This window comes from Streptomyces sp. NPDC006551, assembly GCF_040611675.1.
Taxonomy (GTDB): domain Bacteria; phylum Actinomycetota; class Actinomycetes; order Streptomycetales; family Streptomycetaceae; genus Streptomyces.
Genome location: NZ_JBEXOT010000021.1, coordinates 1 through 57671 on the forward strand (window position 1 = coordinate 1; position 57671 = coordinate 57671).

Annotated in this window: 45 protein-coding genes and 3 pseudogenes (1 of these 48 running past the window's edge); 18 read left to right on the top strand and 30 right to left on the bottom strand. The window is 72.4% G+C overall.

The genetic code is table 11. The annotated features are described in order from the left end of the window. Positions 1 to 45 precede the first annotated feature (45 nt). Positions 46 to 894, bottom strand: coding sequence for a polysaccharide deacetylase family protein (locus tag ABZY12_RS19745; protein WP_356891960.1), 849 nt, complete (start codon positions 892 to 894; stop codon positions 46 to 48). 105 nt (positions 895 to 999) lie between these two features. Between ABZY12_RS19745 and ABZY12_RS19750 the strand changes: the two genes are divergently transcribed. Then, positions 1000 to 1446 (top strand): universal stress protein, encoded by a 447-nt coding sequence (locus tag ABZY12_RS19750; protein ID WP_356891962.1) that lies wholly within the window; start codon positions 1000 to 1002, stop codon positions 1444 to 1446. A 21-nt stretch (positions 1447 to 1467) separates the two neighbouring features. Here the strand turns inward: ABZY12_RS19750 and ABZY12_RS19755 are convergent, their stop codons facing one another. Next, a complete protein-coding gene (locus ABZY12_RS19755; protein WP_356892135.1) occupies positions 1468 to 2682 on the bottom strand; it encodes a CapA family protein in 1215 nt (404 codons plus the stop codon). Positions 2683 to 2943: 261 nt separating this feature from the next. Between ABZY12_RS19755 and ABZY12_RS19760 the strand changes: the two genes are divergently transcribed. From ABZY12_RS19760 to ABZY12_RS19770, 3 genes are all read left to right on the top strand, one after another. Further along, positions 2944 to 3501 carry a sigma-70 family RNA polymerase sigma factor gene (locus ABZY12_RS19760; RefSeq protein WP_356891964.1) on the top strand — a complete coding sequence of 186 codons (558 nt, stop codon included), beginning with the start codon at positions 2944 to 2946 and terminating at the stop codon, positions 3499 to 3501. Positions 3502 to 3505: 4 nt separating this feature from the next. Continuing rightward, a complete protein-coding gene (locus ABZY12_RS19765) occupies positions 3506 to 3919 on the top strand; it encodes a PaaI family thioesterase (protein WP_356891966.1) in 414 nt (137 codons plus the stop codon). A 249-nt stretch (positions 3920 to 4168) separates the two neighbouring features. Next, a complete protein-coding gene (locus ABZY12_RS19770; RefSeq protein WP_356891968.1) occupies positions 4169 to 4672 on the top strand; it encodes a hypothetical protein in 504 nt (167 codons plus the stop codon). 76 nt (positions 4673 to 4748) lie between these two features. Here ABZY12_RS19770 and ABZY12_RS19775 read toward each other — a convergent pair whose 3' ends face one another. The 8 genes from ABZY12_RS19775 to ABZY12_RS19810 all read right to left on the bottom strand — a co-directional run bounded on the left by ABZY12_RS19775 (position 4749) and on the right by ABZY12_RS19810 (position 14905). Then, on the bottom strand, positions 4749 to 5957 hold the full coding sequence (locus tag ABZY12_RS19775) for a histidine kinase (protein ID WP_356891970.1): 1209 nt from the start codon (positions 5955 to 5957) through the stop codon (positions 4749 to 4751). Beyond that, on the bottom strand, positions 5954 to 7675 hold the full coding sequence (locus tag ABZY12_RS19780; protein WP_356891972.1) for a cation acetate symporter: 1722 nt from the start codon (positions 7673 to 7675) through the stop codon (positions 5954 to 5956). The genes ABZY12_RS19775 and ABZY12_RS19780 overlap by 4 nt, the downstream gene beginning before the upstream one ends. Positions 7676 to 7691: 16 nt before the next feature. Then, positions 7692 to 8102 (bottom strand): hypothetical protein, encoded by a 411-nt coding sequence (locus ABZY12_RS19785; RefSeq protein ID WP_356891974.1) that lies wholly within the window; start codon positions 8100 to 8102, stop codon positions 7692 to 7694. Positions 8103 to 8228: 126 nt separating this feature from the next. After that, complete coding sequence (locus ABZY12_RS19790) at positions 8229 to 8990, bottom strand: LytTR family DNA-binding domain-containing protein (RefSeq protein ID WP_356891976.1); 762 nt, start codon at positions 8988 to 8990, stop codon at positions 8229 to 8231. A 40-nt stretch (positions 8991 to 9030) separates the two neighbouring features. After that, positions 9031 to 9906: a DNA-formamidopyrimidine glycosylase family protein gene (locus tag ABZY12_RS19795; RefSeq protein ID WP_356891978.1), complete on the bottom strand. Its 876-nt coding sequence runs from the start codon at positions 9904 to 9906 to the stop codon at positions 9031 to 9033. A 37-nt stretch (positions 9907 to 9943) separates the two neighbouring features. Next, a complete protein-coding gene (locus ABZY12_RS19800; RefSeq protein ID WP_356891980.1) occupies positions 9944 to 11278 on the bottom strand; it encodes a wax ester/triacylglycerol synthase family O-acyltransferase in 1335 nt (444 codons plus the stop codon). Positions 11279 to 11341: 63 nt separating this feature from the next. Then, a complete protein-coding gene (locus tag ABZY12_RS19805) occupies positions 11342 to 13339 on the bottom strand; it encodes a SpoIIE family protein phosphatase (RefSeq protein WP_356891982.1) in 1998 nt (665 codons plus the stop codon). Positions 13340 to 13675: 336 nt separating this feature from the next. Next, entirely contained in the window at positions 13676 to 14905 is a 1230-nt protein-coding gene (locus ABZY12_RS19810; RefSeq protein WP_356891984.1) for a DUF6777 domain-containing protein, read from the bottom strand. A 181-nt stretch (positions 14906 to 15086) separates the two neighbouring features. On the opposite strand from ABZY12_RS19810, the gene ABZY12_RS19815 reads away from it, so the two are divergent. From ABZY12_RS19815 to ABZY12_RS19830, 4 genes are all read left to right on the top strand, one after another. After that, positions 15087 to 15941 (top strand): YndJ family protein, encoded by an 855-nt coding sequence (locus ABZY12_RS19815; RefSeq protein ID WP_356891986.1) that lies wholly within the window; start codon positions 15087 to 15089, stop codon positions 15939 to 15941. Continuing rightward, entirely contained in the window at positions 15929 to 16504 is a 576-nt protein-coding gene (locus ABZY12_RS19820) for a DUF1990 domain-containing protein (RefSeq protein ID WP_356891988.1), read from the top strand. Before ABZY12_RS19815 ends, ABZY12_RS19820 begins: the two co-directional genes overlap by 13 nt. Before the next feature lie 61 nt (positions 16505 to 16565). Then, positions 16566 to 16730, top strand: a complete 165-nt coding sequence (locus tag ABZY12_RS19825; protein WP_356891990.1) for a hypothetical protein — start codon at positions 16566 to 16568, stop codon at positions 16728 to 16730. A gap of 73 nt (positions 16731 to 16803) precedes the next feature. Next, on the top strand, positions 16804 to 18225 hold the full coding sequence (locus tag ABZY12_RS19830; protein WP_356891992.1) for a lipase maturation factor family protein: 1422 nt from the start codon (positions 16804 to 16806) through the stop codon (positions 18223 to 18225). A gap of 91 nt (positions 18226 to 18316) precedes the next feature. On the opposite strand, the gene ABZY12_RS19835 is transcribed toward ABZY12_RS19830, so the two are convergent. The 3 genes from ABZY12_RS19835 to ABZY12_RS19845 form a co-directional block, all read right to left on the bottom strand. Further along, complete coding sequence (locus ABZY12_RS19835; RefSeq protein ID WP_215065452.1) at positions 18317 to 18487, bottom strand: hypothetical protein; 171 nt, start codon at positions 18485 to 18487, stop codon at positions 18317 to 18319. A 234-nt stretch (positions 18488 to 18721) separates the two neighbouring features. Further along, on the bottom strand, positions 18722 to 20191 hold the full coding sequence (locus ABZY12_RS19840; protein WP_356891994.1) for an SDR family NAD(P)-dependent oxidoreductase: 1470 nt from the start codon (positions 20189 to 20191) through the stop codon (positions 18722 to 18724). Positions 20192 to 20253: 62 nt separating this feature from the next. Continuing rightward, the gene (locus ABZY12_RS19845; protein WP_356891996.1) at positions 20254 to 20991 is read right to left on the bottom strand and encodes a (2Fe-2S)-binding protein; all 738 of its coding nucleotides are present in this window, start codon (positions 20989 to 20991) and stop codon (positions 20254 to 20256) included. Between the two features lie 211 nt (positions 20992 to 21202). On the opposite strand from ABZY12_RS19845, the gene ABZY12_RS19850 reads away from it, so the two are divergent. Continuing rightward, a complete protein-coding gene (locus tag ABZY12_RS19850; RefSeq protein WP_356891998.1) occupies positions 21203 to 21919 on the top strand; it encodes a carbonic anhydrase in 717 nt (238 codons plus the stop codon). A gap of 117 nt (positions 21920 to 22036) precedes the next feature. Then, positions 22037 to 23017 carry a DMT family transporter gene (locus tag ABZY12_RS19855; RefSeq protein ID WP_356892000.1) on the top strand — a complete coding sequence of 327 codons (981 nt, stop codon included), beginning with the start codon at positions 22037 to 22039 and terminating at the stop codon, positions 23015 to 23017. Here the strand turns inward: ABZY12_RS19855 and ABZY12_RS19860 are convergent. The 4 genes from ABZY12_RS19860 to ABZY12_RS19875 form a co-directional block, all read right to left on the bottom strand. After that, positions 22898 to 24250: a transglycosylase family protein gene (locus tag ABZY12_RS19860; protein WP_356892002.1), complete on the bottom strand. Its 1353-nt coding sequence runs from the start codon at positions 24248 to 24250 to the stop codon at positions 22898 to 22900. The genes ABZY12_RS19855 and ABZY12_RS19860 overlap by 120 nt on opposite strands. A 431-nt stretch (positions 24251 to 24681) precedes the next feature. Then, on the bottom strand, positions 24682 to 25026 hold the full coding sequence (locus tag ABZY12_RS19865) for a GNAT family N-acetyltransferase (RefSeq protein ID WP_356892004.1): 345 nt from the start codon (positions 25024 to 25026) through the stop codon (positions 24682 to 24684). 19 nt (positions 25027 to 25045) lie between these two features. Next, positions 25046 to 25471, bottom strand: a complete 426-nt coding sequence (gene panD, locus ABZY12_RS19870) for an aspartate 1-decarboxylase (RefSeq protein ID WP_356892006.1) — start codon at positions 25469 to 25471, stop codon at positions 25046 to 25048. A 570-nt stretch (positions 25472 to 26041) separates the two neighbouring features. Next, complete coding sequence (locus ABZY12_RS19875) at positions 26042 to 28105, bottom strand: SpoIIE family protein phosphatase (RefSeq protein ID WP_356892008.1); 2064 nt, start codon at positions 28103 to 28105, stop codon at positions 26042 to 26044. A 543-nt stretch (positions 28106 to 28648) separates the two neighbouring features. Here ABZY12_RS19875 and ABZY12_RS19880 point away from each other — a divergent pair. Next, positions 28649 to 31315 carry a SpoIIE family protein phosphatase gene (locus tag ABZY12_RS19880; RefSeq protein WP_356892010.1) on the top strand — a complete coding sequence of 889 codons (2667 nt, stop codon included), beginning with the start codon at positions 28649 to 28651 and terminating at the stop codon, positions 31313 to 31315. A gap of 122 nt (positions 31316 to 31437) precedes the next feature. Then, positions 31438 to 32580, top strand: a complete 1143-nt coding sequence (locus ABZY12_RS19885; RefSeq protein ID WP_356892012.1) for an extracellular solute-binding protein — start codon at positions 31438 to 31440, stop codon at positions 32578 to 32580. Positions 32581 to 33713: 1133 nt separating this feature from the next. Here the strand turns inward: ABZY12_RS19885 and ABZY12_RS19890 are convergent. The 3 genes and pseudogenes from ABZY12_RS19890 to nhaA form a co-directional block, all read right to left on the bottom strand. Then, positions 33714 to 35444 (bottom strand): serine/threonine-protein kinase, encoded by a 1731-nt coding sequence (locus tag ABZY12_RS19890; RefSeq protein WP_356892014.1) that lies wholly within the window; start codon positions 35442 to 35444, stop codon positions 33714 to 33716. A 465-nt stretch (positions 35445 to 35909) separates the two neighbouring features. Next, positions 35910 to 36204, bottom strand: a pseudogene (locus tag ABZY12_RS19895) (S-adenosylmethionine-dependent methyltransferase); the annotation flags it as partial. A gap of 132 nt (positions 36205 to 36336) precedes the next feature. After that, the gene (gene nhaA / locus ABZY12_RS19900) at positions 36337 to 37488 is read right to left on the bottom strand and encodes a Na+/H+ antiporter NhaA (protein ID WP_356892137.1); all 1152 of its coding nucleotides are present in this window, start codon (positions 37486 to 37488) and stop codon (positions 36337 to 36339) included. Here nhaA and ABZY12_RS19905 point away from each other — a divergent pair. Continuing rightward, a pseudogene (locus ABZY12_RS19905) lies at positions 37480 to 37758 on the top strand (RICIN domain-containing protein); the annotation flags it as partial. The gene nhaA and the pseudogene ABZY12_RS19905 sit on opposite strands and share 9 nt — an antisense overlap. A 69-nt stretch (positions 37759 to 37827) precedes the next feature. Here the strand turns inward: ABZY12_RS19905 and ABZY12_RS19910 are convergent. The 6 genes from ABZY12_RS19910 to ABZY12_RS19935 form a co-directional block, all read right to left on the bottom strand. Further along, positions 37828 to 40023, bottom strand: a complete 2196-nt coding sequence (locus tag ABZY12_RS19910) for an ATP-binding protein (protein ID WP_356892016.1) — start codon at positions 40021 to 40023, stop codon at positions 37828 to 37830. After that, positions 40020 to 40673 carry a DUF4255 domain-containing protein gene (locus ABZY12_RS19915; protein WP_356892018.1) on the bottom strand — a complete coding sequence of 218 codons (654 nt, stop codon included), beginning with the start codon at positions 40671 to 40673 and terminating at the stop codon, positions 40020 to 40022. The genes ABZY12_RS19910 and ABZY12_RS19915 overlap by 4 nt, the downstream gene beginning before the upstream one ends. 188 nt (positions 40674 to 40861) lie before the next feature. After that, positions 40862 to 41530 carry a response regulator transcription factor gene (locus ABZY12_RS19920; protein ID WP_356892020.1) on the bottom strand — a complete coding sequence of 223 codons (669 nt, stop codon included), beginning with the start codon at positions 41528 to 41530 and terminating at the stop codon, positions 40862 to 40864. 481 nt (positions 41531 to 42011) lie between these two features. Beyond that, the gene (locus tag ABZY12_RS19925) at positions 42012 to 44300 is read right to left on the bottom strand and encodes an FtsX-like permease family protein (RefSeq protein WP_356892022.1); all 2289 of its coding nucleotides are present in this window, start codon (positions 44298 to 44300) and stop codon (positions 42012 to 42014) included. Positions 44301 to 44303: 3 nt separating this feature from the next. Next, the gene (locus ABZY12_RS19930) at positions 44304 to 45059 is read right to left on the bottom strand and encodes an ABC transporter ATP-binding protein (RefSeq protein WP_356892024.1); all 756 of its coding nucleotides are present in this window, start codon (positions 45057 to 45059) and stop codon (positions 44304 to 44306) included. Next, positions 45056 to 45571: a PadR family transcriptional regulator gene (locus ABZY12_RS19935; RefSeq protein ID WP_356892026.1), complete on the bottom strand. Its 516-nt coding sequence runs from the start codon at positions 45569 to 45571 to the stop codon at positions 45056 to 45058. Before ABZY12_RS19935 ends, ABZY12_RS19930 begins: the two co-directional genes overlap by 4 nt. Positions 45572 to 45694: 123 nt before the next feature. Between ABZY12_RS19935 and ABZY12_RS19940 the strand changes: the two genes are divergently transcribed. The 5 genes from ABZY12_RS19940 to ABZY12_RS19960 all read left to right on the top strand — a co-directional run bounded on the left by ABZY12_RS19940 (position 45695) and on the right by ABZY12_RS19960 (position 52414). After that, positions 45695 to 46969, top strand: coding sequence for an ABC transporter substrate-binding protein (locus tag ABZY12_RS19940; protein ID WP_356892028.1), 1275 nt, complete (start codon positions 45695 to 45697; stop codon positions 46967 to 46969). A 232-nt stretch (positions 46970 to 47201) separates the two neighbouring features. Then, a complete protein-coding gene (locus tag ABZY12_RS19945; protein WP_356892030.1) occupies positions 47202 to 48851 on the top strand; it encodes a glycoside hydrolase family 13 protein in 1650 nt (549 codons plus the stop codon). A gap of 2 nt (positions 48852 to 48853) precedes the next feature. Next, positions 48854 to 50179: an ABC transporter substrate-binding protein gene (locus ABZY12_RS19950; protein ID WP_356892032.1), complete on the top strand. Its 1326-nt coding sequence runs from the start codon at positions 48854 to 48856 to the stop codon at positions 50177 to 50179. A gap of 10 nt (positions 50180 to 50189) precedes the next feature. Continuing rightward, positions 50190 to 51554, top strand: a complete 1365-nt coding sequence (locus tag ABZY12_RS19955) for a sugar ABC transporter permease (RefSeq protein ID WP_356892034.1) — start codon at positions 50190 to 50192, stop codon at positions 51552 to 51554. Beyond that, positions 51551 to 52414 carry a carbohydrate ABC transporter permease gene (locus tag ABZY12_RS19960; RefSeq protein WP_356892036.1) on the top strand — a complete coding sequence of 288 codons (864 nt, stop codon included), beginning with the start codon at positions 51551 to 51553 and terminating at the stop codon, positions 52412 to 52414. Before ABZY12_RS19955 ends, ABZY12_RS19960 begins: the two co-directional genes overlap by 4 nt. Positions 52415 to 52555: 141 nt before the next feature. On the opposite strand, the gene ABZY12_RS19965 is transcribed toward ABZY12_RS19960, so the two are convergent. The 4 genes and pseudogenes from ABZY12_RS19965 to glyA all read right to left on the bottom strand — a co-directional run. Continuing rightward, a complete protein-coding gene (locus ABZY12_RS19965; protein ID WP_356892038.1) occupies positions 52556 to 53149 on the bottom strand; it encodes a sarcosine oxidase subunit gamma family protein in 594 nt (197 codons plus the stop codon). Next, positions 53139 to 56332, bottom strand: a pseudogene (locus ABZY12_RS19970) (sarcosine oxidase subunit alpha family protein). Before ABZY12_RS19970 ends, ABZY12_RS19965 begins: the two are co-directional and overlap by 11 nt. Before the next feature lie 26 nt (positions 56333 to 56358). After that, positions 56359 to 57606, bottom strand: coding sequence for a sarcosine oxidase subunit beta family protein (locus ABZY12_RS19975; RefSeq protein ID WP_356892139.1), 1248 nt, complete (start codon positions 57604 to 57606; stop codon positions 56359 to 56361). Continuing rightward, positions 57606 to 57671: the 3' end of a serine hydroxymethyltransferase gene (gene glyA / locus ABZY12_RS19980; protein WP_356892040.1), read on the bottom strand. It continues 1269 nt past the right edge of the window; 66 of the gene's 1335 nt are visible here — the last part of the coding sequence; the start codon falls outside the window, past its right edge; the stop codon is at positions 57606 to 57608. Before glyA ends, ABZY12_RS19975 begins: the two co-directional genes overlap by 1 nt.

A 57671-nucleotide genomic window follows, 5' to 3' on the forward strand; every position in this document is an offset into this window, starting at 1 on the left:
CCGGCGACGGCCCCCGGGGAATCCGGGGGCCTTCGCCGTACGCGCTCAGCGCCGGGGCACGGTGATGCTGTAGCCGGCGTCGAGCAGCTCGGGCAGATAGCGCTTCAGTGCGGCCACGCTCTGCGAGCGGTCGCCGCCCGCGTCGTGCGAGAGGACCACCACACCGGGTGCGGCTCCGTCCAGGACCCGGCGCACGATGCTGGCCGTGCCCGGTTCCTTCCAGTCGAGGGTGTCCACGGTCCAGGCCAGCGGCTCCATGCCGAGCTCGGCGCCGATCTCGAAGGAGTGCCGGTTCCAGGCGCCGAAGGGGGCGCGGTACCACAAGGGCGCCGTCCCGAGGGTGCGTTCGATGATGTCGCTGGTGGAGCCGAGTTCGTCCCGGATGCGCGAGGGGCGCAGCTTGGGGATGAGCGGATGGGACCAGGAGTGGTTGCCGACGACGTGCCCGTCCGCCGCCATCTCCCGCAGCAGGTCCTGGTTCTCGACGGCCATCTCGCCGCAGACGAAGAACATCGCCCGGCAGCCGTGGCGGCGCAGGGTGGCGAGGATCTCCGGGGTGTAGCGGGGGTCGGGGCCGTCGTCGAAGGACAGCACCATCGAACGGCCGACGCCGGACATCCTCAGGAAGGGCCGCTGCCGGACCGGCGGCACCGCCCTGCGGAAGGCCGGCGGCGCGTACGCGGTCATCGGCTGGAGCCGGTACGAGGAGGGCCTGAGCCGGGCGCCCGACTGAGGGCCCGCGGCCGGCCCCCCATCTGGGGCGGCGACGGGCTCCGGGGCCGCGCCCTTCGGCCGTACGGGCGTGGCGGCGTGTTCCGCCGCGAAGACTCCCACGGTGGCTGTGGCCCCCAGGGCGGCGGCGATGCGCAGCACCGCACGACGCCCGCTGGGCATCTGATCCTTTTTCATGACTAATAACTCGCATGGGCGAAGGGCGGCGCCCCTCGTCCACACCGGCCGTCCGTCCGAAAACACCCGATGAGCCGATGGCCTCGAAGCGTGACTGCTTTCGAACGCGGTACGGACGGCCCCAAGGTGATCGTGGCCGGCGTCGACGGTTCCGATGCGTCCCTGCGTGCGGCGGCCTACGCCGCCGGGCTCGCTCGCCGGCAGAACGCCCTCCTCGCCCTGATCTACGTCCAGCCGGTGCTGCCGGCGGGCGCGGCGCTGGGCGCGCCGGTCGCGGGGACCACGGACGAGATCGCCCAGAGTCTGGTGGCCGAGATCCGCGAGTCGACGGAGCGGGTGCGGGAGATCTGGCAGGTGCGCTGGGAGTTCCACACCTTCAAGGGGGACGCCTACGCGGGCCTGGTCTCGGCGGCGGACGAACTGAAGGCGGACGCGGTCGTGGTGGGCGCGTCGGAGTCGGCGGGCCACCGGTTCGTCGGCTCGGTCGCGGTCCGGCTGGTCAAGGCGGGCCGCTGGCCGGTCACGGTCGTCCCGTGACCGGTCCGGGCTCCGGCGGCGCTACTCCCCCATGACCAGACCGTCCTCGGCCGCACCCCTGCCGAGGACGACGTCACGGATGGTGTCGCGTACGGCGGTCTGGCCGCCGCCGTCCTTGATGGCGGCGTTGAGGTTGACCACCCGGCCCCGGGACGTGTCGAACCACTGGGGGATGAACTCGGCCTTGGCCACCTCCCATCGGGCGCCGGGCGACGCGGGCGGGGTGAAGGTGAAACGTCCGAGAGTGCCCTGGTTGCCCCGGGGATCGAAGGCGCCCTCGTAGTTGATCATGTCACCGGCGATCTGGTCCCCCATGCCGTAGACGATCCAGGTGCCGTTGACCTTCTCGTACGCCTGCGGCACATGGGCGTGGGTGCCGAGGATCAGATCGATGTCGGGGCGGTCCCCGGTCCGCGAGGCGGTGAGGGATCTGCCGAGGGTCAGCTGACGGTCGTCCGGGGCGGTCTGCCATTCGGTGCCCCAGTGCAGGCTGACGACGACGACGTCGGCGCCGGCCTTCCGGGCCGCCCGCGCGTCGGCGACGATCCTCTCCTCGTCGATCAGGTTGACCGCCCACGGCTGCCCCTCGGGCAGCGGGAAGCCGTTGGTGCCGTAGGTGTAGGCCAGTTGGGCGACGGTCGCGGCGCCCGCCTTCAGGAGGGTGGGCCGGGCCGCCTCCTCGGCGGTGCGGGCAGAACCGGCGTGCCGCACGCCCGCCAGGTCGAGGGCGTCGAGGGTCCGCCCGAGGCCGGCGGCGCCGTCGTCCAGGGTGTGGTTGGAGGCGGTGGAGCAGGAGTCGTACCCGGTGTCCTTGAGGGCGTCGGCGATCTCGGGCGGTGACTTGAAGGCGGGGTAGCCGGTGTAGGGGCCTCCCTCCTTCCCGTACACCGTCTCCATGTGGCAGATCGCCAGGTCGGCGCCCGAGACGATGGGCTTGACCCCGGAGAGCATCGGCCGGAAGTCGTAGCCCCGGCCGCCCGCGTCCACGGCGGCCTGGCGGATGATCGAGTCGTGGGGCAGGACGTCGCCGGAGGCGACGAGGGTGAAGCCGGTGCGGGCCGAGGCCCCGCCGACGGGCACCGACGGGGCGGTCGGTGCGACGGGTGCGGCGGGGCGTTCGGAGTCCTGCCCGGCGGGCGGCGCTCCGGAGGTGCGGGCGGCACCGGCGCAGCCGGTCGCCGCGGTGAGCAGGACGGCGGCGACGGCCACCGCCCCTTGTCTCGTGCGCTGGATCATCTGCCGTACTCCGCCGTTCATCGGACGAACATCTGTCCTGATGAATTCACAGCGGATATAAGCCTCAGTCAAGGGGCAAAGCCGCGAAACCCACCAAACCCCGCTGAAACGGACGCAGAGCCTTCGGGTGACCGTTCACCGCACCATTCGCCGCTCGGTGCGACCGCTCGTCGCACGGACGTGCGCGTTACCTGTCGCTCGCTGCTCGCATGCGCTCGTATACGCCCCGAGGACGAGGAGCCGGCAGGAGAGGTGTGAAGCATGACAACGGCGACGACCGACGAGCGCGCCCTGGCGGCGCTCCAGCGTGACCACGGCCAGGCGCTCCTCGGCTTTCTGCTCGGCCTGACCTACGGCGACCGGCAGCGGGCGGAGGACCTGGCGCAGGAGACCCTCGTACGGGCCTGGCTCCACCCCGAGGCGTTCGACGGACCCTACGAGTCGATGCGGCCGTGGCTGTTCACCGTGGCCCGGCGCCTGGCCATCGACGCCCGGCGCTCCCGCCTCGCCCGGCCCGCCGAGATCGGGGACGGGATGCTCGCCGCCACGCCCGACCCGGCGGACATCACCGAGTCCGCGGTCGCCGCGCTCGACGTACGGGCGGCCGTCGACGGTCTCAGCCCGGAGCACCGCGCGGTCCTGGTCCGGCTCTACTTCCACGGTCTCACCGTCAACGAGGCCGCCGCCGACCTCGGCATCCCGGCCGGAACGGTGAAGTCCCGTTCGCATTACGCGCTGCGCCAGCTCGGGCGTCGTCTGCCGGGATACCGGCCCCCGCGCGGGGGCGTTGCCCGACCGAGGACCGCGGCCGCACAATGACCGCGTGACGCTGACTCTCGCAACCGCGGAAAAGGTTCTCGCCGACAACTTCGCCCCCTGGGTGCTCGATCTGGGGCTCTCGGTGGTCTCGCTGGACGGGGCCGAAGCGGTCCTCCGGCTCCCCTGGTCGGACCGGCTGGCCCGTGAGGGCGGCGGTCTGTCCGGTCAGGCGCTGATGGCCGCCGCCGACACCGCGACGGTGATCGCCGTGGCCGCGGCCCGCGGCGGCTTCGTGCCGATGACGACGGTGCAGCAGTCGATCACCTTCCAGCGGGCGGTCCAGGGCGCGGACGTCCTGGTGCGGGCGCGGCTCACCAAGACGGGGAAGCGGATGGCGTTCGCGGACATCGCGATGACGGCCGAGGGGACGAGCGAGACCGCCGCCCACGCGACGGCCGTGTACGCGCTGCTCGGCTGAGGCCCCTGCCGCCGGCTCCCGTCGTCCCCGTCGCAGCTCGTCGTCCCCATCGGAACTCGTCGCGCCAGTTCCAGCCGTCCCGGACGTCTCCCCCCGCATCACCGCTCCCACCGGCACCGATGCGTGGGGGGAACGTATCCGAAACCACACGGGCGAGTTGAGTAAAGAGCGACCCACACACGTCCTCTTCGGTGGAGGCTCGTTCTCGGGTCCCCGGGGTCCTCGACCCACACGACACGTCCGAAGTAGGTGGAAGCGTTGCTGCCCGAGAGCACGAACGGCACCAGCGGGGGCGGACTGGCCGTCCCGATGGCCTGGTTGTGTGCCGAGTTCACAGCCGGTGATCTGCTCCGCGCGGGCTGTCTGGTCGCGCCCGGCTCACTGGAGTACCGGGCCGGGCAGCGGACGCTGGCCCTCACGATCCACCTCTGCGAGGGCGCGGGCGCCCGGCCCCTGGCCGGGACCGCGGACCGGCTCGACGAGTGGATCGCGCGGACCGCCTACGACCATCCCTGGGACCGGTGGGTGCGCGAGCGGCTCGCCGCGCGGGCCGAGGCGGGCGACGACGGCCCCGATCTGGCCCTGGCCCGCGAGACCTGGCGGCTCCTGGAGGCGACCCGGATCCGCGCGGCCGACCTGGGAGGGCCGATGCCGTCGGCACCCGGGTTCCCGGTCGACGAGTCGACTCAGGTGTGGCTGCCCGCCTGGCAGGTGGGTCTGCCGCTCGGCCATCTGGCGCTCCACCTCTACTGACGGCCGCCGAACAGCCCGTGGGCCTCGTCCGGCCAGGCGCTGCCGAGCGCGGCGAGCGGGGCCATGTCGACGGCTCCTAGAGAGCCGTACGGTGCACGCCCGCCCGGTACTTGGGGATCCGTACCGTCACCTTCATCCCCGCGCCGATACCGGTCTCGACCACGAGCCCGTACTCCGCCCCGTACACCTGGCGCAGCCGTTCGTCCACGTTCGACAGGCCGATCCCCGCGCCGGAGGGGCGCTCTCCGCGCAGGATCGACCGCAGCACGTCCGGGTCCATGCCCACGCCGTCGTCCTCGATCGTCACCACGGCCTCCGCGCCCGCGTCGCGGGCGGCGATCGTGACGCGGCAGACGTTCACCGAGTCCTCCAGGCCGTGCTTGACGGCGTTCTCGACCAGCGGCTGGAGGCAGAGGAACGGCAGCGTCACCGGCAGCACCTCGGGCGCGATCTGCAGGGTGACCTTGAGCCGGTCGCCGAAGCGGGCCCCGGCGAGTGCCAAGTACTGCTCGATGGAGCGCAGTTCGTCGGCGAGCTGGGCGAACTCCCCGTGCCGGCGGAAGGAGTAGCGCGTGAAGTCGGCGAACTCCAGCAGCAGTTCCCTGGCCCGCTCGGGGTCGGTGCGGACGAACGAGGCGATCGCTGCCAGGGAGTTGAAGATGAAGTGCGGGGAGATCTGGGCCCGCAGAGCGCGGATCTCCGCCTCGACGACGCGGGTCCGGGACCGGTCGAGCTCGGCCAGTTCCAGCTGTACGGAGACCCAGCGGGCGACCTCGGTCGCGGCCCGCACGAGGACGGCGGACTCCCGCGAACCGTAGGCGACGAGCGCCCCCAGCACCCCGTCCTCACCCGTGAGCGGGGCGATCACCGCCCAGCGCAGCGGGCATTCGAAGTCCGCGCAGCCGGTGTGCGCCGACCGGCTGCGCCCCGATGCGAGGATCTCGGCCACCCGCTCCATGACGTGGTCACGGTGGTGGCCCTCGCCCGGCCCGTCCCAGGCGAGCACGGCGGAACGATCGGTGAGACAGAGCGCCTCGGTGCCGAGCAGGGAACGCAGCCGCCCGACGGCCTTGCGGGCGGTGTCCTCGGTGAGCCCGGCACGCAGCGGGGGCGCGGCGAGGGAGGCGGTGTGCAGGGTGTGGAAGGTGGCTCGTTCGACGGGTGTGCCGAGGTCCAGATCGGCGGCCCGTCCGCCACGCCGGGCGGTGATCCGGCCCAGGACGAACCCGGCCGCGAGCAGGACGGCGGCGGCGGCGCCCGCGGCCGCGAGCGCGATGCCGCTCACCGGCCGGCTCCTTGGCGCAGCAACTCCTCCGGCAGATGCAGCCGGGCCAGGATCGCCGGGGTGCCGGGCGGGACGTGGCGGGGGGTGGCCAGCGAGACCAGGATCATCGTCACGAACCCCAGCGGGACCGACCAGACGGCCGGCCAGGCCAGCAGGGTGTGGGCCCAGCCCTCGGCGGGCAGACCGGCCCGGGTCGCCATCACGGCCGTGAGCGCCGAGCCGCCGCCGAGCAGCAGTCCGGCCATCGCGCCGGGCGGGGTCAGCCGCCGCCACCAGATGCCGAGGACGAGGAGCGGGCAGAAGGAGGACGCCGAGACGGCGAAGGCGAGGCCGACGGCGTCCGCGACGGGAACCTTCGAGGCCAGGACACCGGCGGTCAGCGGGACGGCGGTGGACAGCAGGGCGCCGAGGCGGAAATGCCGTACGCCACGGCTGGGCAGCACGTCCTGGGTGAGGACTCCGGCGACCGACATGGTCAGCCCGGAGGCGGTGGACAGGAACGCGGCGAACGCCCCGCCGGCCAGTAGCGCGCCCAGCAGCTCCCCGAGCACTCCCCCGAGCATCCGGTCCGGCAGCACGAGCACGGCGGCGTCGGCGGCGCCGGTGAGGGCCAGTTCGGGTGCGTAGATCCGGCCCAGTGCGCCGTACACCGGCGGCAGCAGATAGAAGGCACCGATCAAACCGAGAACGACGAGGGTGGTGCGCCGGGCGGCGCGTCCGTGCGGGCTGGTGTAGAAGCGGACGGCGACATGGGGCAGCCCCATGGTGCCGAGGAAGGTGGCGAGGATCAGCCCGTACGTGGCGTACAGCTGGTGGCCGTCGCTCCCGCCGGCCAGCGGCTGGGACCAGCCGAGGGGGTCGGCACCGGTGGAGGCCCTCTCGGGTACGGTCGCGCCCTCGGGGAAGGCGAGTTCGGTGCCGCCCTCGACGCGGTGGGCGCCCTCGTCGAGGGTGACCGACCGCTGCTCGTACGCCGTGGCGTCGATCCGGCCGGTGACGGTGAGGGTGAGCGGGGCGTCGAGCTCGATCCGTACGGTGTCGGCGACGCGGACGACGGTGTGCTCGCGGAAGACCGCCGGGGCGTCGAAGCGGACGCGCGGGGTGTCGTCGCCGAACCAGGCGACGGTCAGGAAGATCGCGGGCACGAGCAGGGCGGTGAGCTTGAGCCAGTACTGGAAGGCCTGGACGAAGGTGATGCTGCGCATGCCGCCGGCGGCGACGATGCCGGTGACGACGACGGCGACGAGCACGCCGCCGACCCAGTCGGGGGCTCCGGTGAGGATCTCCAGGGTGAGCCCGGCGCCCTGGAGCTGGGGAAGCAGATAGAGCCAGCCGATGCCGACGACGAAGAGGCTGGCGAGACGGCGGGCGGGCGGGGATTCGAGCCGGGCCTCGGCGAAGTCGGAGAGCGTGTACGCCCCCGAGCGGCGCAGCGGCGCCGCGACCAGGGTGAGCAGGACGAGATAGCCGGCGGTGTACCCGACGGGGTACCAGAGCATGTCGGGGCCCTGGACGAGGACGAGACCGGCGATGCCGAGGAAGGAGGCGGCGGAGAGGTACTCGCCGCTGATGGCGGCGGCGTTGAGACCGGGCCCGGCGGTGCGGGAGGCGACGTAGAAGTCGGAGGTGGTGCGGGATATCCGCAGCCCCAGGGCCCCGATGAGCACGGTGGCCAGGACCACGGTGGTGACCGCGGCCACCGCGTAGGTGTGGTTCACGTGCCGTCCCCCGCGGTCAGCGGCCCTCGACGAGGCCGGTGAAGTCGCGTTCGTTCCGCTCGGCGCGGCGGACGTACCAGTGGGCGACGGCCCAGACGACCGGGTACACGCCGACGCCGAGGACGGTCCAGACGACGACCTCAGGGGCGGGCAGCGCGAGGAGCAGGGGCAGCGAGCCGACGAGGAGGGCGAGCGCGCCGAGGGCGGTGAGCGCGGCCCTGAGCTGACTGCGCATCAGGGAGCGGACGTAGGTGTGTCCGAGGGTGGTCTGTTCGCTGATCTCGAAGCGGGCGGGCGGATGACCGGTCCGGGCGCCCGGGCGGGGGCTCGCGGGCTGCCGGGGCAGACCGGTGGCGCCGGCGCGGAGGGCCGAGGCGTGCGTGACGGTCTCACGCCGGGGCCTGCGCGGCGGTGGCTGCTGGGGCATCGGCGTCCGCTCCGGCGTCTCTCGATCTGCTGGGCCTGTGGAGTCTACGCAGAAGCGATGACGGGCGGTAGACGCGTTCCCGGGCGGCAGGCGGCGCCAGACGGGCCGGGTGCGCGAGCCGGGCGCTCAGGGCCGGCCGGCCGCGCGGCGCATCAGCAGGTCCCGCAGCTGGCGGGCGTGCCGGCGGCTCACGGCCAGTTCGGCGGTGCCGACCCGCACGGAGGTCGCGCCGCCGTCGAGGCGCAGCTCGTCGATCCGGTCGAGGGCGACGAGATGACTGCGGTGGATCCGCACGAAACCGCGGGCGGCCCAGCGTTCCTCGAGGGTGGACAGCGGGATGCGGACGAGGTGGCTGCCCTCCTCGGTGTGCAGGCGGGCGTAGTCGCCCTGCGCCTCCACGTACGCGATGTCGTCGACGGCCACGAAGCGGGTGACTCCGCCCAGTTCGACGGGCACCTGCTCCGGCGTGCCCACGGGCGCGACCGGCGCCGGGGCGGCGTGGACCAGGTCGTGGACCCGGCGGACGGCCTCGGCGAGCCGTTCCCGGCGTACCGGCTTCAGGACGTAGTCGACCGCCTCCAGGTCGAAGGCCTGCACGGCGAAGCCCTCGTGGGCGGTGACGAAGACGATCAGCGGGGGCCGGGCGAACCCGGCGAGCAGCCGGGCGACGTCGAGCCCGGTGAGCCCGGCCATGTGGATGTCGAGGAAGACGACGTCGATGGTCTCCTCCCCGTCGGGCCCGGCGTCCAGGGCCCGCCCGATCCTGCGCAGCGCCCCGGTCGCGTCGGTGGCGCCCTCGGCGCTGCGGATCCGGGGGTCGGCACGCAGGAGGTAGAGCAGTTCCCCGAGGGCCGGCTCTTCGTCGTCGACGGCCAGTACGCGCAGCATGCAGCGGAGTGTAGGCGGGCCGCGGCCGCCGCAGAACCGGCTACTTCAGGAGCTTGGACATCCTGCGGTCGGCGAGCGGCTTCCCGCCGGTCTGGCAGGTCGGGCAGTACTGGAGCGAGGAATCGCTGAAGGACACCTCGCGGATGGTGTCCCCGCACACCGGGCACGGCTCGCCGGTGCGGCCGTGCACTCGCAGGCCGCTCTTCTTCTCGGCCTTCAGCTTGCCCGCCGCGATGCCGTGCGAGCGTTCCACCGCCTCGCGCAGGGTGGTCCGCATGGCCTCGTAGAGGGCGGCGGTGTCCGCCTCGTCGAGGTTCTGGGTCGGTTTGAAGGGGGACATCCGCGCCGCGTGCAGGATCTCGTCGCTGTACGCGTTGCCGATGCCGGCGATCAGGCTCTGGTCGCGCAGGGCGCCCTTGATCTGGCGCCGTTCGCCGGCGAGCAGCGCGGTGAACGCGGCCAGGTCGAAGTCGGCGGCGAGCGGGTCGGGGCCGAGCCGGGCGACGCCCGGCACGTCGAGCGGGTCGCGGACCAGGTGGACGGCGAGGCGCTTGGTGGTGCCGGCTTCGGTGAGGTCGAATCCGTCGCCGGTGGTGAGTGCGGTACGCAGGGCCAGCGGGCCCTTGCCGGGGCGCGGGGGCTCCGAGGGCAGTGGGTCCTTCCACTGCAGCCAGCCCGCCCGGGCGAGATGGACGAGGAGGTGGAGCAGCTCGCCCGTCCTGCCCGCGGCCTCGATGTCCAGGAACTTGCCGTGCCGGGCGACCGCGACGACCTCGGAGCCGTCGAGGTCGCTCAGGGGCGGGTCGTACGTCTTGAGCACGCTGATCGCGACGGGGAGCACGCGGGCGATCTCCTTGCCGACGAGATGCTCGTCGAGGAACTCTCGCAGCGCTTCCACCTCGGGCAGTTCGGGCATGGCTCCACCCTGCCAGGGCCGCCGCCCCGCCGCGCGTTCAGCTCCGTCCCGTCTGATCCAGCAGGTCGAGTTCGGCGGCGAGCGCGTCCGCCAGCGCGTCGAGGTCGGGGACGGCCTTGCCGTCGGCGACCAGCCCGACATGGACCTGGCCGCCGTACGGCGACATGGCGACGGCGAGGGACTGGCCCCGGGCGAGCGGCGCCATCGGGTGGAGCGCGCGCAGCGGCGCCCCGGCGAGGGAGAGGGCCGAGCGTGGCAGCGGCACGTTGGTGACCAGGACGTCGAAGAGCATGCGGGCGGCCCCCGAGGCCAGCGGCGCGCCGAAGCGGTGGGCGAGCGGGGGGAGTTGGTCGGCGAGTACGGCGAGGGCCCCCGCGCCGCGCAGCGGCCCGTCGGCCTTGTTGCGGTCCATCGCCCGGCGTACGGCGGCCAGCCGGGCGGCCGGGTCGGGCTCGCTGACCGGCAGCGTCAGGAGGTAGGCGGAGAGGCTGTTGCCGGAGCCGGCCGGGGAACCGGGGCGCCGGCGGGAGACGGGCACGAGGGCGCGCGGGTCGGTGCCGGGGAGCGGGTCGCCCCGCCCGCCGAGCCAGTGGCGCAGGGCCCCGGCGACCACGCTGAGCAGGACGTCGTTGGCGGTGCCGCCCGAGGTGCGGCGTACCCGGTGGATCCGGTCCATGTCCAGGGTGGCGGTGGCGACCCGGCGCGTGCCGCTGGAGTGGGCGGCGAGGGCGTCGGTGCCGCGCACGTCGAGCCGACTGGCGCGGAGCACGCTGGCGCCGACCTCGACGGCCCGGCCGAGGTCCTCGATGCGGTCGCGGGCGGCGCCGACGAGCCGGCCGGGTCCTGGCAGCCAGGAGCGCGGAGGTACGGGACGGACGCGCCGCCCGCCGGCCCTGCGGACGGCGGCGATCTCGTCGAAGATCCCGGCGCCGATGGCGACGGCCCGCATGCCGTCGGCGAGGGCGTGGTGGAGCTTGACCAGGACGGCGAAGGAGCCGTCGGGCGCGCCGGTGAGCAGGTACATCTCCCAGGGCGGGCGTCCTCGTTCGAGCGGGCGCTCCATCAGCTCGCCGGCCAGCCGAGCGGTCTCGGCGCCGAAGTCGGCGCCCGGCAGGGCGATCTCCCGCACATGCCGTCGTACGTCGAAGTCCTTGTCCACGGCCCAGGCGGCGCCTCCGACGGGCAGCCAGACGTCGCGGACCCGCATCCGCAGCCGGGGGATCGCGGCGGCCCGGCAGGCCAGCAGGCCGAGGACGTCCGGCTCGGCGGGGGCCGGGCCGAAGTGGGCGAGGGCGCCCAGATGCATGGGGTGGTCGGCGGACTCGAGGTGCCAGAAGGCCAGATCGAGGGGGGCCAGAAGCTCACTGCTCAACGGATCCTCATGTCCTAGAAGGGCAGCAGGAGACCGAAGTCAATCGCGTACAGTCGGTTACGGTCAAGTACGATCCATGTACACAGGGTTAACAATAAAGTCGCACCAAACGCATTTGCCGCTGCCGCGCGGCTCCACGCCCCAGACGTCCGAGATCCGGTCGACCAGCAGCAGGCCCCGGCCGGACACGCCCGACTCCCCCGCCTCGCGGCGTCGGGGCAGCGCGCTGGAGCGGTCCTCGACCTCCACCCGGAGCCGCCGCTCGGGCCCGGCCATCACCCTCAGGGTCACGATCGCCCCGCCGTCGGTGTGCATCAGCGCGTTGGTGATCAGCTCGTCGGCGACCAGCTCGATCTCGTCCGAGCGGTCCACGGCGCCCCACGCCCGCACCGCGGCCCTGATCATGTGCCGGGCCGAGCTCAGCGCCTCCGGGTCGCTCTGCCCCACGTGCTGCTGGAGCCGTCCGCCGGTCCGCGGGAAGTACGCCCCGTGGCGGCGCAGCAGCAGGATCGCGACGTCGTCGTCACCACCCCGCTCGTCCACGACCTCGCACAGGTGGTCGGCGAGCCGCTGGAGGTCGCGCGGCCCTCCCCGTACCAGCGAGGAGAGCCACCGCATGCCCTCGTCGAGGTCCGACCCGGGCTTCTCCACCAGTCCGTCGGTGTACAGCAGCAGCGTCTGGTCGGGGTCCAGCTCCAGGGCGGCCACCGGGAAGTCCAGCCGGCCGAACTCCGCCGAGAGTCCGAGCGGGAGCCCGCCCTCGACGGGCAGCCGGCGGCAACTGCCGTCGGCGTCCTGGATCAGCGGGTCCACATGCCCGGCGCGCACCACCTGCATGACCCCGGTCGCGAGGTCCACCTCCACGTAGGTGCAGGTGGCGAAGCGGTCGGTGTCCAGCTCGTGGAGGAAGACGGAGGCCCTGGCCATCACGGTCGCCGGCGTGTGCCCCTCGGCCGCGTAGGCCCGCAGCACGATCCTGAGCTGTCCCATGACGGCCGCCGCGTGGGTGTCGTGCCCCTGGACGTCCCCGATCACGGCGCCGATGCGGCCGCCGGGCAGCGGGATGATGTCGTACCAGTCGCCGCCGATGTCCCGGCCCAGACGGGCCGAGCGGTAGCGGACGGCGGTGTGCGCGCCGGGCACGTCGGGGATGCGGCGCGGCAGCATGGCCTGCTGGAGGCCCTCGGCCAGGTCGTGCTCCTGCTCGTAGAGCATGGCGCGCTGAAGGCTCTGGGCGATGCTGCTGCCGAGCGCGACCAGCAGGTTGCGCTCGTCGGCGCTGAAGCCGGTCCTGTCGCTGTACAGGAGGCCGAGCGCGCCGATCGGGCGGGCCTGCGCGATCAGTGGCAGATAGGCGGCCGAGGTGATGCCGAGGCCGCTGATGTGCGGCCAGAGGACGGGGTACGAGTCGGCGAAGTCCTCGGCCGACTCGATGAACCGAGGGGTGAGGGTCCGGACCACCTCGCTCATCGGGTACGGCTCGTCCACCCGGGTGAACCGGGTGCCGGGCACGAAGGCGCCGGCGGGCCCCTCGGCCACCAGATGGATCCGGCCTGACTCGAGCAGCCCCATGACCAGGCTGGTGGCGCCGAAGTACTCCAGGCCATGGGAGTCGTTCAGGAGGTCGATGACGTCCTGGACGGTCCGGGCGTGGGCGAGGGCCGCGGTGGTGCTCTCGACGACGCTGGTGCGCTTGCGCCGGCCCTCGTCGAGGCCGAGCCGGGCGGCGGACTCGGTCAGCTCCTCGGAGGCGTCGCGGACGATGCCGAGGATGCGGTGGGGGCGTCCGGTCTCGTCGCGGTGGATGAGGCCCTGGGTGTGGGTCCAGCGCTGGCTGCCGTCGCGGCGACGGATGCGGAAGTAGGCGCCGTAGCGGTCGCTGCCGTCCTTGAGGGCGTGGGTGACGAGGGTGTCGAGCCGGCGTCCCTCGTCGGGAAGCACACGGGAGCCGAGGGTGGTGGGGTTGCCGTCGTATTCGTCGGGGCGCATGTCGAAGACCCTCAGCGCCCCCGCGTCCATGATCATCGTGCCGCTGATCAGGTCCCAGTCGAAGCTTCCCATTCCGAACCGCTCACCGTGGGCGCGGAGGAAGCAGCACGTCACTCCCCCTGTCCCTGCTTCGCAGCGGCAGGTCTCCGCCGCTTCGGCGCCCCCTCTGCCCGCGTCCATGGGGCCACGCTAGGCGCAGGCCCGGCCGCGCGCACGGCGGAGATGGGGGCACGGACAACGACGACGATCAGGGGCGGGAATCGGGCACTGACCACGGCGGGACCGGGGCGGGAATCGGGCACTGACCACGGCGGGACCGGGGCGGGAATCGGGCACTGACCACGGCGGAGACCAGGGGTGCGAGCCGGTGCGCGCCGGCGCGCGCCGGCGCGCACCGGGTTCCGGTGGTCAGCCTTCGAAGGTGTCCGGCTGCTCCGGTCCGGTTTCGGTCGGGAACAGGTCCTCCGGAAGCGGCGGTTCCTCCGGGTCGACCGGGGGTGGCGGCTCGGGCGGCATCAACGGCGGGCAGTCGGGCGGGATCTCGGGGTTCGGCGGGACCGTGTCGTACGGGTCGGGCTCGCCGGGCGCGATCTGCGTGGGCGGGGCGGTGGGCGCCGACGGGCAGTCGGTCGCGGACGGCGGCGGGACGTCGCTCGGCGGGTCGTCGGGCGAACGTCCGGTCCCGTCACCGGGCGACTGGGTGTCGCCGGGCGTGGTGGGGGTGTCGGGCGGCGGGGTCTTGGGCGAGACCGAGCCGTCGGGGGCGGTCGGCGTCCCGGACGGTGAGGTGTCGGGCGGCGTGGTGACGCAGTCCTCGGGCTCGCAGGGCGGTACGACGGCGGGCGCGCGGTCCCGTTCTCCGTCGGATCCGGTGCGTCGTTCGATCCAGGTGTCGTCCGCGACGTTCACGATGACGAGGCTGTGGACGACGGTCGTGGTGGGCTTGACGACCACCACGCGGTCGGGGCGATAGCCGGTCCAAGGCCGGCCGCTGTGTACGGCTCCCCCGTCGATGGCGGGCGAGCGCAGCGGGTTGCCGCAGGCGCAGCGGACGCGGGGCGCGCCGTACGGGTCGACGAGGACGGCCGTGCCCGCCTGCAGGACCGACTGGAAGGCGGTGGCCCGTCCGTCGCGGTAACCGTGGTTGGTGACCCGGGTGTCGGCGCGCAGCAGGACCGGAGTGAGTCCGCGCAGCCAGTCGGCCACGCCGGAGTCGGGGATGCCCGCGCTCTCGGCGAAGGCGCGGGCCTTGGTCGGGTCGGCGGTGAGGAAGGCGGCCTGCCGCTCGACGTCGCAGCTGGCGACGGAGCGCGTTCCACCGTAGAGGCCGGGCGTGGAGCCGGTGACCTCACGGACCGGGCCCTCCGGGGCGGGGGCGCTGGGCGGGGACGAGTCCGGTGGCGTGGTCGGCGGGGCGGCGCCTCGCGCGGTGGAGGGGGTGAACGGATCGGGCCCCCGGGCGGCGACCGGCTGGAGGAGGACCTGCCGGGAGGCGGCCGCGGCCTGCTCGCCGCCGCCCCCTCCGCCGTCGCCTCCGTCGCCGGACGAACAGCCCGCGAGCACCGGCGCCGAGCTCAGTGCGGCGAGCGTGACGAGCGTGGCGAGGGGCCGTCGTGGCCGGCCTATGGATGAGCGCACGTGATCTCCCGCTTCTCCCGCCCGAGACATTCGCGACATTCCCTCCATGTCTGTCGCATCCCATCCGGCGCCGCAAACGGAGTACATCCATCCGAGGCCGCCCCGTTCCCGCCACTTGAACGCGTTCAAGAAAGGGTCTACGCTCGACAACGACACTTGAACACGTTCAACAGGGGGTCGCATGTCCGCACTCGTCGCGGCGATCGTGATGCTGGGCATGCTGGTCGTCGTCCCGGCCGGACTGCGCCTGATCGACGGTCCCCAGCCGCGCGGCCTGCGCCTCCTCGGCCGACTCTGGCCGCTGCTCGCCGTTCCCGGCGCCGTCGCCCTCTGGCTTCCGCGCGGGCCCGCCGCCACCACGCTCGCCACCCTCTACGCCCTGGCCACGCTCGTCCTGGCCCTGCACGCCCCGCTCCGGCTCGCCGTGACGTCCTCGCTCGCCCCGTCAGAGGTCGCGGTGCTCACGGCGCTGGTGACGCCGTCGGTAGCGGGCCTCGCCCTGGTCGCCGAGCGCGCCGGGTACGAACTCCTCGGCTTCGACCTCGGCATCCTCGCCCTGACCGTGCCCCACTTCCACTTCGCGGGCTTCGCGGCGGCTCTGGTGGCCGGCCTGGTCTGCCGTACGTCCGAGGGCCCTCCGGCGCGGTTCGCCGCGCTCAGCGTCCCGCTCGGCACCCTGCTCGTCCTCCTCGGCTACTTCGTCGACGACTGGGCCGAGCTCGCCGGGGCTATGGTGCTCACCGCCGGAATGTGGGCCGTCGCCCTGCTGACCTGGCGGGACGTACGGCCCGGCGCCCCCGACCCGGTCACCCGCACGCTCCTGGCCCTCTCGTCCGCCGTGCTCGTGGTCACCATGCTCCTCGCCCTGAGCTGGGCGCTCGGCGAGGCCACCGGACTGCCCCACCCCAGCCTGACCTGGATGGCCGCCACCCACGGCCTCGCCAACGCCCTCGGCTTCGCGCTCTGCTCGGTGCTCGCCTGGCACCGGCTCCGGGCGACCGCCACCCCCAAGGAGACCGCATCATGGCCCGTCTGATCCGCGCCCTCGCCCACCCCACCGCCGCCGCTCCCCGGCGGGCCGCCGCCCCGGGCGCCCTCAACTACCCCGAGGTCGGCGCCACCGGGTCCGGCCGGCTGCCCGCCGGATACCAGCACCTTCACCACACCGTCCGGATCGGACACGGCCGCCAGGCCTTCGAGACCGCCGGGGCCGCCGTGACCACCTGGCGGATGCACAGCACCTCGGGCGCCCGGGTCCGCAGCGAAGCAGTCCGCGCGGAGCCCGGCGTCCTCGTGGAGATCTCGATCGGCGCCGGGCCCGTCCGCTTCACCGCCCCCTGCGAGGTGATCTGGACGGCGTACGGGAAGGACCGCACCGGATTCGCGTACGGCACCCGTACCCGTCATCCCGAGCGCGGCGAGGAGTCCTTCGTGGTCGATCTGCATCCCGACGGATCGGTCTGGTTCACGGTGACCGCCTTCAGCCGCCCCGCCGCCTGGTACACCCGCCTGGCGGGTCCTCTCGTGCCCCTCCTTCAGCACGCGTACGCCCGCCACCTCGGCCGTACGCTGCGGGGAATCGTCGAAGGCGGGGAGTGAGCGGGACACTTCGGGCGTTACGCTCCTTTTGTACGTAGATGTTCCATTCAAGGAGCCGGCGATGAGCCAGTACGACGAATACACGAGCCCCTCGCAGGCCGAGGGCGAGCGGCTCGACGAGGACATGGACGCCCAGGAGCGGACGCAGCGCCATCCGCAGACCATGCGCACCACCCCGTCCCAGGCGGAGGGTGAGCGCACCGCGGACGACGAGGAGAAGGGCTGACATCGCGGGGGCAGCCCGGCGCCCCTGAACGGACGGGGTGAGCGCCGCATCGCCGGGGTCGATACTTGAAGGGATGGAGTGGTTCACCGCACCCGACCACTGGCTGAGCCGGATCGTCTTCCAGCGCGGGCTCGCCGGGCTGTACCTCGTGGCGTTCGTCTCCGCCGCTCTCCAGTTCCGGGCCCTCATCGGCGAACGCGGCATGCTCCCCGTGCCGGAGTACCTGCGCCGGGTGGACCCGCGCCGCACTCCCAGCCTCTTCCACTGGCGCTATTCGGACCGGCTGTTCGCCACGGTCGCCTGGACGGGCGCCGCCCTGGCGCTCGCCCTGGTGGCGGGCGCGGGGGACGCGGTGCCGCTGCCCGTGTCGATGCTGCTGTGGGCGGTCCTGTGGGCGCTCTACCTCTCCATCGTCAACGTCGGCCAGACCTGGTACTCCTTCGGCTGGGAGTCGCTGCTCCTGGAGACGGGCTTCCTCGCCGTCTTCCTCGGCAACGACGACACCGCGCCACCGGTCCTGGTGCTGTTCCTGCTGCGCTGGCTGCTCTTCCGGGTCGAGTTCGGCGCCGGTTTGATCAAGCTCCGCGGTGACCGCTGCTGGCGCGATCTGACCTGCCTGTACTACCACCACGAGACCCAGCCGATGCCAGGCCCGCTCAGCTGGTTCTTCCACCATCTGCCGCGGCCCCTGCACCGGGTGGAGGTGGCCGCCAACCACGTCGTCCAGCTGGCTGTACCGTTCCTCCTCTTCGCCCCGCAGCCGGTGGCGACGGTCGCCGCCGGTCTGATGGTGGCGACCCAGCTGTGGCTGGTGCTCTCCGGCAACTTCGCGTGGCTGAACTGGATCACCATCGTCCTGGCGCTCTCCGCCATGGACGGCTCGCTACTGGTCGGTGACCATCCGCAGCCCGACCCGCCTCTCTGGTACGTGATCGTGGTCGTCGCCGCGACCGCGCTGGTCCTGGTCCTCAGCTACCGCCCGGCCCGCAACCTGCTCTCCAAGCGCCAGGCGATGAACCGTTCGTACGACCCGTTCCACCTGGTCAACACGTACGGCGCCTTCGGGTCGATCGGCCGGATCCGGGACGAGATCGTGATCGAGGGCACGGACGACCCGGAGCCGCACCCGGGCACGGTGTGGCGGGAGTACGGCTTCAAGGGCAAGCCGGGCGATCCGCGCCGGCTGCCGCGCCAGTTCGCCCCGTACCATCTGCGGCTCGACTGGCTGATGTGGTTCGCCGCGCTGTCCCCCGCGTACGCCCGTGACTGGTTCGGCGGCTTGGTCGAGCGGCTGCTCGAAGGGGACCGGGACACGTTGCGACTGCTGCGCCACAACCCCTTCCCCGACGCGCCGCCGACGCATGTCCGGGCGCGGCTCTACCGCTACCGGTACACGACGTGGCGGGAGCTGCGGGAGACCGGCGCCTGGTGGCACCGGACGCTGGTCCGGGAGTACATGCCGCCGATCCGGCTGCGGGAGCCCGTGCGCCGGTAGGACGGCGGAGGGCGGAGCATCGCCGGTAGGACACGTCTGTGCCCCCGGCCGATGGCTCGGCCGGGGGCACAGACGAAGCGACGGCTACGACTCAGTCGATGCCGGGCAGAATGTGCGGCTCCGCGAGGTCGTCCTCGTAGCCCGCCAGTCGGATGGGCGCCGAGCGGGCCCACACTTCCAGGCTGCCCAGCTCGCCGGACCGGCGGGGCCGCTCCGGACTTTCGGCCGGTCGCTGTTCCTGCTTCGTGAGTTCTGGTGTCACCGCGCACTCCCTTGTGTCGCGTACCTGTGAGGACATGGCCGTTCGGTCGCGGTGGCGCCGTTTCATCGGGCGGGACCGCGGCCTTGGTGGAAGGCCAGTCCCCGGGCCGACCGTGGAGGTTTGGTGAAACCCCGGTGGCCGACCGTGGACATCAGAGTAACCAAATGAGCGCGGCGGCGCTCTATGGGGCTCGGAAGTGTGACGCGATCGGGTGAAAGTCGCGCGGATGGCCGATTACCAGTTGGCGGGCGCGTAGTCCTTGAGGAAGCAGCCGTACAGGTCCTCGCCCGCCTCGCCGCGCACGATCGGGTCGTAGACCCGGGCCGCGCCGTCGATCAGGTCCAGAGGAGCGTGGAAGCCCTCCTCGGCGAGCCGGATCTTGTCCGGGTGGGGGCGCTCGTCGGTGATCCAGCCGGTGTCGACGGCGGTCATCAGGATGCCGTCGGACTCGAACATCTCCTGCGCGCTGGTCCGCGTCAGCATGTTCAGCGCGGCCTTGGCCATGTTGGTGTGCGGGTGGCCCGCGCCCTTGTAGCCACGGCTGAAGACGCCCTCCATGGCGGAGACGTTCACGACGTACGTGCGCTTCGCGCCGGAGGCCGCCATCGCCGGGCGGAGCCGGCTGATCAGGATGAACGGCGCGGTGGAGTTGCACAGCTGCACTTCGAGCAGCTCGACCGGGTCGACCTCGGAGACGGTCTGGATCCAGCTGTTGGTGTCGTGCAGATCGGGGACGAGGCCACCGGCGTCGATCGCCGTACCGGCCGCGATCCGCTCCAGGGACGCCGAGCCGCCGACGAGCGCGAGCTCGGTCACGTCCTGCGCGGTCAGGGCGTCGCCGGTGCGGGCGGACGGCAGCGCGGGGATGGTGTCCACGGCGCCGGAGCCGAAGGTGCCGATGACCTGGGCGGGCGGCAGCTCGCCCGCGGGCAGCGGGGCGGACTCGGCGGCGAGCAGCTCGCTGTACGCGCCCGGGGAGCGGCGCACGGTCTGGGCGGCGTTGTTGATCAGGATGTCCAGCGGACCCTCGGCCGCCACCGAGTCGGCGAGCGCGACGACCTGGGCGGGGTCGCGCAGGTCGATGCCGACGATCTTGAGGCGGTGGATCCACTCGTCGCTGTCCGGCATCGCCTTGAAGCGGCGGATGGCGTCGTTGGGGAAGCGGGTGGTGATGGTGGTGTGCGCGCCGTCGCGCAGCAGCCGCAGCGCGATGTACATGCCGATCTTGGCGCGGCCGCCGGTGAGCAGCGCGCGCTTGCCGGTGAGGTCGGCGCGGGCGTCCCGCTTGGACCGGTTCTCGGCCGCGCAGTTCTGGCAGAGCTGGTGGTAGAAGTAGTCGACCTCGACGTACCGCGTCTTGCAGATGTAGCAGGAGCGGGGGCGCTGGAGTATCCCGGCGATCTGGCCGGCCTCGGTGACGGACGAGGGCAGGATGCCCTCGGTCTCGTCGTCGATGCGCTGGGCCGAACCGGTGGCGGTGGACTCCGTGACGGCCTTGTCGTGCGCGGTCTTGGCGGCCCGGCGCTCCTGACGGCGGCGCTGCTTCACGGTCCGGTAGATCCCCGCGGTGGCACGGCGGACGGCGATCGCGTCCGGGTGGTCCACGTCCAGCTTGTCGAGCTCTTCGAGGACGCTCAGGCAGACGGCCAGGCGCTCGGGGTCGATGCCCGGCCCGTACTCCTGGGTCTCTTCAGTCACCGTCATGGCCTTTGCCGTTCCTCGATCGCTCGTACGCTCGCGCGCGCCCACATCTCAAAAGAGGAACTTTACGGAGCGGGGGGCCGTGTCTCCAAACCCGTCGGCCCCTTGCCCGTGGGCGGGTGGTCGAAGACACAGTCGCCGCACAGGCCGCCCGCGGGGGTGCGGTAGTACAGGCAGCAACTCGTGCGGCGCAGGGCCGGGCCGCGGACCGTGCGGGCCAGGTCGGGGTGGCCGAGGAGCCCGGAGACGAGCGTGGCGGCGCGTTCGCCGACCTCGGGGCGTTCCCGGGCGCGGGCCCAGCGGACCAGCTCGCGCAGCGCCCCGGCGAGGGCGGAGCCGGCGTTGCCCCACAGCAGCCGGGGCGAGATCCGGCTGTCGGCGTGGAAGGCATGGGCCAGCGGTACGAGATGAGCCTCCTGGACGGCCTCGCGCAGCTCCTCCACCGTGCCGGGACGGGTGGCCGCGCCCGCCCACCAGAGGTCGTCGGGTGAGGTGAGCGACCCGTTCCAGTACAGGTCGCGGGGGTCGAGGTCGGGGAACCGGCCGTACAGCGCCGCCGGTCCGAGGGCGACCGACCACAGCCGGGCGGCGAGTCCGAGCTGGGCCAGCGAGGCGGCGACCCGCCGCTCGGGGGTCCCGAGGCGGGCCGCGACGGCGTCGACGCGAGCGGTCAGGGGTCCGGTCTCCCCCGCGTACAGACGCGCGAGCGGCGAGGGCTCGCCACCGGGCGGTACGGCGGTCGGCGGCGCGCTCCCGCGCAAGGCGAAGAAGCCGCCCACCGACGCGCTCTCGACGAGATCCACCGCACCGCCTCCCGACTGCCGCCCGCGCCCGGCCGCCCGGCCGCCTGGCAGGGCCCGATCAAGATTCGGTCACCCCCGGTCAAGGTTGGGGTCGCCCCCGGTCAAGGCAGGATCGTCTCCGGTCAAGGCTGGGGTCGGCCCTGGTCATGATCGGGTCATGACGGAACCAAGCCGGTTCCGGTGACCGCGCATCACCGTAACGCTCAGGCGCATGACTCCTTCCCTTTCCCCGCAGGATTCCGCCACTCCCCGACGGCGTGCGGTGCTGGCCCTGACGGCCGCCGCGGCCATGGCGGCGGGCGTTCCCTCCGCCCGCGCCGCCACGGCCCCGACGGTTCGCCCGCGCGCCGAGGAGCCGCCGACCGCCGCTCGCGCACTCGCCGAACTCCGGGCCGGCAACGCCCGGTTCGCGGCCCTGCGGCAGACCCATCCGCACGAGGACGCGGTACGGCGCGCGGCCGTGGCCGTCTCCCAGCACCCCTTCGCCCTGATACTCGGCTGCGTCGACTCGCGGGTCCCGCCCGAGATCGTCTTCGACCAGGGCCTCGGTGACCTGCTCGCGATACGGTCGGCCGGGCAGGCACTGGACGAAGCGGTGCTCGGGTCGATCCAGTTCGGCGTGGAGGAGCTGGGCGTACCCCTGGTGGTGGTGCTCGGGCACGAGCGGTGCGGGGCCGCGACCGCCGCCGTGGAGTACGTCCGCACCGGACGTCCGGTCGAGGGACACCTCGCCCGGGTCGTGGAGGAGATCGCCCCCGCCGCGCGCGAGACACGCGACCAGCCCGGTGACTGGGTGGAGAACACGGTGCGGGCCAATGTGGCCCTGATCCGGCGAAGACTGGCTCGGGACGCGGCTTTCGACCGGGCTCTGATCGTGGGTGCCCGCTTCGACCTGGATACCGGAAAGGTCGCTTTCCACCCCTCCTGACCTGCGTCGGCGTACATCCCAGGCGTACGGCGGAGGGCTCTGTACTGCGACGGCGGTACGCCCGAGGGGGTCCCGGGCAAGACGACGTGAACGCCGAAAGGAGAGATCGTTGAAGGTATGAGTCCCCTCGTGCTCTCCGTGCTCCTCTCACTGGTCTCGGCGGTCGCCTACGCGACCGCGGCGATCGTGCAGGAGCGGGTCGCGGCCACCGTCGGCAGTCACACGTACGCCCCGCTGCGGAGCCCGGCCTGGTGGGGGTCCGTCATGCTCAACGGCCTGGGTGCCGCCCTCCACGTGGCCGCGCTCGCCTACGGGCCGCTCAGCCTCGTCCAGCCCCTGGGCGCGCTCACCATCGTCTTCGCGCTGCCCATGGCCGCGCTCTTCGTCGGCCGTCGGGCCGGCCGCACGGCCTGGCGCGGCGCGGTGATGGCCACCGTCGGTCTCGCGGGCCTGCTCAGCCTGACGGGCAGTGCCGGGGCCGGGCCCCTGGGCGGGCGCGAACGGTCGCTCCTCGCGGCGGGGACGCTCGGCGTCGTCGTCGCGCTGTTCACCGCCGCGCACGTGGTGGGCCGTCCGGTGTGGCGCAGCGTGGTCCTGGCGGCCGCCGCGGGCGTGTCCTTCGGCATCGCCTCCGTCTTCACCAAGACCGTCGCGGTGGAGTGGACGGCGAGCGCGCCCCTCGCCCAGTGGCCGAGCCTGCTGGTCCTCTCCACGCTCGCGGTCACCGGGCTGCTGCTCTCGCAGGCCTCGTACCGCGGCGCGGGCCTCGCCGCGCCGCTGGCCACGGTCACGGTCGTCAACCCGGTCGTCGCGGCGACGGTGGGGCTCACGCTGTTCGGCGAAAGCTTCCGCTACGGCGCGGCCGGCACCGTGGCGGCGCTGATCTGCGGTGCCGTGGCAGCCGGCGGAATCGTCCAGCTCACGCTGGACCGCCTGACAACAGCGGAGGACTCGCTCGCGGTGTCAGATCCGGGGGTGTCAGATCGAGACTCCCCGCGCACGCAGGTAGGCCAGGGGGTCGATGTCGGAGCCGTACCGGGGACCCGTCCGCACCTCGAAGTGGAGATGCGGTCCCGAGCTGTTGCCGGTCGAACCTGAACGGGCGATCCGCTGGCCGCCGTTGACCCGCTGGCCCTCACGGACGTGGAGGGCCGAGAGGTGGGCGTACTGGCTGTAGCGGCCGTCGTCGTGGCGGACGACGATCTCGTAGCCGTACGCCCCGCCCCAGCCGGCGGAGACCACCGTGCCACCGGCCACGGCCTTGACGGAGGTCCCGGTGGGGACCGGGAAGTCGACGCCGGTGTGATAGCCGCTGGACCAGGAGGAACCGGACACGCGGTAGCGGGTGCCGAGGGATCCGGCGACGGGCGCGCTGAAGCGGCCGGCCTGCGGCGCGGCGGCGGGCCGGGAGGCGGGCCGGGTCTTGGCCTGCGCGGCGGGCGGCCTGGTGGACGGGGCCTTGGTGGCGGGGGCCCTGGTGGCGGGAGGCTTGGCGGACGGGGCCTTGGGCGCCGGTGCCTTCGTCTCCGAGGGCTTGGTGGACGGGGGCTTGGTGGACGGCGCCTGGGTCGTCGGGGGCTTGCCCGCCGGGGTCTCGGCCGCCGGAGTCTCGGCCGTGGGCTTCTTGTCGGGCGACGGCTTGGCGGGCTCCCGGGCGGGCGACGGCTTGGCGGGCGCGGTGATCCGGAGGGTCAGCTTCTGGCCCGGGTGGATCAGGTCCGGGTCGTCGCCGACCACGGTGCGATTCGCTTCGTACAACCGCTGCCACCCGCCGTTCACCCGTTCCTCGCGGGCGATCCGGGAGAGCGAGTCCCCGGGCGTGACGGTGTACATCTCGCGGACCGTGGGAACGGTGGTCGGGGTGGCGACCGGAGGCCGCTCCGTCGCTCGTCCTGTCGGCACCGTCCCCCGCTGCCCGGGCAGGGACGCGGGCCGGACGTCGGGGGCGTCGCCGCCCGGGGCCAGCCCGGCCCGCGCGGAGCACGTCGGCCAGGCGCCCGCACCCTGACCCTTCAGCACCTTCTCGGCGATGGCGATCTGCTGGTCCTTGGAGGCCAGATCGGCGCGCGGGGCGTAGTGCGTACCGCCGTACCGTTCCCAGGTCGACTGGGTGAACTGCAACCCACCGAAGTAGCCGTTGCCGGTGTTGATGCGCCAGTTGGAGGAGGACTCGCAGGCGGCGACCTTCTCCCAGACGTCGAGCGCGGCGGCCTGGGCGGAGCCGGCGCCGACCAGGGGCAGCGCGATTCCGGCGCCGCCCGCGGTGACCGTGAGCGAGGCCCGGTTGATCCGGCTCGGCTGCTGTCTGCGATGTCGTCCGCGTACGGCCATGGCCCCCCCTTGAACGCGTCAGCAGCCGTCCAAGGTAGGGGCAGGCGCCAGGCCGTGGCAAGGGTCCGAGCGGAACCTCAACTCCTCTGTGTCACCTGGTGGTCAGGGGCCGGCCGGTCCCGGCTGGGGCTGAGGCTCGGGTTCCGGTACGGGGGTCGGCTGTGGCGGCTCCGGGACCGGGTTCGGCGGCGGTACCGGAGGCGGTCCCGGCAGGGGCCCGGGCGTGGGCGGGGGCACCGGCCCCGGGGGCGGGACCGGCGAGGGGGGCACCGGATCGGGGTACGGGTGGGTCATGACGGACCTCTCGGTCGGCTGGGCCGTTTCTGCACCAGGCTCTCCCGAGGCGCGTGCCCCCGCGCGCCGGATCCATTCATTCGGGTCGGTACCCCCGGTGAGGTGTGCGGCAGTGCCGGGGCACGGCGATCAGGGTGTCACCACAGCTCCGGGGTGGCCTTGAGCTGGATCTTCGCGGCGCGCACCACATCGCCCGGGGCCTCGGGGGCCTCCTCCGGGTGCTTCTGCGCCCACGCGGCGGCGTACGGGCACAGCGGCACGACCGGGACACCCTCACGCGCGGCGACGGCGTAGAACTCGCGCACGAGCGACCCGGCGATGCCCTTGCCCTCGTGGCCGTCCTCCACGACGGTGTGCACCGCGACCAGGGCGTGGGGCGGGGCGTCCAGGACGAAATAGACGATGCCACCGACATAGGTGTCGCCCTCGAACGCCTCCAGGCGCCCCTTCTCCCGCTCGTCGCGCATCGTCAGGTCTGCCATGCGAAGCGTCTCCCTCGGCTCAGACGTGGGTGGCGACGGCCTGCGGGCTGCGCCGGGTGTCACTGCCGGGCACCGGCGCGGACGCGTCGGTGCCCAGCTCCACGATCCGGTTGTCCCCGTCGACGTGCACCACCCGCGGCACGAGACTCCGCGCCTCGGCGTCCTCGACCTGGGCGTAACTGATGAGGATCACCAGGTCACCGGGGTGCACGAGATGGGCGGCGGCACCGTTGATCCCGATCACACCGGAGCCGCGCTCGCCCTCGATGACGTAGGTCTCGAGCCGGGCACCGTTGTCGATGTCGACGATGTGGACCAGTTCCCCGGGCAGCAGATCCGCCGCCTCCATGAGGTCGGCGTCCACGGTGACGGAACCGACGTAATGAAGATCGGCCTGGGTGACGGTGGCGCGGTGGATCTTGGACTTGAACATTGTCCGAATCATGAACAAACTCCCGAAATGTCTGCTCCCTGCCTGCTCAGCGCAGGTCAAGGGCGGTCTTCGGAGCGTACAACGATTCGCATATTCGGTCAGCTGCCCCCAGGTGTTGCAGAACTCACGCTGACCGGTTGCCACCTGCTGGACGACGCCAACGACGCCACGGACACGGACCTGTTCGTGAGCCGGGCATGGCCCGGGCGCGCGACTTGGTGGTGGCCGCCTGGCGGGCCAGCCCCAAGAGGTGGGCGGAGAATTTCCTCAATGGACGTCTCCTGAAGGCTGACGGCGGCAGCGTGGACGCGCTGGTCGCGATCCACGCGGCGGACCTCACCCCGAACGGCCACACCCACCTCTTGATCGCCAGGGAGCTGGAGGCGGCGGGCCGCACGATCGAGGCCCAGGGGTGGGCCGGTGAAGGCCGCCGACCAGCCCCGGAAGGGCCGGTAGGGCGGCTCGGTGCTGGTCGACGCGCACAAGGGTGTCGAGCTGGGGACGAGCCAGGCTCGCCGTCCTGAACGGAGCTGCACACGAGCGATGAAGCGGCTGCCGAGACACACCGGACTCGACGCCTCCTCAATGGGCGCGGCGGACGCGGGCGAGGACCAGAACCGCGTCGTCGGCCGGCGGGGCGGGCAGCAGGCTCGCAAGGATGCGGTCCGCCATTGCTTCCAACGGGCCTGAGGTCCTGCCCAGTTCGGCGCGCAATGCCTTCAGACCGACCTCGAGGTCCGCGCCTCGCGTCTCGATGAGGCCGTCGGTATACAGGGCGAGACTCGCGTTCCCGGGGAGTTCGATCTCGATCGTCCGGAAAGGACAGCCGCCGACGCCGAGAGGGACTCCCAGGACGTCGTCGATGGTCTCCACTGTGCCGTCCGGCCGGAGTACCAGGGGCGGGGGGTGGCCGGCGCTGGCGATGCGGGCTACTCCGCTCTTCGGGTCGTAGACGATGTACAGGCACGTCGCCAGCTCGATGCCGGCCTCCTGGGCGCATGCGTCGAGCTCGGTGAGGAGGTCGTCGGGCTCGCTGTCGTGCCTGGCCAGAGCCTTGGTGGTGATACGAAGGCGGCCCATGGCGGCGGCGGCCGACACACCGTGCCCCATCACGTCGCCCACCACGAGAACGACTCGGCCGTCGGGCAGGCTGATCACGTCGTACCAGTCGCCGCCGACCTCGGTGATCCGACTACCGGGTACGTACCGGTGGGCCACGTCCACGTACGGGCTGGTCGCCAACGCGCTGGGCAACAACGCCCGCTGCAGAGTGAGGGCGATGTCCTGGACGCGGCTGTACAGACGGGCGTTGTCCAGGCAGATCGCAGCCCGTGAGGCGAGCTCACTGGCCAGGCTGACATCGTCCCGGGTGAAGGCCGGCCGGCCCATGGACCGGCCGAACATGGCGATTCCCTGGACCGTACCCCTGGCGATGAGCGGGGCAACGAGGACGCAGGCCAACCCACTCTCGGCGAAGAGCCGTGCGCGTGACTCGATGAGGACGGTCCGGGCCAGGAACTCCTCGTTCACCACGGCGGAGATGGCGCGACCGGTCCTCAGCATGTCGTGGATGACGGAGCCGGGCGGATACCGCACCGTCTCCACCCCACTCACGAGTTCGGTGGCCGGAGGGGGCAGGATCGTCCCGGAGGCGATTCTGCGGGTGAACAGCGGTCGCGCCGGGTCAAAGACCTCTGCCTCGTCCATCCACTCCACGACTTCGACCACGGCGCCGTCGCAGAAGTCGGGCATTGCAGCGTCGACCAGCTCCTGGGCGGTGACGTTCACGTCCAGGGTTGTCCCGATGCGAGTGGAGGCCCCGTCCAGCAGAGCCAGCCGTCGACGGCTGGCGGTGGCTTCCAGGATGGCCTGTTCCCGGTCGGTCACGTCCAGCATCAGCCCGCCCACTCCGGGGCGCGAGCCGACCGCCTGGCTCAGGGGGAAGAAACTCACCGACCGCACCTGGTCACGGTCCGGATGCCCCCGCGGACGCATGCCCACCAGGGTCCCCACGACCGGTGCTCCGCCCAGGGCGACGCCGCGGAGCATGCGCTGGTATTCACCATCGTCGGACATGATCATGATTTCGTCCATGCGCCGCCCGAGGTGGGCCTCGATCGGCAGACCGTCCATGTCGGCGAGCGCCTGGTTGAGATGGACGTACCGGAGGTCCTGGTCGAGCATGACCAGACCGATGGGGCAAGTCTCGAAGAGGGCGTCGAGGAAGGCGAGGTTGGTCTTGACCCGATCGAGCTCGTCACTACGGCTCGCCAGGACCATCACCACCGAAGGTCCGCCGGATCCGGTCACGGAGAAGGCCCGGAAGCCGCAGTCGAAGACGGTGCTGTCACGATGCCGGGCCGGCAGCCGCCCCCTCCAGTAACCCTGGGTCCGGCCGCGCTCGGTCAGCCGGGCGCACGGATCGGGGGCGCCCCGGGGCCCGTCGGCGAAGAGAACGGCGCCGGGCATCGACAGGACGGCGGTGGCGTCATATCCGAAGAGGTCCCGCGCGCCGGGCCCCCAGTAACAGACGAGGTCCCCGTCATCGAGGCCGAAGACGGCCACGGGCACGTGCTCCAGCAGCGTCCCCGGCTCGGACCAGAACGGGCCGTGGGTCTCCTCGCCCCCCGGCCGAACCGATGGCACGAGATGTCCCCTTCCACTCGCCGTTCCATCCATTATCCGGACACCATGGGCATTCCGCGGCGCGAAGTGCGCCGTGGCGAGGATTGAGCCACGGGAAACGCCCCGGCCGCCGGTGGCCGGCTCAGCGCAGCAGGGCGGTAACGGCGGCCGGCACGTCGTTGAACTCGTCCCGTCCACCCTTCCATTTTTCTGCACCAGCATGACTTCTTGCACGGCGTGTGGGCGTGGGATCCCCATCGGCGCGGCGGCGGCCCGGATCACGCCCGCGCCCCCACGCGCCGCGCCACACCCTCGCTCCGCGGAAGGGCGCGGATCGCCGGCTCGGCGACCGTCGCTCCCCGCTGCCGACGGCCCATAGAGGTTAGAAGATGGAGTATGGGCCACCTACTTGGACGCGTCCGACGTCGGCTGCTCGGCTCAACCACGAGCTCTTCCTCTCCCTCTCGGCGTCCCCGCTCAGGAAGCCACCAGGAGCGTCAGGAGCACGCCCAGCCCCGCAAGGGAGAGGCGCGGCGGCCGCAGCGTCTGTCCTCCCTTCTGAGCGTGCGCAGCGTGGCCGGCGAGGTGTTCCTCCTGCAGCTGGCCGTCGTGGTGCTGCTCGTCGCCGCCGCGGTGGTGGCGCTCGTGGTGCAAGCCCGGAGCGCCGGCATGGTGGACGCCCGGCACCGTACGCTCGCCGCCGCCGGAACGTTCGCGGAATCTCCGGGAATCGTCGCGGCCCTGCGCAGCCCCCGTCCGAGCGCAGTGCTACAGCCGAGCGCCGAGGCGGCCCGGAAGATCGCCGGGGTCGACGGCATCAACGTGTACACACTCTCCGGGGTCACCCTCGCCCACAGCGACCCACGGCAGATCGGGAAGCACGTCGTCGGCCCCTTCTCCAAGGCGGTGGCCGGCCAATCCTTCACCGAGACCTTCGAAGGGTCCTTGGGGCAGTCCGTGGTCTCGGTGGTCCCCGTCAAGGACTCCGACGGCCGCGTCATCGCCATCGTCTCCTCCCCGGTCACGGTGCAGAACGTGCAGAGCATGGTGAACCGGCAGCTGCCGGTCGTCCTCGGCAGTGCAGCCGCGGTGCTCGCCCTGTCCGCGGGCGGAACCGCTCTGGTGAGCCGTCGGCTGCTGCGCCGGACGCATGGCCTGGGACCGGCCGAGATGACGAGGATGTACGAGCACCACGACGCGGTGCTGCACGCGGTGCGAGAGGGCGTGCTGATCGTCGGCGGCGGCGGACGGCTGCTGCTGGCCAATGACGAGGCGCGGCGGCTGCTGGACCTGCCGGTGGACGCGGAAGGGCTCCCCGTCACGGACCTTGGTCTGGAAGAGGGGATCGCCGAGCCGATCGCATCGGGCCGTTCCGCGACCGACGAGCTGCACATGGCGGCCGATCGGCTGCTGTCGGTGAACATCCGTCCCACCGCCCCCTACGGGCAGGCCGGGACCGTCGTCACGCTGCGGGACACCACCGAGCTGCGGGCACTCTCCGGCAGGGCCGAGGTGGCCCGCGAGCGGCTGAAGCTGCTCTACGACGCGGGGTTGCGGGTGGGAACGACGCTGAACGTCGAGCGCACCGCGGAGGAACTGGCGGAGGTGGCGGTCCCACGGTTCGCCGACGTGGTCACGGTCGACCTGCTGGACCCGGTGCTGCGCGGCGAGGAGCCGACCGAAGCGAGCACCGAGATGCGCCGCACTGCCGCCGTCGGCCTTCAGGGCGACCACCCGCTCTACCCTGTCGGCGAGCTGATCCGGTTCGTTCCCACCGGCCCCATGGCGGCTGGGCTGGCCGACGGCCGTGCGGTCCTGGAGGCGGACCTGCGCGCCACCCATCGCTGGCGGACCCAGGACCCGGCCAACGCCCTGCAGATCCTGGACCGCGGCATCCACTCCCTGATCGCCGTGCCCCTGCGGGCCCGGGGCGTGGTGCTGGGGATGGCCGGCTACTGGCGGGGGCAGGACTCCCCGCCGTTCGACGAGGAGGACGTGTCCTTCGCCGAGGAGCTGACCGCCCGGGCGGCGCTGTCCGTCGACAATGCCCGCCGTTACACCCGCGAGCACACCATGGCCGTCACCCTGCAGCGCAGCCTGTTGCCCCGGGGCGTACCGGAGCAGTCCGCCGTCGAGGTCGCGCACCGCTATCTGGCCGCCCAGGCCGGTGTGGGCGGTGACTGGTTCGATGTCATCCCGCTGCCCGGCGCCCGAGTGGCCCTGGTGGTCGGCGACGTCGTCGGCCACGGTCTCCACGCAGCAGCCACCATGGGCCGCCTGCGCACCGCCGTGTACAACTTCTCCACCCTGGACCTGCCCCCGGACGAACTCCTGAGCCACCTGGACGAGCTGGTCGCCCACATCGACACCGACGAGCAGGAGTGGCAGGGGATCACCGGAGCCACTTGCCTGTGCGCCATCTACGATCCCGTCTCGGGGCAGGTGACGGCCGCCACCGCCGGGCATCCGGGCCCCGCTCTGGTCCGCCCCGACGGAACCGTGTCCTTCCCCGAGGTGCCGGTCTCCCCGCCGCTGGGCCTGGGCGAGGGCCTGCCCATGGAGACCATGACGGTCACCCTGCCCGAAGGCTCCCTGCTGGCACTCTTCACCGACGGGCTGATCGAGAGCCGCGACCGCGATCCGGACGCGGGCCTGGCAGCGCTACGCGCCGCTCTGGCCGGGCCCGCCCGCACCCCGGAGGCCACCTGCACCGTGGTGATCGACTCGATGCTGCCCACCAGGCCCAGCGACGACGTCGCGCTGCTGGTGGCGCGCACCCGCCGACTGGACCCCGTGCGAATCGCCGAGTGGGACGTACCCCCCGACCCCGCGGCGGTGTCCCCGGTGCGCAACGCCTGCGCCCGCCGACTGGCGGACTGGGGCCTGGAGGACATCGCCTTTACCACGGAACTCATCCTCAGCGAGCTGATAACCAACGCCATCCGCTACGGCACCGAGCCCATCCGGGTGAGGCTGCTGTACGACCGCAGCCTGATCTGCGAGGTCTTCGACGGGTCCAGCACCTCCCCGCACCTGCGCCGGGCCGAGGCCACCGACGAGGGCGGTCGCGGCCTGTTCCTCGTCGCGCAGTTCGCCGAGCGCTGGGGCACCCGCTACACCGCCCGCGGCAAGATCATCTGGAGCGAGCAGGCCCTCCACGACGGGGCCGTACCGCCCGCGATGGATCTCGGGGAGGCGCTCCTGGCCGGGTGGGACGACGAGGGGTTCTGAGAACGCGCCGGTACGGCAGCCGCAGGGAAGACAGCGGACACCGCCGTCTGGGACTGCGCTGCCGAGGCCGCCGAACGTACGCTGGCCTCGATCAGTACGCGACCGCCCGTTATGGAGCCTTTGTGCCCGCACCTCGTCTCCGGACAGCCTTCGTCGCCGCCTGCCTGGTCCTCGCGGCGCCCCTCGGCGCCTGCGGAGACAAGCCCACCACCGCGCCCAGTGCACCCGCGGTGGCCACCTCCGCCGCGGACGCCGGCGGCATGGCAGCACTGACCACAGCGGCGAAGAACGAGGGCTCGCTCAACACGATCGCGCTCCCGAGCGACTGGGCCAACTACGGCGCACTGATCGACGGCTTCGAGAAGAAGTACGGGATCAAGGTCATCGTGGAGAACCCGGAAGGTACCAGCCAGGACGAGATCAACGCCCTGAAGGAGCACAGGGGCGAAGGCCGCGCCCCCGATGTGATCGACGTGGGGGGCTCGTTCGCGCAGTCCGCGGCACGGCAGGGCCTGCTCGCTCCGTACAAGGTCGCCGCGTACGACGAGATCCCCAAGGAACAGAAGGACGACCGGGCCCGCTGGTACAACAACTACGGCGGTTACATCTCGATCGGCTGTGACGCCAAGCGCGTCAAGACCTGCCCCGCGACCTTCGCCGACCTGCGCAAGCCCGAGTACAAGGGCAAGGTCGCGCTCAACGGCGACCCCACCAAGTCCGGCTCCGCCTTCGCCGGGGTGTACGCGGCGGCCCTGGCGAACGGGGGTTCCTTCGACGACATCCAGCCCGGCATCGACTTCTTCGCCGAGCTCAGCGAGAACGGCAACCTCAACCCGGTCGCATCCACCCCGGCCACGATCGCGAAGGGCCAGACCCCGATCAGCATCGACTGGGACTTCCTCAACCTCGGATACGCCGACGAATTCCGCGAGAAGGGCACGGACGTCGACTGGCGGACCGCCATCCCCTTCGACGGAAGCTTCGCCGAGTACTACGCGGACGGGGTGAACAAGGACGCCCCGCACCCCGCGGCGGCACGTCTGTGGCAGGAGTACGTCTTCAGCCCGGAGGGCCAGAACATCCGGCTCGGCGCCTATGCACGCCCCGTCCTCATGGACGCCATGGAGAAGGACGGCACCCTCGACAAGGCCGCCGCCGAGAAACTGCCGACGGTCGAGGGCACGCCGACGTTTCCGACGGAGGCGCAGACGGAGAAGGCAAGAGAGACCGTCAACCGCGGCTGGGCCGAGGCCGTCTCGAGCTGAGGGCGGGGGCTCCTGGCCAGGCGTGACCCGCCCGTCCGGGCCTCACACCGGTGGCCACGGCACTCGCGGCCGCTGGCCGGCCCAACTACAGGCCGTGCTCACCGTTTGACGATCAGATCGCGGAGCTCGGCGAGACGGCGCCTGACCGCCTCACAGGGGTGAAGGGCGTCCGGTGTCGACTCAGCGCTCGGCCGCGCCCCCAGGTCCGCGAGGACATAGAGCGAGCGCTCCTCATCGGAGAACGGAGCACCGCACGGGCCCGGTTCCGGAAAGGCGACCGCGGACCGGCCTGCAGGAGGCCGTCCCCCTGCAGAAGCATCGCTTCGGCAGCCGGAGCGTTCATGCAAGCCGCCGCGCCCGGCCGATCCATGTTGAGTGGGATGCCCCCGTCGACCGACACGTCACCTGACACAACGTAGTTCCCAGTGGTCAGCACCGCGGCAGGGCTCCATTCACCTCCAGGTACTACCGGCGATGCGCTCCTTCCAGCGGTCATGCGACTGCTCTCCGCCGAGGGACGGGGATTGTTCCCCTGCGTCACGCCCCGGGTGGCGGATGCACCCGCGGGGATCCCTTTACACACGCCAGAGACCCGGCCGGGACCGATGCTGACCACTTGCTGACCTCGCCCCGGGCAGTACGGCGTTGACCTGCGCAAACGCCCAGATGCTAGATCTTGGACTTGAACATGGTCCGCATCATCGAGGTACTCCTGAACATAGGCTCCCTGCCTGCGTTTTTGCAGGTCAAGGGCGGTTTTTCTACTGTACAACGAGTCGCATGTCCCACCGCGGCGACTGCACAAGCCTACGCAGCACGCTCCGAAGGGTGTCCGTGATCACCGTCACTCTGGCGGTCTGGGCGGCGATCAGGGGCTAGAGCGGTCGACCGGGGGCCGGCTGCACACCGCCACGGTCGGCCAGCCCAGACCCCTATATTCCGAACCAATTCGGCCAGCCCAGACTCCTATATTCCGAACCGAAGGAGCAGGCCCCGTGGCGCAACAAGGAATGTGAGGGCCGAAGCGGCGCGGCAACACAGCGGCGGATCGCCGGTTGGCCGAACCGGCGATTCTCATGATGCCCGCCTTCTTGGTGGCTGCCGGTAACGGAACGGGTTCGGCGTCGCTGGCGCTACGTGGACGGCCTACGGCGGGCGGGGCCGGGCGGAAGTGCGGCGCGGACCGTGGTGACGACGGCCGCGACCGCCAGGAGGAAGAGCAGGATGCGGAACGCGAAGCCTAGGACGTTTGCGTGCAGCAGACCGTTCAAGGCCACAAGGGCGAAGCCGAGCCCGCCCGCGGCAACGGGCATACGGCCCACCGGATTCCGGACGAGGACCAGAACCACGCCGATGGCGAGCACCGCCGCAAGGAGCAGGAAGAGCACCGTCTGGAGCATCCCCGCCTCATACGTCGTCCCGCCCGCCTCGACGGCCTGACCGGCGGAGACAGGGACGACGGGCGCACCAAGCAGGGTCAGCAGGGCGAGTGCGACGGTCCCGGCCCGAACGACCGGCTCCGGGACCACCTGCGGGTCGCGGCACCACCGGACCGTGGAGGGGCGAAGGGCCGCGACTACCGCCGTCGCCGCGGCGACGGCCATCAGCGGTCCGACGACGTGGGCGATCACGGCGACGGTCTGCGGCCCGTGCGCCACCTGGTACTGGACGCTGGCGCTCAGCCCGTGCAGCGCGGTCGCGACGCCCGCCACCGCAATCGTCCGACGGCCGGCCAGTCTGCGGCGCAGCAGCAGCCCCACACCGGCGCCGAGCGCGGCCGACTCGGCCAGGCCCAGCAGCAGGTTCGCGACGAGTAGCCCCACGGGCGCGCCGCGGTCCGTGACGTAGGTGGCGGTCTGGGAGAGCAGGTACACCAGGGGCGGCAGGCAGGTCAGCGCCGCCGCCATGGCGACGGTCGCGGTCCGGCGCGCGTCGAGGCCGGCACCATCCGGCCCGTGGGTCGTCACACGGATGGTCGGCGCGACGACCTGACCCCGCTCGGTCGTCGAGGTAGTCGGCGCCGCGCGGTCCAGTCGCCGCAGTTCCGCTGCGAGTTCCGCCGCGCTGTCGTGCCGCCGACCCGGATCCTTCTCGAGTAGCCGCAGTACCAGCGCGTCCCAGTCGGCCGCCAGACCCGGCACGAAGGTGCCGGGCGCGGGTGGGTCGTCCGTGAGGTGGGCGCTGAGATAGCCCATGGTATCGGGGGCCTCGAAAGGCAACCGGCCCGTGAGGAGTTCGAAGATGACACAGCCCAAGGCGTACAGATCACTGCGGGGTTCGGGGCGGCCACGCGCCTGCTCGGGGGCCATGTACGGCGGGGTGCCGATGATGAAACCAGTCTGTGTCAGCCGGTCCGCGGTAGCGTATGGGTCGGCCGCCCGCGCGATGCCGAAGTCCAGAACCTTCGCGTTGCCGGAGCTTGTGACCATGATGTTCGAGGGCTTGACGTCCCGGTGCATGACACCGACCCCGTGCGCCTCGGCCAGCGCGTCGGCCACCTGGGAGCCCCACCGCGCCGCGTCCCTTGGGGTCACGTCACCGTTGCGCAGCAGGGCGTCTAGGCCCTGGCCCCGTAGCCGTTCCATGACGAGGAAAGGCGTCGTCCGTCCCTCGACGTCCGCCTCGCCGACGTCGTGCAGCGTCACGATATGGGGGTGCTGGAGCCGGGCGGTGAGCCGCGCCTCGCGTAGGAAGCGGGCGCGGGCGTCGGTGGCGTGGCTGCCGCCGCCGGAGAGCAATGAAATGAGCTTGACCGCCACGGGCCGGTCCAGCTTCTCGTCCCGCGCCTCCCACACCTGCCCCATACCGCCTTCGCCGAGCGGCTCTACGAGCCGGTAACGGCCCCCCAGCAGCTGGTCCCGCACCGCCACGCCTCCTCGTTCTGGCCCGCCGGGATCGCCCCGGCTCCCCCGTCCTTCCGGAGCATGCCGCGCCTGCGCGCGCCTCGTACAGGAAATCGGCAGAAACTCCCCCGGCCTCGGCCGACTGCGTCTTCCACCCGCGGGGCGCGCCATGGGGTTTGCTGCACCACAAGCCGGGCGCGGCCGTCTCCTCGGGCCTCCCGCCCGACAGCGTCGCCGTTGGTCCGGGCGGGTAGTGCACGCCCACAGCTGAACCGCGCAGCCGGCTCACTGAAGCCGGCGCCCGTCTTCCGCTGATCCGCGGTGAGCAGGGGGCTCCGCCGGGCGGAGCCGCCCCAACCCTGATGCAGGGGGCACCGAGTGATGAGTACCGGCCGGTACGACCTTGCGCGACACCCGCCGTTGGTACTCGATGGTGTGGGTGCGTCCCGCCGACCCACCGGCCGCGGCTTTGGAGGACGCCCCGAGTCAGCGCTCGGCGGCGTCCCTCCAGTAGTCCTTCAGCTTCTCGCCGGGCCAGGCGGGCTGGGTGACGGTCCCCTCGGCAGGAACTCGTCGAAGACCGCCACCAGGTCCACGACCAGGGTGCCGTCGTCGGCGTCGAGGTCGTGACGTGCAGGTCCCGTCCGTCGACGCGGAGCAGCCTGGGGAACGAGGTCGCGCGGCGAGCCGGGTGCCCGTGGTTGTGGTGCACGAAGGTTCCCGTGGCCGGCCACGCCGGGTTGTAGCGCGGGCTGCGCGCGTGGAGGGCGACGTCCTCGGGGAAACCGAAGTTGAAGAACCTGGAGTTGGGAGAACGGCTCCCCGGTTCGCGCGTCTCACGTACGGCGGTGCGAATGACCAGGACGGCGACCACGACAGCCGTACCCAAGGGCGCGTAACCGCATCCCCCCGGTCACCGGCCGCCGCCCGCCGACCCCGTCTGGTAGATGTCCGGGATGCCGTCCGCGTCCTCGTCGCGCTCTTCGTCTTCCCACAGGCGCCGGTAGACGCGGTTGCGACGGCGCAGGAGTACAGCGGCGAGGACGGCGGCGGTGAGGGAGCCGATCAGGACGGCGGCCTTGACGTGCTCGGCCTCGGCACCGTTCGGGAAGGCCAGTTCGCCGATGAGGAGGGCGACGGTGAAGCCGATGCCGGCCAGCGTGGCGAGGCCGAAGACGTCGGCCCAGGCAAGGTCGGGGTTGAGTTGGGCACGCGTGAAGCGGGCGGCCAGGTAGGTGCCGAGGAAGATGCCGAGGATCTTGCCCGCGACCAGACCGAGGAATACCCCGAGCGGCTCCGGGTCGGTGAAGACGTGGGCGAGCGCGGCGCCCGAGATACCGACGCCGGCGGCGAAGAGGGCGAAGAGGGGGACGGCCACGCCCGCGGAGAAGGGGTGGACGAGGTGGGAGACGCGGGCGCCCGGGGAGGCGTCCTCACCCTTGTCGCGGGTGGTGCGAAGGATGAGGCCCATGGCGACGCCCGCGACGGTGGCGTGGACACCGGAGTTGTACATCAGCGCCCAGATGGTGACGCCGAGCGGTACGTACCACCACCAGCCGCGCACCCGGAAGCGCTGGAGTGCGTAGAAGAGGACGAGTCCGGCGAACGCGCTGCCCAGGGCCCAGAAGTTGAGGTCGCTCGTAAAGAAGATCGCGATGATCAGGATGGCGCCGAGGTCGTCCACGACGGCGAGGGTGAGCAGGAACGCCCGCAGCCCGGCGGGCAGATGGGTGCTGATCACCGCGAGGGCGAAGGCGATGTCCGTGGCCATCGGGACGGCCCAGCCGTCGAGGCTTCCGCCGCCCGACGCGGCGACGAGGGTGTAGACGGCCGCCGGTACGGCCATGCCGCACAGGGCGGCGATCACGGGCAGGGCTGCCGTGGCGGGGGTGCGCAGTTCACCGACCACGAGCTCGCGCTTCAGCTCGATGCCCGCGACGAGGAAGAAGACCGCGAGGAGGCCGTCGGCGGTCCAGTGGGCGACCGACAGGTCCAGGCCCAGGGCGGGGATGCCGAAGTGGAAGTCGCGTACGGACTCGTACGCCGCGCTCCACGGGCCAACCAGAAGTGGGACTTCCGGGGTGACGGCACCGTCCGCGCGCTGGGCATGTGCATGGATGTCGCGAACGGCTCACGGGACGACGGGGCGCCCATCCAGCTGGCCCGGTGCAGCGGCAACCCGGCCCAGCAGTTCGTGCTGAGCGGCGAGGGCGACCTGGTGAACCCGCAGGCGGACAAGTGCGTGGACGCGGACGACCATGGCACCGCCAATGGAACGAGGCTCCTGCTGTGGACGTGCGCGGGGACCCCGAACCAGAAGTGGCGCGTGGAGTAGCCGTAGAAGTGCCGCTGTGGCGAGGGCCGCTACCGGCCGCCCTCGCCCGGCACCAGCCGGCTTCTCCCGCTACCAGCCGCCCTCGCCCGGCACCAGCCGGCCCGCCTTGCGGTACTCGCGGCGGGCGCCCTCCAGCAGGTCGGCCGTGGTGACCGGTCCGCCCCGGCCCGCGGCGGCGTACGCGGCGGTGACGACGGCGCTGCGGATCGATCCCCCGGCCAGCTCGAAGTCGCGGGCGCACGGCCCGGGATCGGTGCCGTCGGCGCGGGGCACGCGCGCGAGGGCGTGCCGCCACAGGGCCAGCCGCTGCTCCGCGTCGGGGAACGGGAAGTCGATCACCAGGTCCAGCCGGCGGGTGAACGCCTCGTCGATGTTGGCCCGCAGGTTGGTGGTGAGCAGGGCGATGCCGTCGAAGGACTCCAGCCGCTGGAGGAGGTAGGCACTCTCCATGTTGGCGTGGCGGTCGTGCGCGTCCTTGACCTCGGAGCGCTTGCCGAAGACGGAGTCGGCCTCGTCGAAGAGGAGTACGGCGTCGGTCCGGTCGGCCTCCGTGAAGATCCGTTCCAGGTTCTTCTCCGTCTCGCCCACGTACTTGTCGACGACGGACGACAGCTGCACCACGTAGAGATCGAGACCGAGTTCGGCGGCGACGACTTCCGCGGAGAGTGTCTTGCCCGTGCCGGACTCACCGGCGAAGAGCCCCAGCACACCGCGCCCGCGGCCGCCTCCGGCGCTGAGCCGCCAGTCTCCGAGGACCCGGTCGCGGTGGCGGGCGCGCAGGGCGAGTTCCTGTAGTTGGGCGCGTGGCCGCTCTGGGAGGACGAGGTCCTCCCAGCCGACCTCCGGCCGGATCCGGCGGGCGTGCCGCTCCAGTCCGGACGCGGACTGCCTGCGGGCGGCCAGCCGCACATGGGCGGCGGTCAGCGGGGTGCCGTCGAAGGCGGCGAGATCCAGGGCGGCGCGCGCGGCCCGCGTGAGGCGGTCGCCGCCGAGGCGGTACGGGGCGACGGTGGCCGCCAGGTCGAACCCCGCACCGGTCGCCGCGGCACCGAGCGCCGCCGCCCACGCCTCGGCGGCGCCCGCGCGCAGCCTCGGCGCGTCGAGGACCAGCGGGTCGCGGTCGCACCACTGGGGGTCGTACGGGCCGGTGCCGGCGAACAGCACCCGTACGTCCTCCGTGGCCAGCGCGCGGATCAGCGGCGCGGGATCGTCCGGCAGCGGTGACACGACGATCGCGTGGCCGCGCAGTCTGGCCTCGCGCAGCAGCTCGGCGAAGGGGCCGGGGCCGGTGCCAGGGCCGGGGGCGGTGTCTTCGGGGGTGAAGTGCAGGGCGCCGAGTCCCACCGCGCCGAGCGCCGCCGCGGCCCAGGTGAGCCCGTCGCCCTCACGGTGCTCGCGGAGATAGACGGTGAGCGGTCCGGCGGCCAGCCGGCCGGCGAGCCTGCGGCTGAACTCCTCGTCGTACGGTCCACGGGGCGCCCCGAGCGGGCGTACGCGGCCGGTGAGCGCGGCGTCCAGGGTGTCGTCGCCGAGGAGATGGGCGACCAGCCGGTCGGGAACGCGCAAGGGGCGGCTGAGGAAGGGGCGTTCGGGCTCCTCGACCTCGACCAGACCGAGCGCGGCCAGCGGCGCCGCCGGATGGAAACGGGCCCGTGCCTCGGGCCGATGTGCGGGGATGCCGCAGAGGTCGAGCGCGAGCCCGGTGGTGGCCCGTCGTCGGCTGACGTCGTCGTTGAGGTACGCGTACAACGGCTCGAAACCCCGGTCGAGGTCGGGCGCGAGAGCGACGAGCAACAGCTCTGTCTCCACCTCCCCGAGCCCGAGCCGCACCGCGAGCCGCGCCAGCGGGTCGGAGGCGTCGGCGATGACGCCTGCGTGGACGGCCGGGGGCCGCCCGAGCCGGTGATGCCCGGGACCGGCGCCAGGGCGCTCGTCACCGTCCGGCACGACTCCGCCGGGCCAGGGGTCTTCGGCCACGCCTGCGGAGGGCCCGGCGTCGGTGGCCGATCCGCCCGCACCGGCCACCGGTGCCGATGCCGCGCCGGTTTCCCTCGCAGCGGAGTCCAGTACGTGTCCGACCGCCTCCTCCGACAGGTACAGGCCGCGCAGCGGGTCCGCCGCGGTGGGGTCGTCGGCGGCTCGAAGGTCGACCAGGGCCGCGACCCGCTCGCGGAGGCGGGCCAGGCGGGCCAGGAGCGCGGCTGCCGGGTCCGGTGCGGGGCGGTTCGAGGATCCGGCGGGGTGCGCGGAGGTGTACGTCCTCATCGCCGCCGGGTCTCCGGGGCGTGGGTTCCGGAGGTCGGCGGCCGGTGCAGCCGCTCCGGTGACCCCTCCAGGGTGCCGTCGATCCCGCGTACCCGGACCGCGGCGCCTTCGGTGACCGGTGGCCCGGCGTCGTACTCGGGGAACGCCGGGAAGGGCGCGGTCACCACCACGTCCAGGGACGGCTTGAGTTCGCCGCCGAGCGCGGACCAGATCTCGGCCAGGGATCGGGACTCGGTCTGGATCCCGGCGACCGTCAGAGGCACGGAAAGCCCCAACTCGCCGAGTGAACCCGGAAGTTCCTCGGGTGCCAGGATCTCGCGGGGCAGCAGCGTCGCCAACACCGCCGAGAGCAGGCGGTGTTCGTCCTGCGGCTGCTTCGTCCAGGCGGTGACGAGGTACGACAGCCGGAACCAACGGGGCGGCTGGCGGCGTTTGAGGACCGCGCCGCGTTCGTCCGTGATCGGCACGGTCCCGCGCTGGCGGCGGCCCACGTCCTCCCGGATGTCGTACAAGTAGGCGTTGATGGCGGGGGCGTTGCGCCGGGCGGCCCAGTCGCGGGTGGGGGCCTCCAGGGAGACGTCGATGCCGGAACCGGCGAGTGCGCCGCCCTCGAGCATCCTCTTGAGGACGTCGTCCACCTCATGGATCATCGTCGTGCTCCCCGCCCTGCCGTGTACGTGCCCCGCGCGCTGCCGCCTTCGGCCGGATCCTCGGACCGAATCCACAGCCGATTCTTCACCGCGCCGTACCCGCTGCCGCAGGCGCTGCGGGGAAGGTGAGGGGGCGGACCGGTGGGCCGCATGGACCTCGGCGGCTGCCCCCGGGGCTGCCCGTGCGGTCAGATGTAGCCCTCCCGCAGGGCGTAGGCGACGGCGTGGGCGCGGTTGCGCAGATGGAGTCGGGTGGTCAGCCCGTGCATGACGTTCTTGACGGTGCGTTCGGAGTAGGAGAGCTTGCCCGCGATCTCGCCGGTGTCCAGCCCTTCGGCGACCAGTCGCAGGACGTCGACCTCGCGCGCCACCAGGCCCGAGGTGGAGGTACCGGGGTGGCCCGCCGCGGAGCGCTGGAGCGTGCCGACCTGGCTCATGAGGCGGCCCAGCAGATCGGCCGGGAGGTCGCCGTCGCCGCGGGAGGCGGCGACCACGGCTTGCAGGAGTCGGTGCGCGGTCGCTTCGTGGCGCCAGACGACGGCGCCGACGCCGCACTCGATGACGTCGAGGAGCTCGGCCTCGCGGACCGCGCTCACGACCAGGACGGCGCGGGCGCCTTCGCTGCGGACCAGCCTGCGCAGCTGGGCGAGCATGGGCTCGTCCGGTGTCTCGCCGATCAGGACCGCCACGGTCCCGGGTCGGGTCTCGGCCTCTTCTCGGAGTTCGACCACCGGGTGCTGGCGCAGCTGGCTGACCGCGCCCGCCCGGGATATGGGATCCGCCGTGTGGACGACGACCGGGATGCGCCGGGCCGGGTCCGCGCCGCCGATCGCCGTGGCCGGTAAGGAACTACGCACGTGATTTCCCCCCATGTCAGAGCGCCGCCGCCGTGGCCGGGCTGCGACACACAGGCACCGAATCGGATGTATGTGCCACTCAATGGTCGGCACAATCGTATGATCACGCCGAGCGCCGCACGCGGTCGAACACGCCGCGTCCACGTCGGGCGGCGCGGGGATGACCGAAACGGAACAGACGTTCGGCGTGTCCGGAGCGGGCACCGGGGGCCGCCTGGGTCGGTCACCAGGTCCGCCCTGCGGCTGTTCCCGCTGGTCGGACGCCTTGGCGCGGTCCATCCGCAGCGGCTCGAGAAGGCTGGGGAGATCGTGCGCGACGCCCCCTCCCCGAGAGCGCTCCCAACAGGGTCGACCGAATGTCGATCCCAGCGGGGTGAACCCACCCGCGGGCCCCGTCCCGGGACCGGCACGCCGTCCTGCCCGCCGACTCGACCGGCGCCGGGAATCCAGTCGATCGCGAGACGGTCGGGGTGACGACAGGTCAGGCGATCGCGCTCAGGTTGTCCGCGAGGCGGCGGCGGGCCGCGCGGGACGCCGGGAGGGCCGTCAGGGCGATCGCGCCGAGGACGGCGGCCGCGCTCATGGCCATGAGGTACCCGGCGGGCGGGCTCTGGGCGATGCCGGAGCCGATGCCGGTGGTGTGGGCCTCGTGGTCGATCAGCCAGTGGGCGAAGGGGACGCCGAGGGCCGTCGCGGCGAGGGCGGCGGCCAGGGCGGTGCAGCCGATGGCCGTCACGGCGACGGCGGTGATCTGGCGCGGGGAGAGCCCGATGGCCTTCAGGGCCAGCAGGTCGCGTTCGCCCTCGCGGATGGCGCCGCCGATCGCCGTGGAGAGTTCGGTCAGACCGATCAGGGCGAGGACGGCGATCAGGCCGACGACGACGCCGCGCAGGGTGGAGAGCCGGTCGGCGGGGGTGGTGACCTCGTGGATGTCGAGGTGGCCCCGGGAGGCGTCGGCCAGTTCGGCGCGGACGGCGCGCGGGTCGGCGCCGGGCTCGAGGCGGAGCTGGTAGAGGGTGGGGCGCAGGCCGGGGTCGTTCTCGCGCAGGGTGTCGAGCGAGGTGGAGATGACCCGGCCGCCGTTCTCCGGTTCGATGCTGCGGCCGACGAGGTGCAGTACCTGCGGGTGGCCGCCGACCGTGACGCGGACCCAGTCGCCGACGCGGACGCCGAGCAGGTCGAGCAGGCCCTGGCCGGCGACGGCCTCGTCGGGGCCGTGGGCGGGGCGGCCCTCGGCGATCGAGTACGGGTAGGGCTCGTCGCGGGTGCCGAGGCCGCGCAGTGCGATGGTGCCGGTCTGGCCGGGGACCAGGGCGGCGACCTCCAGGCCGGGGTGGGCGGCGGTGACCTTGTCGTGGGCCTCGAGGAGCGCGGCGGCCTCGCGGTCGGTGAGGGTCGCGTCGGGGCGGGCGGTGAGCGCGGCGGCGTGGCCGAGCTGTTCGGGGCGGCTGTCGAAGCGTTCGATGGTGGTCCAGGCGCCGAGCGCCACGGTGATCAGCAGCAGCGGCAGGGCGAGGCGAACGATGGCGGCAGGGGCGCGCCGCCCTCGGCCGAAGGCCTGGTGCCAGCCGAGGACCAGGGCGGCCGGTACGCGCAGTCCGAGTGCGCCCCGGGCGGCCCGGGACAGCCCGCCGCCCGGGGCCACGGCGGCCGGGACGACGGGTACGGGCTCGACGCGTCCGGCCCGCCAGGCGGCGAGGCAGGTGGCCGCCCCGATGAACAGCACCGCCGCGACGGGCACCGCGAGCAGCGCTGCCGTGTGGCCCTGGAGCCCCTGCCAGACGCCGACGGCGTCGCCGAGCCGGCCGGGCAGGCGGTGGCCGAGCGTCTGGACGGCCGTTGTGGCGAGGGTCGCCCCGGCCACGGCGAAGGCGAGGTGCTGGACGAGGAAGACGCGCACGACCTGGCCGGGTGTGAAGCCGATGGCCTTGAGGACGGAGATGTCCCGCAGATGGCCGCGCACCCGGGTGCTGATGGCGCCGAACACCGCGAGGGCGGCGGCGATCAGCGCGCCGAGCCCGAACAGGCCGAGGACCTGTCCGAGGAGCCGGGTGTCGCCCTGGGCCTCGGCGCGGGCCTGCTGCCAGGTGGAGACGTCGGTGACGGCGCCGGCGCCGAGCGCGGTGACGGCGCGCTGGACGGTGTAGTCGGTGTCGTCCGGGTCGGCGAGGCGCAGTCCGACGACCTGGCCGCCACCGCGGTCGTCCGGTACCGCGCGCGGCAGGGCCCAGACGGTGCCGGGTCGCTCACCGGGGCGGTAGCGGGGTTCCGCGCTGTCGGCGACGCCGAGGACGGTCAGGGTGCGGCCGGTCGGCAGGGCCAGGCGATCGCCCGGTTCGGCCCAGAGGGCGCGGGCGAGGCCGGATTCCAGGACGACGCCCTCGGGGACGGCGTCGTCGAGCCACCGGCCCGACGTCACCTGGGGCCGTCCGATGTCGGGGGGCTCGGCACCGGTGGCGCGCAGTTCCACGCCGGCGCGGGCTCCACCGGAGGCGACGGTGGCTGCCGCGGTGCGGTACGGGCCGGAGAGCTGCTCGACGCCGTCGAGGGTCGCGAGGGGTCCGGTGTCGGCGGCGGGGCCGATGTGGATCCACACGTGAGCGCCGCGCGACTGGGCGAAGACGCGTTGCCAGGGGTTGGTGGCGTAGCCGAAGAGCGCCGTGGCCAGCAGCAGCGAGGCGACGATGCCGGCGGTGGCGGCGACCATGAACAGCGCCTCGCCCCGGTGGGTGCGCAGATCGGCGTGCGCCCAGCGCAGCATGGCCCGCACCGGTCAGTCCTTCAGTTCGAGTACGCCGGCGATGCCGTGGCCGCGCGGCGGCGTGCCGCCCAATTCCGCGTCGTCGGCTATCCGGCCGTCGAAGAAGCTGATCACCCTGTCCGCGGCGCTGGCGAGCCGGGCGTCGTGGGTGACGAGCACGATGGTCTGGCCGCGCTGGTGGAAGCGGGTCAGCTGCCGCATCACCTCGCGGGTGCCCTTGCTGTCGAGGCTGCCGGCCGGTTCGTCGGCGAGGAGCAGCCGCGGATGGTTGACCAGGGCGCGGGCGAGGGCCACGCGCTGCTGTTCGCCGCCGGACAGCTCGCCGGGCATGCTGCGGGCCTTGCCGTCGAGGCCCAGCTCGGCGAGGAGCTCCTCGCGCTCGGCTCGGGCCCGCTTGGCGGAGGTGCCGGCCAGCAGGGCGGGCAGTTCGACGTTGTCGGCGACGGTGAGGTTCGAGACGAGGTTGAAGAACTGGAAGACGATGCCGATGCGGCGCCGCCGCTCCACCGCCCAGCGCGCCTCGGTCCAGCCGTCGGTGCTCTCGCCGTCCAGCCGGAGCGAGCCGCTGTCGGGACGCTGGAGGCCGCCGAGGAGGTGCAGCAGGGTGGACTTCCCGGCGCCGGAGGGGCCGGTGACGGCGACGAACTCGCCGCGCCGCACGGTCAGGTCGACGCCGCGCACGGCGTGTGCGGGCGCGCCCTCGCCGTGGTGGGTCTTGACAAGACCCTCGGCGCGCAGCAGCGGCACGGGGACGGCGGAGTCCGTCATCGCAGCTCCTCCAGTTCCTCCTGGCACCGCTCCAGCCAGTCGAGGTCGGCCTGGAGGTGCAGCATGGCGCCCTCGATCAGCAGGTGGGCTATGCGGTTGTCCCGGTCTTCGGTGGCGGCCAGCTTGGACAGGTTGCGCATGGTGGTGAGGTACTCGCGTCGCTGCTTGTTGATGAGGGCGATCTGGTCGGCGAGACCGGTGCGCGGGGCGAGGGCGAGCTTCATGAAGAACTCGTCCCGGACCCTCGGTTCGTCCGCCGCCTCGTCGAACCAGGCGCGCAGTGCTTCCTGCCCGGCGTCGGTGAGGCGGTAGATCTTCTTGTTGGGGCGGCTCTCTTGGGCGATCTCCTCGCCCTCGATCAGCCCGGACTTCTCCAGCCGGCCGAGCGTGACATAGATCTGGCCGACGTTGGTGGGAGGGTACGCGGCGCCCAGCAGTTGCTCAAGCTCCTGCTTGAGCTCGTAGCCGTGGGCGGGGCCCCTGGCCAGGAGGGCGAGGAGGGGAAGGCGCACCCGTGCTGTCCTCCCTTGGCGTGCTCCCGGTGTGATGTGGGCTCTAGTATCGCCCATGCCTAACGGGTATACATGCCCTGTCGCCGGACGAAGGTGTACGGCGCGGCGCTCTGGGAGGAACCTATGCGGTGGATACGTGCCGCCGGTAGGGGTCTCCTGGTTCTCGCGGTCGTACTGACGGGTTACATGGCCTCCGGCACTCCGTCGGGCGGCGCGGAGCGCGAGGGCGGGCGCGGCCCCATGACGCTGGCGACGGCCGGTGATCTCACCGGCTATCTCGACCGCGTCCTGGACGGCTGGAACCGCGCGCATCCGGCCGAGAAGGTCACCCTGGTCGAGCTGCCGGACTCGGCCGACGAGACCCGGGCCCAGATGATCACGGATCTGAGGTCGGGCGAGGGCAGGTTCGATCTGCTCAACATCGATGTCGCGTGGACGTCGGAGTTCGCCGCGGCCGGGTGGATCGCGCCGCTGGAGCGCGGCCGGTTCCCGCTGGAGAGCTTCCTGCCGCCCGTGGTGGACACCGCGACGTACGACGGACGGCTCCACGCCGTCCCGTACGTGACCAATGCCGGGATGCTCTTCTACCGCAAGGACGTGCTCGACCGGGAGGGGCAGCGCCCACCGCGGACCTGGGCGGAGCTGGAGCGGCAGGCCCGCACCATCGCCCCGAAGTACGGACTCGGCGGCTACGCGGGCCAGTTCCTGCCGTACGAGGGGCTGACGGTCAACGCCGCCGAGGCGGTGTACTCGGCGGGCGGGTCGATCCTCGGCGACGAGGGCGAGCGGGTCACGGTCGACTCGGCGGCCGCCCGCGAAGGGCTGGGGTTCCTCTCCCGCGGTGTGCGGGACGGCTGGATCCCGAGGGAGGCCCTGACGTACAAGGAGGAGGAGTCCCGGCAGGCGTTCCAGGACGGCCGGCTGCTCTTCCTGCGCAACTGGCCGTACGCGTACGCCGGCGCCTCCGGCGCGCAGTCGAGGGTCGCGGGGAAGTTCGGCGCGGTGCCGCTGCCGGGCCCGCAGGGACCGGGCGCGAGTGTGCTGGGCGGCTCCAATCTGGCCGTGAGCACCCATGCCCGGCATCCCGAGTCGGCGCGCGACCTGATCGCGTACCTCACGAGCGAGCGGGTGCAGCGCCGCGTCCTGAGCGAGGGCGCCCTGCCGCCGGTGCGGGCCGCACTGTACGGGGATCCGGCGCTGGTGGCGCGCTTCCCCTATCTGCCCGCGCTCCGGGCGAGTGTGCTCGCGGCCGCGCCGCGCCCCAAGAGCCCGCACTACGAGCAGGTGAGCCTCGCCGTGCAGGCCGTGGCGCATGACGCGATGGCGCAGCACCAGACGCCCGAGGCGGCGGTGCGCCGGCTCGCGGAGGAGCTCGCGGCCATCGCCCGTCGTCGCTGACGCCTCTCCCCTCACTCTTTCACCTCCCGGTTACCTACATACCCGTTAGGTATCAGCCACAGGGATCGACGGGGCGCGAGAACTCATATAAATCGGGACATTCACCACCAACCTCCGCCGTTTTTTGGCAACTTCATTGACACCCTCGCGACACGTCTACCTAACATGCATGCATAACCGCTACCCGCTCTGGGTGGCGCGCACCCTTCACGCAGAAACAGGTCAACGGGTGATGCTCACAGCCCCTAGCCGCCGTCACTGGTGGCGCGACGCGGTGATCTACCAGGTGTACGTCCGCAGCTTCCTGGACAGCACCGGCGACGGGATCGGCGACCTCGCCGGTGTCCGGGCCGGCCTGCCGTACCTCAAGAAGCTCGGGGTCGACGGCATCTGGCTGAGCCCCTTCTACCCCTCGCCGCAGCACGACCACGGGTACGACGTCGCCGACTACTGCGACGTGGACCCCGTCTTCGGCGACCTCGCCGAATTCGGCCTGCTGGTCGCCGACGCCCACCGGCTGGGCATCAAGGTGCTGCTGGACATCGTCCCCAACCACTGCTCCAGCGAGCACGCCTGGTTCCGCGAGGCCCTGGCCGGCGGCCCCGGCAGCGAGGCCCGGGCCCGCTTCCACTTCGCCGAAGGCCGCGGCCCGGACGGCGACGCGCCGCCCAACAACTGGCACGCCATGTTCGGCGGTCCGGCCTGGAGCCGGGTCACCGAGCCGGACGGCACACCCGGCCAGTGGTACCTGCACATGTTCACCCCCGAGCAGCCGGACCTGAACTGGCGCAACCCCGAGGTCGGCGCCCACTTCGACCACGCCCTGCGCTTCTGGCTGGACCGGGGCGTCGACGGCTTCCGTATCGACGTGGCGGCCGGACTGTTCAAACACCCCGACCTGCCGGACTCCCCCGACCCGGAGGCCGACGCCCGTACCCGCGACTCGGTCAACCCGCTCGCCTGGAACCAGCCCGAGGTGCACGACGTCTGGCGCCACTGGCGGTCGGTGTGCGAGGAGTACACGGCCCGCGACGGCCGCGAGCGGCTGCTGGTCGGCGAGGTGTCGGTGCCGACCGCCCGTGAGCACGCGCGATACGTCCGCCCCGACGAGCTGCACCAGGCGTTCTTCTTCGACCTGCTGGGCGCGCCCTGGGACGCCGACGCCTTCCGCAAGGTGATCGACGAGGCGATGCGCGACATCGCGGGGACCGGCTCCACCGTCACCTGGGTGCTCAACAACCACGACCAGGTGCGCACCGTCACCCGGTACGGCGAGTCCGGCACCGAGGGCAGCGGGCTCGGGGTCGCCCGGGCGCGCGCCGCCGCCCTGCTGATGCTGGCCCTGCCCGGAGCCGCGTACATCTACCAGGGCGAGGAGCTGGGCCTGCCGGAGGTCGTGGACCTGCCCGACGAGGTGCTCACCGACCCCATCTTCCGGCGCACCGGCAGCCGGGCCCGGATCCGCGACGGCTGCCGCGTGCCGCTGCCGTGGTCGGGGCACGCCTCCCCGTTCGGCTTCAGCACCGGAGCGGAGAGCGCCAAGCCGTGGCTGCCGCAGCCCGGCTGGTTCGCCGAACACGCCACCGACCGGGCGCTGGCCGACACCCGCTCGTTCTGGCACCTGTACCGCGAGGGCCTGCAGCTGCGGCACGGACTGCCGCAGCTGGGCGAGGGCACCTTGCGCTGGCTGGACGCACCGCCCGGCGTCCTGGCCTTCCTGCGCGGCGACGGGCTCGTCTGCGCCGTGAACTTCACCGCCGCGTCGGTGCCCGCGCCGGTCGCCGGCGCCCCCCTGCTGTCCAGCGGCCCCTGCCCGGCCGGCGTACTGCCCGGATCCACCGCCGCCTGGTGGATCAGTGACCACACCACCTCGGAGGTATGACCATGAAGTTGCGACGACGGACGGCGATGGCGTGCTGCTCGGCGCTCACCCTGGCACTCGGGGCGACCGCCTGCGGCGGCGGCCCGGTGAGCGCGGGCGGCGGCGGCAAGGAGCTCAGCGGCCAGACCCTGAACGTGGCCGGTGTCTGGTCCGGCGCCGAGCAGAAGAACTTCCAGAAGGTGCTGGACGCCTTCACCGAGAAGACCGGGGCCAAGACCCAGTTCACGTCGACCGGTGACAATGTCTCCACGGTCGTCGGCAGCAAGATCGAGGGCGGCAACGCCCCCGACGTGGTGATGGTCCCCCAGGTCGGCGTGCTCCAGCAGTTCGCCCGGCAGCAGTGGCTCAAGCCGCTGTCGGACACCGCGAAGAAGTCCGTCGACGCCAACTACGCGCCGGTGTGGAAGAACTACGGCACCGTCGACGGCACCCTGTACGGCCTGTATTTCAAGGCCGCCCACAAGTCGACCGTCTGGTACAACCCGGAGGCGTTCGACCAGGCGGGCGTGAAGCCGCCGAAGACGTACGAGGAGATGCTCAGGAGCGGACAGGCGGTCTCCGACTCGGGCCTGCCGGCCTTCGCGGTCGCCGGTGAGGACGGCTGGACGCTCACCGACTGGTTCGAGAACATCTACCTCTCCCAGGCCGGCCCCGAGAAGTACGACAAGCTCGCCAAGCACGAGATCAAGTGGACCGACCCGACCGTGGTGAAGGCGCTCACCACCCTCGGCGCGCTGTTCTCCGACAAGAAGCTGATCGCGGGCGGCCAGAAGGGCGCGCTGGGCACCGACTTCCCCGGCTCCGTCGAGAAGGTCTTCGGCCCGAAGCCCGAGGCCGGGATGGTGTACGAGGGCGACTTCGTCGCCGGCATCGCCAAGGACCAGTTCGGCAGGAAGATCGGCGAGGACGCCACCTTCTTCCCCTTCCCCGCGGTCGCGGGCGGCAAGGCGCCGGTGGTCAGCGGCGGTGACGCGGCCGTCGTCCTGAAGGACGGCAGGAACCAGAAGGCCGCGATGGCGTTCATGGAGTACCTCGCGACGCCGGAGGCCGCGGCCGTGTGGGCCGAGGCGGGCGGCTTCCTGTCGCCGAACAAGAAGCTCGACCTCGCCTCCTACGGCGACGACACGCTGCGCGAGACTGCCAAGTCGCTGATAGACGCCGGGGATTCGGTGCGCTTCGACATGTCGGACCAGGCTCCGGCGGCGTTCGGCGGCACCAAGGGCGTGGGCGAGTGGAAGATCCTCCAGGACTTCCTGCGCGACGCGTCGAACCCGGCCGGCACCGCCGCGGCGCTGGAGGCCGCGGCGGCCAAGGCGTACAAGAGCTGAGGCGGCCGTCATGACCACACTCACCGCTCCCCCGCCGGCCCGGGCCGACGCCGCCGAGGGCGGCCGGCGGGACGCCAGTCCGCGGGACCGGGCCCGGCGCCGCCGGCGGATCATCGCCGTCGCGTTCGTGCTGCCGGCGCTGCTGCTGCTCGGCGCGCTGGTCGTCTATCCGGTGCTGTTCTCCGTCGGCCGCAGCTTCTTCGACGCGTCCGGCACCGAGTTCGTCGGCGGGGGCAACTACGCGGAGATGTTCCGCGACCCGGCCACCCTGACCGCCATCCGCAACAGTGCCATCTGGGTGGTCGTCGCGCCGACGCTGCTGACCGGTCTCGGGCTGATCCTCGCGGTGCTGGTGGAGAAGGTCCGCTGGGCGACCGCGTTCAAGCTGCTGCTGTTCATGCCGATGGCCGTCTCCTTCCTGGCGGCGGGCATCATCTTCCGCCTCGCGTACGAGGAGGACCCGGACAAGGGCGTGCTGAACGCGGCGGTGGTCGGCGTGCACGACGTGTTCCAGGACTCCTCGTCGTACCCGAAGGCCCGGGCCCGCGAGGGGCAAGGGCTCGAGAAGCGTCCGGACGGTTCCTACGGGACGGCCGACGCGGTCTCCCCGGGGCAGAGCGTCGCCCTCGGCTTCGTCGGCGTGCCGCCCAAGGAGCTGCCCGCCGGCGCGAAGCCGGCGGCGGCCGGCCAGGCCGGTCCGAAGGACGTCGCCGGCGCCGTGTACCTCGACTTCACGCCCGGTGGCGGCGGGCGGCCCGGTGCCGTCGACGCCGGGGAGCGGGGGCTGCCCGGCATGACGGTGGAGGCCGTGCGCGACGGGAAGACCGTCGCCACCGCGACCACGGCGGCCGACGGATCGTTCCGCTTCACCGGCCTCGGGGCGGGCGCGTACACGGTCCTGCTGCCCGCGGAGAACTTCGCGCCGCCTTACGAGGGTGTCTCCTGGCTCGGTCCCGCCCTGGTCACTCCGGCGATCATCGGCGCGTACCTGTGGATCTGGACGGGCTTCGCGATGGTGCTCATCGGCGCCGGTCTTTCGTCCCTGCCACGCGACGCGCTGGAGGCGGCGCGGATGGACGGGGCGAACGAGTGGCAGGTCTTCCGCCGGATCACCGTGCCGCTGCTGGCGCCCGTACTGACCGTCGTCTTCGTGACGCTGGTGATCAATGTGATGAAGGTCTTCGACCTGATCTACATCATCGCGCCGGGGCCGGTGCAGGAGGACGCCACCGTGCTGGCCACCCAGATGTGGCTCGTCTCCTTCGGCGGCGGCAACAACCAGGGGCTCGGCAGCGCGCTCGGTGTACTGCTGCTGCTCCTGGTGATCCCCGCGATGGTGTTCAACGTCCGCCGCTTCCGCAGGAGTCAGTCATGAGTGCGACCGCGACGATGCCGGGCGGCCGGCTGCGCCGCTGGCTGGGCAACGGCCTGGTCCAGGCGTTCCTGGCCGTGGTCGGCCTGATCTGGGTGACCCCGGTCGCCGGGCTGCTGCTGTCCTCGCTGCGCTCGGCGAGCGACAACGCGGCGAGCGGCTGGTGGACGGCGCTGACCGGGCCCGGTCAGCTGTCCCTGGACAACTACACCGCCCTCCTGGGCAACGCCGGCATCACCCGGGCCTTCTGGAACACGGTGCTGATCTCGGTGCCGACGACCGTCCTGGTCGTCGTCGTCGCGGCGCTCGCCGGATACGCCTTCGCCTGGCTGGAGTTCCCGGGCCGGGACTGGATCTTCCTGGGCGTGGTGGCGCTCCTTGTGGTGCCGGTGCAGGTGGGTCTGCTGCCGGTGGCGAAGCTGTTCGGGCAGCTGGGGCTGTTCGGCACGATCCCGGGCGTGGTGCTCTTCCATGTCGCCTACGGGCTGCCGTTCGCCGTGTTCCTGCTGCGCAACTACTTCGCCGACATCCCGCGCGAGATGCTGGAGGCGGCGCGGATGGACGGGGGCGGCGAGTGGCGGATCTTCACCCGGCTGGTGCTGCCGGTGGGCCGCCCGGCGATCGCCAGTCTGGCGATCTTCCAGTTCCTCTGGGTGTGGAACGACATGCTGGTGGCGCTGCTCTTCGCCGACAGCTCCTCGCAGCCGCTGACGGTGGAACTGCAGTCGCAGGTCCGGCAGTTCGGCAGCAACATCGACGTCCTGGCGCCGGGAGCCTTCCTCTCGCTGATCGTGCCGGTGGTGGTCTTCTTCGCCTTCCAGCGTCACTTCGTACAGGGAGTGATGGCGGGTTCGGTGAAGTGACCCCGACTGCGGGGCCCTCGCGCATCGGCGCGGGGGCCCCGCGGGGTCGGTCGAAGACGACGGTCCGGTTGCCGTGGAGCAGGATGCGGCCCTGGCAGTGCCAGGCGACGGCGCGGGCCGGCGCCAGGCGTTCGGCAATGGTCATCCGGTGCCTCCGCCGTATTCCGTGCAGGCGTCGACGAGCCAGCTGGCGAGGTAGGACGCGAACGAGGAGCGGACCAGGAGCCACACGCCGGCGGCCGCTTCCTCCCGCACGACCAGCGTGACGGGGGCCTGTGCGAGGACCGTGGTCAGGCACGAGCCGACGGGCGTCGCCCGCGGGTCCAGATCGAGGGCGCAGCCCTGGGCAAGCACCGTGCGGAGGAGGTGCCCGGAAAGGGCGAGCGTGGTGCGCTGTGCCGAGACGTCGGTGACGGTGGCGAACTCGTCACCGATGGCCGCCCGCAACCGCTCGACGAGTGCGTCCTGTCGGCCCTCCGGGGCCACGAGGAGCCATTCGTCCGGGCCCATCCACAGCACCTTGACGTCGTCCGACATCTCGGCGCGCAGGGGCCCCGGCAGTGGGGTGCCCAGCGAGGCCTCGACGGCCCCGGCCGCCGGACTGCCGGGGCGCACCCGCAGGGTGAGCTGGGTCAGGAAGGGCAGTTCCCTCGCCTCCAGTCCGGCGGGCAGCCCCGCCAGGCGGTCCTGCCACCCGGAGAGCGGGCTGTGGCGAGTGGGCGTCTCAACCGTCACGGCGAGCTCCCTCCTTGTCGAAGAGCACGGGGTCGGTCACGGTCACCGGGACGGTCCGGCCGTCCAGCGGGACGTAGAGGGTCTCGCCGATGCGCCGGGTTCCCGAGCGCACCAGGGCCAGGGCGAACGTCCGCCGCAGGGCGTCGCTGCGGTAACTGGAGGTGACATGGCCCAGCATGGGGACCGGTGGCGCCGGAACGGTGCTGGTGGCGATGATCTGGGCTCCTTCGGGCAGGAGGACCCGCTCGTCGGCCGGCAGCAGGCCCACCAGCTGCTTGCGGTCGTCGCGCCGGTTCTCCTCGCGGGAGAAGGACCGCTTGCCGATGAAGTCCGGCTTCTTCTCGGACACGACCCACGACATGCCCAGATCCTGCGGGGTGATGGTGCCGTCGGTGTCCTGCCCGATGATCGGGTACGCCTTCTCGGCGCGCAGCACGTGCATCGTCTCGGTGCCGTACGGGGTGATGCCGAACGCGCCGCCGGCCGCGTACAGGGCCTTCCATACGGTGATGCCGTCCCAGGCGGGCACGTTGATCTCGTAGGCGAGTTCACCGGAGAAGCTGATGCGGCACACCCGCGCCGGGACGCCGGCGACGGTGGTGTCCCGCCAGGCCATGAAGGGGAAGGCGTCGTTGTCGACGTCCAGTTCGGGAGCCACCCGGGCCAGCACGTCGCGGGAGCGGGGGCCGACCAGGGGGATGGTCGCCCAGTGCTCGGTGACGGAGGTGAGGTGCACGCGCAGGCCGGGCCACTCCGTCTGCAGCCACTCCTCCATCCATTCGAGGATCCTGGCCGCGTTGCCGGTGGTCGTGGTCAGCAGGAACTCCTGCTCGGCGACTCGGATCACGGTGCCGTCGTCGAGGGCCATGCCGTCGACGCCGCACATCACGCCGTAGCGGATCCGGCCGACCTTGAGCGTGCTCATCATGTTCGTGTAAAGCCGGTCGAGGAGGACGCCGGCGTCCGGACCCTGCACATTGATCTTGCCGAGCGTGGAACCGTCCATCATCGCGACACCCGTGCGGGCCGCCCGGCACTCGCGCAGCACCGCCTCGTCCATGGTCTCGCCCGCCCGCGGGTAGTACCAGGGACGCTTCCACTGGCCGACGTCCTCGAACAGGGCGCCGTGCTCGACATGCCAGGGGTGCAGCGCGGTCACCCGGACCGGATCGAACAGCTCCCCGCGGTTGCGGCCCGCGAAGGCGGCGAAGGCCACCGGTACGGCGGGCGGGCGGAAGCGGGTGGTGCCGAGGTCGGCGACGTCCACTCCGAGTGCCTCGGCGACGATGCCCGAGGTCATCACGCCCGACGTGCGGCCCTGATCGTGGGCGGTGCCGATCGTGGTGTAGCGCTTGACGTGCTCCACCGACCGCAGCCCCGCCCCGGTCGCTCGCAGCACGTCGGCGACATGGGCGTCGCGCTGCAGGTCGACGAACTGGTGCGAGCCGTCCGGGTCCCGCCGGCTCGGAACGCGCCACAGCACCCGGCAGGGTGCCGCGTCCGGAAGCGGGGCGGCGGTCGGCAGGGCGATCACCGGGGCGGTCCTGCCGAGGGACGACAGGGCCCGTCCGGCGGCGTCCGCGCCGTCGGTGAGGCAGCCGGTCAGGGTGAAGGTGCCGCTTGCCGCTCCCGCCGTACGGACGCTGTCCAGCGCCTGGGCGGGCACGAAGGCTCCGATGCCGGCGTCGTAGCGCAGGGCGCCGCGGGCCTGGCTGAACAGGGCCACGGCCGGGTTCCAGCCACCGGAGACGAGCAGCAGGTCGCAGTCGATGCCCTGTCGGCCGCCGAGGCGGCGGTCCTGGCCGAAGGGGGCGACGTGGGCGCGGGAGACGCGCTCGATACCGCTGGTTCCGGTGACGACGTGACCGGCGCGTAGGTCGATGCCCCGCTCGTCGCACGCGGCGCGCCAGTGCGCCGGCACCTCCTCGCGGGCGTCGATCACCGCGGCGATCCGGATCCCGGCGTCGGCCAGTTCGAGCGCGGCGGGATAGGCGCTGTCGTTCGTGGTGAACACGACGGCCCGCTGTCCGGGCAGGACGCCGAAGCGGTTGAGGTACGTGCGCGCCGAGCCGGCCAGCATGACGCCGGGGCGGTCGTTGTCGTCGAAGGCGACCGGCCGTTCGTAGGCGCCGGTGGCGTACACGACCTGCTGGGCGCGGATGCGCCAGATCCGCTGCCGCGAGACGTGGGCGGGCGCCGCGGCGCCGAGGTGGTCCGTGCGCTTCTCCAGCGCCAGGACGAGTCCGTCGTCGTAGTGGCCGAAGGCGGTGGTGCGTCGCAGTACCCGCACGTCGGGACAGGAATCGAGCTCGGCGACGACGGCGTCGACCCATGCGGTCGCCGGTGCGCCGTCGAGCGATTCCTGGGTGCCGAGCAGCGAGCCGCCGGGCTGCGGGAGTTCGTCGACGAGGATCACCCGGGCTCCGGAGCGTGCGGCCGCCAGCGTGGCGGACAGTCCGGCCGGGCCGGCGCCGACGACCAGGACGTCGCAGTGGGCGTGCATGGAGTCGTAGCGGGCCGGGTCCGGCTCGCTGCTCAGGCGGCCCTGGCCGGACAGGCCCCGTGCGACGAGGCCCTCGTACAGCTCCACGGTGGTGGCCGTGAGCATGGGCTCCGGGAAGGGGGCCTCGATCTGCACGAGCGCGTTGGGTTCTTCGGCTCCGGCGGCCAGGACGCCGCGCGGCCTTCCGTACCGGATGCTGTTCGCCACGTGGTGCACCCCGTTGGCCAGCAGGGCCGAGGCGAGGGTGTCGCCGGGGTGCCCGGTGTAGGCGGTGCCGTCGAAGGTGAAGGAGAGGACGGTGCCGCGGTCGATGCGGCCACGCTCGGATCGGCCGCGGGCGCGGAACGGGTTGTTCATCGGCCGGCCTCCTGGCCCTTCGGCCGCGGTGCGGCGGCTGTGGTGCTCGTGGTGAGGGGGCGTTCGGCGCCGATCTCGTAGACCGTCAGGAACGCGTGGGTGACGGTGTCGCGCACGGCGTTGAACCAGCGCCGGCAGCCGGCCGCGTGCACCCAGCGCTCGGCGAACGGGCCCTGGGGGTTGTCGCGGAAGAAGACGTACTGGGCCCACTGCTCGTCGTCGAGGGCGTACGGGTCGTCGGGGTAGGCGACGTGCGCCTGTCCGCCGTAGTGGAATTCGGTCTCCTCGCGCTCACCGCACCAGGGGCAGGCTATGAGCTGCATGTCGATCTCCTTGGCTGGGGCGGTGGTCAGTGGGCGACGCCGGCCGCGCCGTGCTCGTCGACCAGGGCGCCGGTGGTGAAGCGGGAGAGGGTGAAGGGCGCGTTGTAGGGGTGCGATTCGCCGGTGGCGATGGTGTGGGCGTAGCACCAGCCGACGCCCGGGGTGGCCTTGAAGCCGCCGGTGCCCCAGCCGCAGTTGAGGTAGAGGTTCTCGACGGGGGTCGGGCCGACGATGGGAGAGGCGTCCGGAGTGACGTCGACGATGCCGGCCCAGGTGCGCAGCATGTGGGCGCGGGCGAAGACGGGGAAGAGCTCAAGCGCCGCGGCCATCTGGCGCTCCAGGATGTGGAACGCGCCGCGCTGTCCGTAGCCGTTGTAGCCGTCGATGCCGGCTCCCATGACGAGCTCGCCCTTGTGGGCCTGGGAGACGTACACGTGCACGGCGTTCGACATCACCACGGTCGGGTGCACCGGTTCGAGCAGTTCCGAGACCAGCGCCTGCAGCGGGTGGCTCTGCAGCGGGAGCCGCAGGCCGGCCATGGAGGCGAGTACGGAGGAGTGTCCCGCGGCCGCGAGCGCGACCTTCCCGGCGGCGATGTCGCCCCGTGTGGTCCGCACCCCTGTGACGCGGCCGCCCTGGATGTCGATGCCGGTGACTTCGCAGTTCTGGATGAGGTCGATGCCGTAGGCGTCGGCCCTGCGTGCGAAGCCCCAGGCGACGTAGTCGTGTTTGGCGATGCCGGCGCGCGGCTGGTAGGTGGCGCCGAGGACCGGGTAGCGCACGTCGGGTGAGACGTTGACGATGGGACAGACCTTGGCGACCTCGTCCGGCTCCAGCCACTCGGCGTCGATGCCGTTGAGCTGGTTGGCATAGACACGGCGCTTGCTGTCGCGGATGTCCTGCGGGCTGTGGGCGAGGTTGAGGACGCCGCGCCGGCTGAAGAGGATGGGGTAGTCGAGATCCTCTTCGAGGGTCTCCCACAGCTTCAGCGAGTGCTCGTAGATGCCGGAGCTCTCGTCCCACAGGTAGTTGGAGCGGATGATGGTGGTGTTCCGGGCCATGTTGCCGCCCGCGAGCCAGCCCTTCTCCAGGACCGCGATGTTGGTGATGCCGTGGTTCTTGGCCAGGTAGTAGGCGGTGGCCAGGCCGTGCCCGCCGCCGCCGACGATGACGACGTCGTAGGACGGCTTGGGGTCGGGATCGCGCCACAGGAAGTCGGGGTGGTCGGGCAGGACGTCGCCGGGCGTGCCGGGAGCGTTGAGGTGCGGGTGCATCACCGACCGGCCTCCTGGGCCGCGGACCGCGGATCGACGGGGTACAGCGGGAAGCGGTCGGTCAG

Excerpts from the sequence above, each read along its gene's own strand:
- ABZY12_RS19745 (WP_356891960.1), bottom strand. The coding sequence starts at position 894 with ATGCCCAGCGGGCGTCGTGCGGTGCTGCGCATCGCCGCCGCCCTGGGG.
- ABZY12_RS19755 (WP_356892135.1), bottom strand. The coding sequence starts at position 2,682 with ATGATCCAGCGCACGAGACAAGGGGCGGTGGCCGTCGCCGCCGTCCTG.
- ABZY12_RS19760 (WP_356891964.1), top strand. The coding sequence starts at position 2,944 with ATGACAACGGCGACGACCGACGAGCGCGCCCTGGCGGCGCTCCAGCGT.
- ABZY12_RS19785 (WP_356891974.1), bottom strand. The coding sequence starts at position 8,102 with ATGCCCCAGCAGCCACCGCCGCGCAGGCCCCGGCGTGAGACCGTCACG.
- ABZY12_RS19790 (WP_356891976.1), bottom strand. The coding sequence starts at position 8,990 with ATGCTGCGCGTACTGGCCGTCGACGACGAAGAGCCGGCCCTCGGGGAA.
- ABZY12_RS19795 (WP_356891978.1), bottom strand. The coding sequence starts at position 9,906 with ATGCCCGAACTGCCCGAGGTGGAAGCGCTGCGAGAGTTCCTCGACGAG.
- ABZY12_RS19805 (WP_356891982.1), bottom strand. The coding sequence starts at position 13,339 with ATGGGAAGCTTCGACTGGGACCTGATCAGCGGCACGATGATCATGGAC.
- ABZY12_RS19815 (WP_356891986.1), top strand. The coding sequence starts at position 15,087 with ATGTCCGCACTCGTCGCGGCGATCGTGATGCTGGGCATGCTGGTCGTC.
- ABZY12_RS19820 (WP_356891988.1), top strand. The coding sequence starts at position 15,929 with ATGGCCCGTCTGATCCGCGCCCTCGCCCACCCCACCGCCGCCGCTCCC.
- ABZY12_RS19825 (WP_356891990.1), top strand. The coding sequence starts at position 16,566 with ATGAGCCAGTACGACGAATACACGAGCCCCTCGCAGGCCGAGGGCGAG.
- ABZY12_RS19830 (WP_356891992.1), top strand. The coding sequence starts at position 16,804 with ATGGAGTGGTTCACCGCACCCGACCACTGGCTGAGCCGGATCGTCTTC.
- ABZY12_RS19840 (WP_356891994.1), bottom strand. The coding sequence starts at position 20,191 with ATGACGGTGACTGAAGAGACCCAGGAGTACGGGCCGGGCATCGACCCC.
- ABZY12_RS19850 (WP_356891998.1), top strand. The coding sequence starts at position 21,203 with ATGACTCCTTCCCTTTCCCCGCAGGATTCCGCCACTCCCCGACGGCGT.
- ABZY12_RS19855 (WP_356892000.1), top strand. The coding sequence starts at position 22,037 with ATGAGTCCCCTCGTGCTCTCCGTGCTCCTCTCACTGGTCTCGGCGGTC.
- ABZY12_RS19860 (WP_356892002.1), bottom strand. The coding sequence starts at position 24,250 with ATGGCCGTACGCGGACGACATCGCAGACAGCAGCCGAGCCGGATCAAC.
- ABZY12_RS19865 (WP_356892004.1), bottom strand. The coding sequence starts at position 25,026 with ATGGCAGACCTGACGATGCGCGACGAGCGGGAGAAGGGGCGCCTGGAG.
- panD (WP_356892006.1), bottom strand. The coding sequence starts at position 25,471 with ATGATTCGGACAATGTTCAAGTCCAAGATCCACCGCGCCACCGTCACC.
- ABZY12_RS19910 (WP_356892016.1), bottom strand. The coding sequence starts at position 40,023 with ATGAGGACGTACACCTCCGCGCACCCCGCCGGATCCTCGAACCGCCCC.
- ABZY12_RS19915 (WP_356892018.1), bottom strand. The coding sequence starts at position 40,673 with ATGATCCATGAGGTGGACGACGTCCTCAAGAGGATGCTCGAGGGCGGC.
- ABZY12_RS19930 (WP_356892024.1), bottom strand. The coding sequence starts at position 45,059 with ATGACGGACTCCGCCGTCCCCGTGCCGCTGCTGCGCGCCGAGGGTCTT.
- ABZY12_RS19940 (WP_356892028.1), top strand. The coding sequence starts at position 45,695 with ATGCGGTGGATACGTGCCGCCGGTAGGGGTCTCCTGGTTCTCGCGGTC.
- ABZY12_RS19945 (WP_356892030.1), top strand. The coding sequence starts at position 47,202 with ATGCTCACAGCCCCTAGCCGCCGTCACTGGTGGCGCGACGCGGTGATC.
- ABZY12_RS19950 (WP_356892032.1), top strand. The coding sequence starts at position 48,854 with ATGAAGTTGCGACGACGGACGGCGATGGCGTGCTGCTCGGCGCTCACC.
- ABZY12_RS19955 (WP_356892034.1), top strand. The coding sequence starts at position 50,190 with ATGACCACACTCACCGCTCCCCCGCCGGCCCGGGCCGACGCCGCCGAG.
- ABZY12_RS19960 (WP_356892036.1), top strand. The coding sequence starts at position 51,551 with ATGAGTGCGACCGCGACGATGCCGGGCGGCCGGCTGCGCCGCTGGCTG.
- ABZY12_RS19975 (WP_356892139.1), bottom strand. The coding sequence starts at position 57,606 with ATGCACCCGCACCTCAACGCTCCCGGCACGCCCGGCGACGTCCTGCCC.